This is a genomic window from Geodermatophilus sp. SYSU D01045, from assembly GCF_054050295.1.
In genome coordinates, this window is sequence record NZ_JBJGZB010000021.1 from 1 (window position 1) to 56,234 (window position 56,234).

59 protein-coding genes (1 of these 59 running past the window's edge) are annotated in these 56,234 nt (G+C 75.8%); 33 read left to right on the forward strand and 26 right to left on the reverse strand.

Annotation, left to right across the window (positions count from 1 at the left end):
- The first annotated feature begins 16 nt into the window (after positions 1 to 16).
- The gene (locus ACI798_RS17210) at positions 17 to 721 is read left to right on the forward strand and encodes a regulatory protein RecX (RefSeq protein WP_457048529.1); all 705 of its coding nucleotides are present in this window, start codon (positions 17 to 19) and stop codon (positions 719 to 721) included.
- 103 nt (positions 722 to 824) lie between these two features.
- Here the strand turns inward: ACI798_RS17210 and ACI798_RS17215 are convergent, their stop codons facing one another.
- From ACI798_RS17215 to ACI798_RS17235, 5 genes are all read right to left on the reverse strand, one after another.
- On the reverse strand, positions 825 to 1,346 hold the full coding sequence (locus ACI798_RS17215; protein ID WP_457048485.1) for a hypothetical protein: 522 nt from the start codon (positions 1,344 to 1,346) through the stop codon (positions 825 to 827).
- 113 nt (positions 1,347 to 1,459) lie between these two features.
- Entirely contained in the window at positions 1,460 to 2,353 is an 894-nt protein-coding gene (locus ACI798_RS17220; RefSeq protein ID WP_456943553.1) for an amino acid ABC transporter permease, read from the reverse strand.
- Positions 2,350 to 3,000, reverse strand: coding sequence for an amino acid ABC transporter permease (locus ACI798_RS17225; protein ID WP_456943554.1), 651 nt, complete (start codon positions 2,998 to 3,000; stop codon positions 2,350 to 2,352). The genes ACI798_RS17220 and ACI798_RS17225 overlap by 4 nt, the downstream gene beginning before the upstream one ends.
- Before the next feature lie 85 nt (positions 3,001 to 3,085).
- The gene (locus tag ACI798_RS17230; RefSeq protein WP_456943555.1) at positions 3,086 to 3,979 is read right to left on the reverse strand and encodes a glutamate ABC transporter substrate-binding protein; all 894 of its coding nucleotides are present in this window, start codon (positions 3,977 to 3,979) and stop codon (positions 3,086 to 3,088) included.
- Positions 3,980 to 3,999: 20 nt separating this feature from the next.
- Positions 4,000 to 4,755: an amino acid ABC transporter ATP-binding protein gene (locus ACI798_RS17235; RefSeq protein WP_456943556.1), complete on the reverse strand. Its 756-nt coding sequence runs from the start codon at positions 4,753 to 4,755 to the stop codon at positions 4,000 to 4,002.
- A 112-nt stretch (positions 4,756 to 4,867) separates the two neighbouring features.
- Between ACI798_RS17235 and miaB the strand changes: the two genes are divergently transcribed.
- Positions 4,868 to 6,319, forward strand: a complete 1,452-nt coding sequence (gene miaB, locus ACI798_RS17240) for a tRNA (N6-isopentenyl adenosine(37)-C2)-methylthiotransferase MiaB (RefSeq protein WP_457048486.1) — start codon at positions 4,868 to 4,870, stop codon at positions 6,317 to 6,319.
- 60 nt (positions 6,320 to 6,379) lie between these two features.
- On the opposite strand, the gene ACI798_RS17245 is transcribed toward miaB, so the two are convergent.
- Entirely contained in the window at positions 6,380 to 7,915 is a 1,536-nt protein-coding gene (locus ACI798_RS17245) for a DUF349 domain-containing protein (RefSeq protein ID WP_457048487.1), read from the reverse strand.
- Positions 7,916 to 7,955: 40 nt separating this feature from the next.
- Here ACI798_RS17245 and ACI798_RS17250 point away from each other — a divergent pair, with 40 nt between their 5' ends.
- From ACI798_RS17250 to dapF, 3 genes are read left to right on the forward strand one after another with little or no spacing between them, the layout of a single operon-like run.
- A complete protein-coding gene (locus ACI798_RS17250) occupies positions 7,956 to 8,645 on the forward strand; it encodes a hypothetical protein (RefSeq protein ID WP_457048488.1) in 690 nt (229 codons plus the stop codon).
- A complete protein-coding gene (gene miaA / locus ACI798_RS17255) occupies positions 8,642 to 9,562 on the forward strand; it encodes a tRNA (adenosine(37)-N6)-dimethylallyltransferase MiaA (RefSeq protein WP_457048489.1) in 921 nt (306 codons plus the stop codon). The genes ACI798_RS17250 and miaA overlap by 4 nt, the downstream gene beginning before the upstream one ends.
- Positions 9,559 to 10,446: a diaminopimelate epimerase gene (gene dapF, locus ACI798_RS17260; RefSeq protein ID WP_456942682.1), complete on the forward strand. Its 888-nt coding sequence runs from the start codon at positions 9,559 to 9,561 to the stop codon at positions 10,444 to 10,446. Before miaA ends, dapF begins: the two co-directional genes overlap by 4 nt.
- Here the strand turns inward: dapF and ACI798_RS17265 are convergent.
- The gene (locus tag ACI798_RS17265) at positions 10,443 to 10,646 is read right to left on the reverse strand and encodes a hypothetical protein (RefSeq protein WP_456942683.1); all 204 of its coding nucleotides are present in this window, start codon (positions 10,644 to 10,646) and stop codon (positions 10,443 to 10,445) included. The genes dapF and ACI798_RS17265 overlap by 4 nt on opposite strands.
- A gap of 150 nt (positions 10,647 to 10,796) precedes the next feature.
- On the opposite strand from ACI798_RS17265, the gene hflX reads away from it, so the two are divergent.
- From hflX to ACI798_RS17280, 3 genes are all read left to right on the forward strand, one after another.
- Positions 10,797 to 12,260 carry a GTPase HflX gene (gene hflX, locus ACI798_RS17270; RefSeq protein WP_457048490.1) on the forward strand — a complete coding sequence of 488 codons (1,464 nt, stop codon included), beginning with the start codon at positions 10,797 to 10,799 and terminating at the stop codon, positions 12,258 to 12,260.
- 115 nt (positions 12,261 to 12,375) lie between these two features.
- Positions 12,376 to 13,125, forward strand: coding sequence for a phosphatase PAP2 family protein (locus tag ACI798_RS17275; RefSeq protein ID WP_456942685.1), 750 nt, complete (start codon positions 12,376 to 12,378; stop codon positions 13,123 to 13,125).
- Complete coding sequence (locus ACI798_RS17280) at positions 13,097 to 14,167, forward strand: hypothetical protein (RefSeq protein WP_457048491.1); 1,071 nt, start codon at positions 13,097 to 13,099, stop codon at positions 14,165 to 14,167. Before ACI798_RS17275 ends, ACI798_RS17280 begins: the two co-directional genes overlap by 29 nt.
- 27 nt (positions 14,168 to 14,194) lie before the next feature.
- Here the strand turns inward: ACI798_RS17280 and lexA are convergent, their stop codons facing one another.
- On the reverse strand, positions 14,195 to 14,974 hold the full coding sequence (gene lexA, locus ACI798_RS17285; protein ID WP_457048492.1) for a transcriptional repressor LexA: 780 nt from the start codon (positions 14,972 to 14,974) through the stop codon (positions 14,195 to 14,197).
- Between the two features lie 235 nt (positions 14,975 to 15,209).
- On the opposite strand from lexA, the gene ACI798_RS17290 reads away from it, so the two are divergent.
- The 4 genes from ACI798_RS17290 (at position 15,210) to ACI798_RS17305 (ending at position 20,585) form a co-directional block, all read left to right on the forward strand.
- Complete coding sequence (locus ACI798_RS17290; RefSeq protein WP_457048493.1) at positions 15,210 to 15,839, forward strand: LysM peptidoglycan-binding domain-containing protein; 630 nt, start codon at positions 15,210 to 15,212, stop codon at positions 15,837 to 15,839.
- A 117-nt stretch (positions 15,840 to 15,956) separates the two neighbouring features.
- Positions 15,957 to 16,532, forward strand: coding sequence for a hypothetical protein (locus tag ACI798_RS17295; RefSeq protein WP_457048494.1), 576 nt, complete (start codon positions 15,957 to 15,959; stop codon positions 16,530 to 16,532).
- 491 nt (positions 16,533 to 17,023) lie between these two features.
- Complete coding sequence (gene nrdR, locus ACI798_RS17300) at positions 17,024 to 17,569, forward strand: transcriptional regulator NrdR (protein ID WP_387992657.1); 546 nt, start codon at positions 17,024 to 17,026, stop codon at positions 17,567 to 17,569.
- A 136-nt stretch (positions 17,570 to 17,705) separates the two neighbouring features.
- Entirely contained in the window at positions 17,706 to 20,585 is a 2,880-nt protein-coding gene (locus ACI798_RS17305) for a vitamin B12-dependent ribonucleotide reductase (protein WP_457048495.1), read from the forward strand.
- Between the two features lie 94 nt (positions 20,586 to 20,679).
- Here ACI798_RS17305 and ACI798_RS17310 read toward each other — a convergent pair whose 3' ends face one another.
- Positions 20,680 to 20,985, reverse strand: a complete 306-nt coding sequence (locus tag ACI798_RS17310; protein WP_456942691.1) for a hypothetical protein — start codon at positions 20,983 to 20,985, stop codon at positions 20,680 to 20,682.
- Between the two features lie 264 nt (positions 20,986 to 21,249).
- Here ACI798_RS17310 and ACI798_RS17315 point away from each other — a divergent pair, with 264 nt between their 5' ends.
- The 3 genes from ACI798_RS17315 to ACI798_RS17325 are packed head-to-tail and all read left to right on the forward strand — an operon-like array spanning position 21,250 to position 24,550.
- Positions 21,250 to 22,959 carry a multicopper oxidase domain-containing protein gene (locus ACI798_RS17315; RefSeq protein ID WP_457048496.1) on the forward strand — a complete coding sequence of 570 codons (1,710 nt, stop codon included), beginning with the start codon at positions 21,250 to 21,252 and terminating at the stop codon, positions 22,957 to 22,959.
- Entirely contained in the window at positions 22,956 to 24,092 is a 1,137-nt protein-coding gene (locus tag ACI798_RS17320) for a flavin-containing monooxygenase (protein WP_457048497.1), read from the forward strand. The genes ACI798_RS17315 and ACI798_RS17320 overlap by 4 nt, the downstream gene beginning before the upstream one ends.
- Entirely contained in the window at positions 24,089 to 24,550 is a 462-nt protein-coding gene (locus tag ACI798_RS17325) for a hypothetical protein (RefSeq protein WP_456942694.1), read from the forward strand. The genes ACI798_RS17320 and ACI798_RS17325 overlap by 4 nt, the downstream gene beginning before the upstream one ends.
- Before the next feature lie 7 nt (positions 24,551 to 24,557).
- Here the strand turns inward: ACI798_RS17325 and ACI798_RS17330 are convergent, their stop codons facing one another.
- Positions 24,558 to 25,544, reverse strand: coding sequence for an ornithine cyclodeaminase family protein (locus ACI798_RS17330; RefSeq protein WP_457048498.1), 987 nt, complete (start codon positions 25,542 to 25,544; stop codon positions 24,558 to 24,560).
- Positions 25,545 to 25,649: 105 nt separating this feature from the next.
- Between ACI798_RS17330 and ACI798_RS17335 the strand changes: the two genes are divergently transcribed.
- Positions 25,650 to 27,305, forward strand: coding sequence for an MFS transporter (locus tag ACI798_RS17335; protein WP_456942696.1), 1,656 nt, complete (start codon positions 25,650 to 25,652; stop codon positions 27,303 to 27,305).
- Here the strand turns inward: ACI798_RS17335 and ACI798_RS17340 are convergent.
- Entirely contained in the window at positions 27,265 to 27,477 is a 213-nt protein-coding gene (locus ACI798_RS17340) for a hypothetical protein (RefSeq protein WP_456942697.1), read from the reverse strand. The genes ACI798_RS17335 and ACI798_RS17340 overlap by 41 nt on opposite strands.
- A 258-nt stretch (positions 27,478 to 27,735) precedes the next feature.
- On the reverse strand, positions 27,736 to 28,212 hold the full coding sequence (locus tag ACI798_RS17345; RefSeq protein WP_457048499.1) for a hypothetical protein: 477 nt from the start codon (positions 28,210 to 28,212) through the stop codon (positions 27,736 to 27,738).
- Positions 28,213 to 28,450: 238 nt separating this feature from the next.
- Here ACI798_RS17345 and ACI798_RS17350 point away from each other — a divergent pair, with 238 nt between their 5' ends.
- The 7 genes from ACI798_RS17350 (at position 28,451) to ACI798_RS17380 (ending at position 35,121) form a co-directional block, all read left to right on the forward strand.
- Complete coding sequence (locus ACI798_RS17350; protein WP_457048500.1) at positions 28,451 to 29,146, forward strand: SemiSWEET transporter; 696 nt, start codon at positions 28,451 to 28,453, stop codon at positions 29,144 to 29,146.
- Between the two features lie 55 nt (positions 29,147 to 29,201).
- A complete protein-coding gene (locus ACI798_RS17355; RefSeq protein WP_457048501.1) occupies positions 29,202 to 30,047 on the forward strand; it encodes an SDR family oxidoreductase in 846 nt (281 codons plus the stop codon).
- A 309-nt stretch (positions 30,048 to 30,356) separates the two neighbouring features.
- Complete coding sequence (locus ACI798_RS17360; protein ID WP_457048502.1) at positions 30,357 to 30,911, forward strand: alpha/beta hydrolase fold domain-containing protein; 555 nt, start codon at positions 30,357 to 30,359, stop codon at positions 30,909 to 30,911.
- 105 nt (positions 30,912 to 31,016) lie between these two features.
- Positions 31,017 to 31,655, forward strand: a complete 639-nt coding sequence (locus ACI798_RS17365; protein WP_457048530.1) for an ATP-dependent Clp protease proteolytic subunit — start codon at positions 31,017 to 31,019, stop codon at positions 31,653 to 31,655.
- Complete coding sequence (locus tag ACI798_RS17370; protein WP_457048503.1) at positions 31,652 to 31,894, forward strand: hypothetical protein; 243 nt, start codon at positions 31,652 to 31,654, stop codon at positions 31,892 to 31,894. Before ACI798_RS17365 ends, ACI798_RS17370 begins: the two co-directional genes overlap by 4 nt.
- A 62-nt stretch (positions 31,895 to 31,956) precedes the next feature.
- Positions 31,957 to 33,924, forward strand: a complete 1,968-nt coding sequence (locus tag ACI798_RS17375; RefSeq protein ID WP_457048504.1) for a DUF222 domain-containing protein — start codon at positions 31,957 to 31,959, stop codon at positions 33,922 to 33,924.
- A 219-nt stretch (positions 33,925 to 34,143) separates the two neighbouring features.
- Positions 34,144 to 35,121: an NAD-dependent epimerase/dehydratase family protein gene (locus tag ACI798_RS17380; RefSeq protein WP_457048505.1), complete on the forward strand. Its 978-nt coding sequence runs from the start codon at positions 34,144 to 34,146 to the stop codon at positions 35,119 to 35,121.
- Here the strand turns inward: ACI798_RS17380 and ACI798_RS17385 are convergent.
- From ACI798_RS17385 to ACI798_RS17395, 3 genes are read right to left on the reverse strand one after another with little or no spacing between them, the layout of a single operon-like run.
- The gene (locus tag ACI798_RS17385; RefSeq protein WP_457048506.1) at positions 35,106 to 37,241 is read right to left on the reverse strand and encodes a phosphotransferase; all 2,136 of its coding nucleotides are present in this window, start codon (positions 37,239 to 37,241) and stop codon (positions 35,106 to 35,108) included. The two genes, ACI798_RS17380 and ACI798_RS17385, sit on opposite strands and share 16 nt — an antisense overlap.
- Positions 37,238 to 38,026 carry an SDR family oxidoreductase gene (locus ACI798_RS17390; RefSeq protein WP_456942706.1) on the reverse strand — a complete coding sequence of 263 codons (789 nt, stop codon included), beginning with the start codon at positions 38,024 to 38,026 and terminating at the stop codon, positions 37,238 to 37,240. The genes ACI798_RS17385 and ACI798_RS17390 overlap by 4 nt, the downstream gene beginning before the upstream one ends.
- Positions 38,027 to 38,071: 45 nt before the next feature.
- Positions 38,072 to 38,887 (reverse strand): alpha/beta fold hydrolase, encoded by an 816-nt coding sequence (locus tag ACI798_RS17395; RefSeq protein WP_457048507.1) that lies wholly within the window; start codon positions 38,885 to 38,887, stop codon positions 38,072 to 38,074.
- A 164-nt stretch (positions 38,888 to 39,051) separates the two neighbouring features.
- Between ACI798_RS17395 and mgrA the strand changes: the two genes are divergently transcribed.
- Both mgrA and ACI798_RS17405 read left to right on the forward strand, forming a co-directional pair.
- Positions 39,052 to 40,083, forward strand: a complete 1,032-nt coding sequence (mgrA, locus tag ACI798_RS17400) for an L-glyceraldehyde 3-phosphate reductase (protein ID WP_456942708.1) — start codon at positions 39,052 to 39,054, stop codon at positions 40,081 to 40,083.
- 31 nt (positions 40,084 to 40,114) lie between these two features.
- Positions 40,115 to 40,675, forward strand: coding sequence for a putative glycolipid-binding domain-containing protein (locus ACI798_RS17405; protein WP_457048508.1), 561 nt, complete (start codon positions 40,115 to 40,117; stop codon positions 40,673 to 40,675).
- 6 nt (positions 40,676 to 40,681) lie between these two features.
- Here ACI798_RS17405 and ACI798_RS17410 read toward each other — a convergent pair whose 3' ends face one another.
- Both ACI798_RS17410 and ACI798_RS17415 read right to left on the reverse strand, forming a co-directional pair.
- Positions 40,682 to 41,017, reverse strand: a complete 336-nt coding sequence (locus ACI798_RS17410; protein WP_457048509.1) for a VOC family protein — start codon at positions 41,015 to 41,017, stop codon at positions 40,682 to 40,684.
- Positions 41,018 to 41,114: 97 nt separating this feature from the next.
- Positions 41,115 to 41,627, reverse strand: coding sequence for a MarR family winged helix-turn-helix transcriptional regulator (locus tag ACI798_RS17415; RefSeq protein WP_457048510.1), 513 nt, complete (start codon positions 41,625 to 41,627; stop codon positions 41,115 to 41,117).
- Positions 41,628 to 41,715: 88 nt separating this feature from the next.
- Between ACI798_RS17415 and ACI798_RS17420 the strand changes: the two genes are divergently transcribed.
- Both ACI798_RS17420 and ACI798_RS17425 read left to right on the forward strand, forming a co-directional pair.
- On the forward strand, positions 41,716 to 42,408 hold the full coding sequence (locus ACI798_RS17420; RefSeq protein WP_457048511.1) for a GTP cyclohydrolase II: 693 nt from the start codon (positions 41,716 to 41,718) through the stop codon (positions 42,406 to 42,408).
- Positions 42,409 to 42,411: 3 nt separating this feature from the next.
- The gene (locus ACI798_RS17425) at positions 42,412 to 43,308 is read left to right on the forward strand and encodes a dioxygenase family protein (protein WP_457048512.1); all 897 of its coding nucleotides are present in this window, start codon (positions 42,412 to 42,414) and stop codon (positions 43,306 to 43,308) included.
- Positions 43,309 to 43,390: 82 nt separating this feature from the next.
- Here the strand turns inward: ACI798_RS17425 and ACI798_RS17430 are convergent, their stop codons facing one another.
- From ACI798_RS17430 to ACI798_RS17455, 6 genes are all read right to left on the reverse strand, one after another.
- Positions 43,391 to 44,578, reverse strand: coding sequence for an alpha/beta hydrolase family protein (locus ACI798_RS17430; protein WP_457048513.1), 1,188 nt, complete (start codon positions 44,576 to 44,578; stop codon positions 43,391 to 43,393).
- An 11-nt stretch (positions 44,579 to 44,589) separates the two neighbouring features.
- A complete protein-coding gene (locus tag ACI798_RS17435; protein ID WP_457048514.1) occupies positions 44,590 to 45,354 on the reverse strand; it encodes an SDR family NAD(P)-dependent oxidoreductase in 765 nt (254 codons plus the stop codon).
- Complete coding sequence (locus ACI798_RS17440) at positions 45,351 to 46,319, reverse strand: fumarylacetoacetate hydrolase family protein (protein ID WP_457048515.1); 969 nt, start codon at positions 46,317 to 46,319, stop codon at positions 45,351 to 45,353. The genes ACI798_RS17435 and ACI798_RS17440 overlap by 4 nt, the downstream gene beginning before the upstream one ends.
- Complete coding sequence (locus tag ACI798_RS17445) at positions 46,319 to 47,257, reverse strand: VOC family protein (RefSeq protein WP_457048516.1); 939 nt, start codon at positions 47,255 to 47,257, stop codon at positions 46,319 to 46,321. Before ACI798_RS17445 ends, ACI798_RS17440 begins: the two co-directional genes overlap by 1 nt.
- A 78-nt stretch (positions 47,258 to 47,335) precedes the next feature.
- Entirely contained in the window at positions 47,336 to 48,466 is a 1,131-nt protein-coding gene (locus ACI798_RS17450) for an FAD-dependent oxidoreductase (protein ID WP_456942718.1), read from the reverse strand.
- Between the two features lie 9 nt (positions 48,467 to 48,475).
- On the reverse strand, positions 48,476 to 49,498 hold the full coding sequence (locus ACI798_RS17455) for a cyclase family protein (protein ID WP_457048517.1): 1,023 nt from the start codon (positions 49,496 to 49,498) through the stop codon (positions 48,476 to 48,478).
- A 109-nt stretch (positions 49,499 to 49,607) separates the two neighbouring features.
- Between ACI798_RS17455 and ACI798_RS17460 the strand changes: the two genes are divergently transcribed.
- From ACI798_RS17460 to ACI798_RS17470, 3 genes are all read left to right on the forward strand, one after another.
- Positions 49,608 to 50,570 (forward strand): LysR family transcriptional regulator, encoded by a 963-nt coding sequence (locus tag ACI798_RS17460; RefSeq protein ID WP_457048518.1) that lies wholly within the window; start codon positions 49,608 to 49,610, stop codon positions 50,568 to 50,570.
- 85 nt (positions 50,571 to 50,655) lie between these two features.
- The gene (locus ACI798_RS17465; protein WP_457048519.1) at positions 50,656 to 51,870 is read left to right on the forward strand and encodes an MFS transporter; all 1,215 of its coding nucleotides are present in this window, start codon (positions 50,656 to 50,658) and stop codon (positions 51,868 to 51,870) included.
- Between the two features lie 81 nt (positions 51,871 to 51,951).
- Entirely contained in the window at positions 51,952 to 52,323 is a 372-nt protein-coding gene (locus ACI798_RS17470) for a VOC family protein (protein ID WP_456942722.1), read from the forward strand.
- A gap of 3 nt (positions 52,324 to 52,326) precedes the next feature.
- Here ACI798_RS17470 and ACI798_RS17475 read toward each other — a convergent pair whose 3' ends face one another.
- A complete protein-coding gene (locus ACI798_RS17475) occupies positions 52,327 to 52,482 on the reverse strand; it encodes a hypothetical protein (RefSeq protein ID WP_456942723.1) in 156 nt (51 codons plus the stop codon).
- A 60-nt stretch (positions 52,483 to 52,542) separates the two neighbouring features.
- On the opposite strand from ACI798_RS17475, the gene ACI798_RS17480 reads away from it, so the two are divergent.
- Positions 52,543 to 52,932: a hypothetical protein gene (locus ACI798_RS17480; RefSeq protein ID WP_456942724.1), complete on the forward strand. Its 390-nt coding sequence runs from the start codon at positions 52,543 to 52,545 to the stop codon at positions 52,930 to 52,932.
- Positions 52,933 to 52,938: 6 nt separating this feature from the next.
- Here ACI798_RS17480 and ACI798_RS17485 read toward each other — a convergent pair whose 3' ends face one another.
- Positions 52,939 to 54,510 carry a Na+/H+ antiporter gene (locus ACI798_RS17485; protein ID WP_457048520.1) on the reverse strand — a complete coding sequence of 524 codons (1,572 nt, stop codon included), beginning with the start codon at positions 54,508 to 54,510 and terminating at the stop codon, positions 52,939 to 52,941.
- Positions 54,510 to 54,767: a ubiquitin carboxyl-terminal hydrolase 14 gene (locus ACI798_RS17490; RefSeq protein WP_456942726.1), complete on the reverse strand. Its 258-nt coding sequence runs from the start codon at positions 54,765 to 54,767 to the stop codon at positions 54,510 to 54,512. Before ACI798_RS17490 ends, ACI798_RS17485 begins: the two co-directional genes overlap by 1 nt.
- 132 nt (positions 54,768 to 54,899) lie before the next feature.
- On the opposite strand from ACI798_RS17490, the gene ACI798_RS17495 reads away from it, so the two are divergent.
- Both ACI798_RS17495 and ACI798_RS17500 read left to right on the forward strand, forming a co-directional pair.
- Positions 54,900 to 55,835, forward strand: a complete 936-nt coding sequence (locus ACI798_RS17495; RefSeq protein WP_457048521.1) for a hypothetical protein — start codon at positions 54,900 to 54,902, stop codon at positions 55,833 to 55,835.
- A 54-nt stretch (positions 55,836 to 55,889) separates the two neighbouring features.
- Positions 55,890 to 56,234 carry the 5' portion of an SDR family oxidoreductase gene (locus tag ACI798_RS17500; protein ID WP_457048522.1) on the forward strand. The gene runs 462 nt beyond the window's last position, so the window shows 345 of its 807 coding nt (coding positions 1-345); its start codon is at positions 55,890 to 55,892; the stop codon falls past the right edge of the window.

The following is a 56,234-nucleotide window of genomic DNA, read 5'->3' on the forward strand; positions in this document are numbered from 1 at the left end:
TTCGGGCCGGGCCGGGGTGTGGGCGGGGCCCGAGAAGGCCCCCCCCCCCGCGGGCCGCGGGGGCGGGGGCCCCCGCCAGCCGGGCCCCCGGGGGCGCGGCGCCCGCGGGCGGCGGCGGTCCGGGCCGTCCCCTGACCCGGACGGCCCGGCCGCCGCCGACGAGCAGACCCCAGCCGCCCCCTACGACCGCGACGCCGACGACCCGGGTGACCCGGAGTCGGTCGCCCGGGCCATCTGCTTGCGGGCCCTGACCGGCGCGGCCCGGACGCGCCAGCAGCTGGCCGACCTGCTCGAGCGGCGCGGCGTCCCGGAGGAGGCCGCGACCGCGGTCCTCGACCGGTTCGGCGAGGTCGGGCTGATCGACGACGCGGCCTTCGCCCGCGCCTGGGTGACCTCCCGGCAGGCCGGCCGCGGGCTGGCGCGGCGGGCGCTGCGGGCCGAGCTGCGCGCCAAGGGCGTCGACGGCGAGGACGCCGAGCAGGCCCTCGCCCAGGTCGACGAGGAGGACGAGCGGGCCGCCGCCCGCCGGCTGGTGGAGCGCCGGCTCCCGGCGCTGCGCCGGGTGGACCGCGTCACCGCCACCCGCCGGCTGGTCGGGATGCTCGCGCGCAAGGGCTACAACGGCGGCCTGGCCGCGGGCGTGGTGCGCGAGGTCCTCGACGAGACCGGCTCCGGCACCGACGAGGACGGCGGCGACGGCTGGGCCGACGTCGACTCCTGAGCGGCCCCGTCCGCCCGGGCGGCCCCGTCGCTCCCACCCGCAGCGACGACGGCGGCCGGTCGCCCCAGGGGGCGACCGGCCGCCGTGGCCGTCGGTGGCGCGTTCAGCCCGCCAGCGGGCCGGCGACGGCGGGCACCGCCTCGGTCGGCCGCGCGGGCGGCTGAGCCGAACGCGCCGTCTGGAGCGGCATCGCCTGGGTCGGCAGGCCGGCGGCCGCGGGCCGGCCGGTCCACGCGGTGAGGTCCACGGCGACGCCGCCGGGTGCCTCGTCGTCGGACACCAGCCACTCGCCCTCGCCGTCCACGCGGGCGGCGAGCCACTGCCGGATGTGCTGCTCGAAGGTGCGGTCGGGCAGCACGGCCGGCCGGCTGACCGGGCCGAGGAAGGTCAGGTCGCGCTCGCTGCCGTCGGCGGCGCGCAGCACCACCCGGCAGCGGGCCCGCCGGTGCCGGGCCGGCGGCACGGCCTCGCGGACGACGGCGGTCTGGGCACCGGCGGCGACGGCGAACTGCGCGGCGGCCGCGCGCAGGCGGTTCACGAAGTCCTGGGCGACGTCGACCTGCCCCTCGGGCAGGCGCACCACCGAGGGCAGCGGCGGCACGGCGGGGCGGAGAGCGGTGTCCACGGATCCACTCTCGGCAGCCCCGCCGCACCGGCTGACCACCCGCGCGCCCGGGGGTGCGCCGCGGGGCGGACGGGACGCCGCGTGACCGTTCCGTGTCCCGCGGACACCCCGGGTCAGACCGGCCCGCCGCCCCCGTCCATCTCCGCGCTGGTGAGCGACTCGACCGGCTTGGCCGCGGCCGCCTTGGTGTTCCGCCGGGTGCGCTTCTCCACGTACCTGGCCAGCCAGGACAGCAGCACGTTGATCACGATGTAGATGACCGCGGCGGCCACGTACAGCTGGAACGTGTAGGTGTTGCCGAAGGAGAAGGCGAAGAACTCCACCAGGCTCCGGGCGGTCCGCAGCAGCTCGACGTAGCCGACGATGAAGCCCAGCGACGAGTCCTTGAGCAGCACGACCAGCTGGGCCACGAGCACCGGCAGCATCCGCCGCACCGCCTGCGGCAGCAGCACCAGCGTCATGACCTGCGTCTTGCGCATGCCCAGGGCGAAGGCCGCCTCCCGCTGCCCGCGGTCCACCGACAGGATGCCGGCGCGGAAGATCTCGGCCAGCACGGCCATGTTGTAGAGCGTCAGGCCGAGGACCAGCGCGCGGAACGCCGTCATCGGGACGCCGACGGTCGGCAGGAACAGCAGGCAGAACAGGATCAGGATCAGCAGCGGCACGGCGCGGAAGAACTCGATCACCACACCGACCGGTGCCCGCACCCAGGCGTGGTCGGACAGCCGCCCCACGGCGAGCAGCGCGCCGAACACGGTGGCCAGCACCATGCCGACGGCGGCCGCGGCGAGAGTGTTGAGCAGGCCCTCCCAGAGCGCCTGCGGCACCCCGGACGACGGGTCGAACAGGATCGCCCAGCGGTCGGGCTCGAGCTGGCCGTTGACGCCCAGGCGCCACAGCCCCCACCCGACGAGGGCCGCGATGAGCAGTGCGCCGACGACCGTGCCGATCCGCTGGCGGCGGCGGGCCTGCGGGCCGGGCAGGTCGAACAGGACGGTGCTGCTCATCGGACGATCGCCACCCGGTTCTCGACCACCCGGATCAGCCAGGCGGAGGGCAGTGTGATGACCAGGTAGCCGGCGACGACCGCGAGGAACACGGCGAGCAGCTGGTCGGCGTTGGTGTTGGCCAGCCGCTGCAGCGCGGCGGTCAGGTCGGTGACCGCGAAGCCGGCGGCGATGGAGGTGTTCTTCGCCAGCGCGATCCACACGTTGCCCAGCGGCGGCACCACGGTCCGGAAGGCCTGGGGCAGCACCACCTGGCGCAGCGACTGGCCGAAGGTCAGGCCCAGCGCCCGGGCGGCCTCCGCCTGTCCCGGCGGGACGGCGTTGATGCCCGAGCGCAGCGCCTCGCAGACGAACGCGGCGGTGTAGAGCGACAGCGCGGCCACGGCGGTGATGAACCGGCTCGGGAACTGCAGGTCGATCTGCACGATGCCGAACGCAAAGAAGAAGAACACCACCGTCAGCGGGGTGTTGCGGAAGACCTCGACGTAGAAGGTCGCCAGCCCGCGCAGCGGCGGCACGGGGCTCACCCGCATGCCCGCCAGCACGGTGCCCAGCACCAGGGAGCAGACGCCGCTGACGACGGCGAGGGAGAGCGTCGTCAGGAACGCGCTCCACAACAGGTCGGAGTTGTCGCTGAGGAACTGCACCGCGCCCTCGAGAGGTCGGGGACGGGGCGACGCCGCCGGGCGGGAGCCCGCCCGGCGGCGTCGCGGACGTCCGGGTCGAGTGGGGTCAGTACCGGTCGACCGTCGGCGGCTCGGGGGCCTCCTCGCCGGTGATGGAGCCGGCGGTGCGGTCCCACGCGTCGGCCCAGCGGCCGTCCTCGAAGGCCTCCTCGAGGACGTCGTTGACGAAGTTCCGGAACTCCGTGTCACCGAGCGCGAGCCCGATGCCGTAGGGCTCCTCGGTGAACGGGTTGCCCACCAGCTCGAAGGCGCCGTCGCTGCCGGCGACCAGGCCGGTGAGGATGACGTTGTCCGTCGTCACCGCCTGGACGTTGCCGTTGCGCAGGTCGTCCGCGCACTTGGAGTAGACGTCGTATGTCACCAGCTGGGCCTGCGGGTAGTTGTCCCGGATGTTCTGCGCGGGCGTCGAGCCCTCGACCGAGCACACCGTCTTCCCGGCCAGGTCGTCGGGGCCCTCGATGCCCTCGGGGTTGCCCTCGGCGACCATGATGTCCTGGCCGGCGATGTAGTACGGGCCGGCGAAGTCGACGACCTGCTTGCGCGCGTCGTTGATCGTGTAGGTGGCCACCACCATGTCGACCTGGCCGTTCTGGATGAACGGCTCGCGGTTGGCCGACACCGTCTCGGTCCAGGTGATGCCGTCCTCGGGGATGCCGAGCTCGGCGGCCACGATCTTGGCGATCTCGACGTCGAAGCCCTCCGGGCTCCCGGACTGCGGGTTCAGCAGGCCGAAGCCGGGCTGGTCGTACTTGGTGCCGATGGTGATGGCGCCGGCCTCGTTGAGCTCGGCCATGGTCGTGCCGGCCTCGAACTCGACGTCCTCCTGGACCTCGGCGGTGTTCTCGGCCGACTCCTCGGCCTGCGTGCCCGCCTCGCTGGAGCAGGCGGCCAGGGCCAGGCCGAGGGTGGCGAGGGCCGCGAGCCGTCGGGTGCTGCGCATGGGGTGTCCTCCCGGGTGGGTCAGTGGTTGAGGATCTTGGACAGGAAGTCGCGGGCCCGGTCCGAGCGCGGGCTGGTGAAGAACGTCTCCGGGTCGGAGGACTCGACGATCCGGCCGCCGTCCATGAACACGACCCGGTTGGCCGCCCGCCGGGCGAAGCCCATCTCGTGGGTGACGACGACCATCGTCATGCCCTCGCGGGCCAGCGAGGTCATGACGTCGAGGACCTCGTTGATCATCTCGGGGTCGAGGGCCGACGTCGGCTCGTCGAAGAGGATGACCTTGGGGTCCATGGCCAGGGCGCGGGCGATGGCCACGCGCTGCTGCTGACCGCCGGACAGCTGGGCGGGGTACTTGTCGGCCTGGTGCCCGACGCCGACCCGGTCGAGCAGCTCGCGCGCCCGCCGCTCGGCATCGGCCTTCGACATCCGGCGCACCCGCGTCGGGGCGAGGGTGACGTTCTCGAGGATCGTCTTGTGGGCGAACAGGTTGAAGCTCTGGAAGACCATCCCGACGTCGCTGCGCAGCCGGGCGAGCGCCTTGCCCTCCTCGGGCAGCTTCTCGCCGTCGATGCGGATCTCGCCCTGCTGGATGGCCTCCAGCCGGTTGATCGCGCGGCACAGCGTCGACTTGCCCGACCCGGACGGCCCGATGACCACGACGACCTCGCCGCGGTCGATCGACAGGTCGATGTCCTGCAACACGTGCAGCTCACCGAACCACTTGTTGACGCCGGTCAGCTGGACGAGAGGTCCTCCGGCTAGCTGGCTGGTCACGTCCGGAACCCTAGGGCCGCGGGCGGGCAGCGACCCCTCGGGGGCGTCACGGTGTAGTAACGAACGCGGTGACGCCGTGTGACCGTCGTCGCGCCGTACCCTCGCAGACGTCATGGGAACCGAGGTCGACAACCCGCCGCGCACCTACCGGGTGCGCACCTACGGGTGCCAGATGAACGTGCACGACTCCGAACGGCTGTCCGGGCTGCTGGAGGCCGCCGGCTACGCCGCCGCCCCGGAGGGCGAGGACGCCGACGTCGTCGTGCTCAACACCTGCGCGGTGCGGGAGAACGCCGACAACCGCCTCTACGGCAACCTCGGCCACCTGCGCCCGGTCAAGGACGCGCACCCGGGCATGCAGATCGCCGTCGGCGGGTGCCTGGCGCAGAAGGACCGCGGCGAGATCGTCGAGCGGGCGCCGTGGGTCGACGTCGTCTTCGGGACGCACAACGTGGGGTCGCTGCCGGCGCTGCTGGAGCGGGCCCGGCACAACGCCGAGGCGCAGGTGGAGATCGCCGAGGCGCTCGAGGTCTTCCCGTCGACGCTGCCGGCCAAGCGGGACTCCGCCTACTCCGGCTGGGTGTCGATCAGCGTCGGCTGCAACAACACCTGCACGTTCTGCATCGTCCCGGCGCTGCGCGGCAAGGAGAAGGACCGCCGGCCGGGGGAGATCCTGGCCGAGGTGCAGGCGCTGGTCGACCAGGGCGTGCTCGAGGTGACCCTGCTCGGGCAGAACGTGAACGCCTACGGCGTCGAGTTCCGCGACCGCGGGGCGTTCGCCGACCTGCTGCGTGCCACCGGTCGCATCGAGGGCCTGGAGCGGGTCCGGTTCACCAGCCCGCACCCGCGGGAGTTCACCGACGACGTCATCGGGGCGATGGCCGAGACGCCCGCGGTCTGCCACCAGCTGCACATGCCGCTGCAGTCCGGGTCGGACGACGTGCTGCGCCGGATGCGCCGCGGCTACCGGCAGGACCGCTACCTCGGCATCATCGACCGGGTCCGTGCCGCGATGCCCGACGCCGCGATCACCACCGACATCATCGTCGGGTTCCCCGGCGAGACCGAGGCCGACTTCGAGCAGACCCTCGAGGTGGTCCGCCGGGCCCGCTTCGCCAGCGCCTTCACCTTCCAGTACTCCAAGCGCCCCGGGACGCCGGCCGCCGGGATGGACGGCCAGCTGCCCAAGGAGGTCGTGCAGGAGCGCTACCTGCGGCTGACCGCGCTGCAGGACGAGATCAGCTGGGCGGAGAACCGGGCGCAGGTCGGCCGCAGGGTGGAGCTCCTGGCGGCGGCGGGGGAGGGCAGCAAGGACGCCCGTACCGGACGGATGAGCGGCCGCGCCCGTGACGGGCGGCTGGTGCACTTCGCCGGCGGCGACGGTGTCCGGCCCGGCGACGTCGTCGAGACCGTCGTCACCGCGGCGGCGCCGCACCACCTGGTCGCCGACGGCCCGCTGCTGTCGCACCGCCGCACCCGCGCCGGTGACGCGCACGAGGCCGGCACCCGCCCGACGACGCCCGGCGTGCTGCTCGGCATGCCGCGCATCGGCGCCCCGGCCTAGGAGCCGCACGGACGCGAGAGGCCCCGCCCGGGATCCGGGCGGCGCCTCTCGCGTGTGAGGTCAGCGGCGGGAGGACCGCTCGGCCTCGGCCAGCCACTCGCGGCGGGTCTCCAGGTCCGTCCGCGCCTGGGCGATCCGCTTCGCGTCCCCGGAGGCCTCGGCCTTGGCCAGCTGCTCCTCGGCCTTCGTGACGGCGGCCCGCATGGACGCGACCATCGGGTTCTCCGGCGCGGTGCGCACCCGGCCGGCGTCCGCGGCGCCGCGGACCCGCTGCTCGACGGCCTGCATGCGGTCCTCCAGCGAGCGCATCGCGCCGCGCGGCACGTGGCCGATGGCGTCGTAGCGCTCCTGGATCCGGCGCAGCGCGGCCTGGGCGCCGCGCAGGTCGGTCGACGGGTCGAGCTTCTCGGCCTCGGCCAGCAGTTCCTCCTTCGCCTGCTGGTTGGCCAGCTGCTCGGAGTTGCGCGCCTTGTCCGACTCGGCGCGGGCGGTGAAGAAGACGTCCTGCGCGGCGCGGAACTGCTTCCACAGGTCGTCGTCGCCGTCGCGGCCGGTGCGCGGCACCGCCTTCCAGCGGTCCATGAGCGACCGCATCGCGGCGCTGGTCGGGCCCCAGTCGGTCGACGTCGACAGCCGCTGCGCCTCGGCGATGAGCTCCTGCTTGGCCGCGCGGGCCTCGCCGCGCTGCGCGTCGAGGGCGGCGAAGTGCGCGCCGCGGCGGCGGCCGAAGGCGTCCCGGGCCGCGGCGAAGCGCGACCACAGCGCCTCGTCGGTCTTCCGGTCGATCCCGCGGATCGTCTTCCACTCCTCGACGATCGCCTTGAGCCGGTCGCCGGCGGCCTTCCACGACGTCGACTCCGCGGCGATCTGCTCCGCCTCGGCGGCCAGCGCCTCCTTGCGGGCGACCTGCGCGGCGCGGGCGGCGGCCTTCTCGGCGCGCGACTCGGCGGCGGCGGAGTCGGCGGTGCCGACCATCGCCCGGGCACGGGCGGCCAGGCCGTCGAGGTCGCCGACGGCGGTGGCGGTGGGGATGGTGTCGGCCAGCGCCTGCGCCTTGGCCTTGAGCTCGTTCGGGTTGCCGGTGTGCGCCTTGAGCCGCGCCTCGAGCAGCCTGACCTCGGTGGCCAGGTCGTCGTAGCGGCGGGCGAAGTGCGCCAGGCCCGCGGCCGGGTCGCCGGCCTGCCAGGAGCCGACCGCGCGCTCGCCGTCGGCGGTGCGCACGTAGACGGTGCCGTCCTCGTCGACCCGGCCCCACTGCGCGGGGTCCGACGCCGACTCGGCGGCCGGCGCGGTCACCACCCCGGCGGGCGGTGCGGTCTCGGGGGCAGGCGTCTCGGGGGCGGGGGTCTCCGGCGCGGCCTCGGGGGCGGTCCCTGCGGCGGGGGTCTCCGGCGCGGCCTCGGGGGCGGTCCCTGCGGCGGGGGTCTCCGGCGCGGCCTCGGGGGTGCTCTCGGCCGCCGTCGGGTCGGCCAGCGCCGCCGCGTCGGGGGTGGGCGCGGCGGGAGTCCCGGCCTCCGGGGCGACCGCGTCGGGACCCGCCGTCTCGGGCGAGGGGACCTGCTGCGACCCGTCTCCGGGGTTCGTCGTGCTCGACACGCACCGCAGTGTCCCACGCCGCATCGGCGAGACTGCTCCGGTGAGCAGCAGTCCCGCCGCGGCCGTCCCGGTCGCCTTCTGCCCGTGCCCGCCGCTGCTGCTCCCCGAGGTCGCCGGACGGGCCGCCGCGGACACCGCCGCGCTGCTGTCGGCCTGCACCGACGCGGTCGCCGCCCTGGCCGCCGCGCCGGGCCCGGTGGTCGTCGTCGGCCCCGACGCGGAGGGCCGCCACGGCGCGGGCGACGCCGGGGACCTGCGCGGGTTCGGCGTGGACGTCGAGGTGCCGCTGGACGGGGAGGTGCGGCCCGCGGGCCGGCCCCTGCCGCTGTCGCTGACCGTCGGTGCGTGGCTGCTGCGCCGCGCCGGGCACCCCGGCCCCCGGGTCGGCGTGGGCCCCGGCGACCTCGCCGCCGCCGTCGGTGAGCTGCCCGGTGCCGGCCTGCTGGTCATGGGCGACGGCTCGGCCCGCCGCAGCGAGAAGGCGCCCGGCCACTTCGACCCCGCCGCCGCGCCCTTCGACGCCGCCGTCGCCGCGGCGCTGGCCGCCGGGGACGCCGCCGCGCTCGCCGCGCTGGACCCGGCCGAGGGGGAGCGGCTGCTGGCGGCCGGCGTGCCGGCCTGGCGGGCGGTCGGTGCGCTGCTGGGCGGCCGGGACGTCACCGCGGAGCTGCGGTTCGACGGCGCGCCCTTCGGCGTCGGCTACCTCGTCGCGTCCTGGACGGTGCGGTGACGCCGCCGCCCGTCGTCGCCGTCGTGGGACCGACGGCGACCGGCAAGACCGCGCTCGCGGTGACGCTCGCGCAGCGGCTCGGCGGGGAGGTGGTCAACGCCGACTCGATGCAGCTCTACCGCGGCATGGACATCGGCACCGCCAAGCCCGACCTCGCCGAGCGGCGGGGCGTGCCGCACCACCTGCTCGACGTCTGGTCCGTGCGGCAGGCGGCGTCGGTGGCCGAGTACGCGCGGCTGGCCCGCGCCGAGATCGACCGGCTGCGCGCCTCCGGCGTCCTGCCGCTGCTGGTCGGCGGGTCCGGCCTGTACGTGCGCGCCGTCCTCGACGACCTCGACATGCCCGGGACCGACCCCGCCGTGCGAGCCCGGCTGCAGGCCGAGCTGGAGGAGTCCGGCCCCGCCGCGATGCACGCCCGGCTGGCCGCGGTCGACCCCGTCGCCGCGGCTGCGGTCCTGCCGTCGAACGGGCGGCGGATCGTGCGCGCGCTGGAGGTCGTGGAGATCACCGGCCGGCCGTTCCGCGCGACGCTGCCCGAGCCGCGGCCGCACTACCCGGCGGTGGTCGTCGGCCTGGACCGCGAGCCCGCCGAGCTCGACGAGCGGGTGGCCGTCCGGGTGGACCGGATGTGGGCCGCCGGCTTCGTCGCCGAGGTCGAGGCGCTGGTCGCCGAGGGCCTGCGCGAGGGACCCACCGCCTCGCGGGCGCTCGGGTACGCGCAGGTGCTCGCCCAGTTCGACGGCGAGCTGACGCCCGACGAGGCGCGCGAGCGGACGGTCGGCACCACCCGCCGCTTCGTCCGCCGGCAGCGGTCGTGGTTCCGCCGGGACGCGACGACGACGTGGTTCGACGCCGCCCGCCCCGACCTCGCCGACGCCGTCGGGGCGCTGCTCGCCGGCCGTACGATCGGGCGGTGAGCGACCGGTTCCTCCTCGGGCACGGCACCGAGAACGACTTCGTCGTCCTGCCCGACCCCGACGGGGACCGCTGGTCGGAGGACCGCCTCGACGCCGCCCTCGTGCAGCGGCTGTGCGAGCGCCGCGCCGGCCTCGGGGGCGACGGCGTCCTCCGGGTGGTGCGCAGCCGGCACGTGCCCGACGCCCCCGCCGTCCTCGGCGACGCCCTCGACGCCTGCGAGTGGTTCATGGACCACCGCAACGCCGACGGCTCGCACGCGGAGATGTGCGGCAACGGCATCCGGCTGTTCCTGCACGCCCTGGTCACCGAGGGCCTGCTCGACCGCGCCGCCTGCGCCGACGGCGTGCTGGTCGGCACCCGGGGCGGCCCGCGGCGGGTCGGTGCCGGCGCCGACGGCGCCTACTGGGTCGACATGGGCCCGGCCCGCCCGTTCGGCCGCGGCGAGGCCACCGTCGGCGGTCGGGCGTTCCCCGGGCAGGCGGTGTCGATGGGCAACCCGCACCTGGTCTGCCTCACCGACGCCGACCTCGACGCCCTGGACCTCACCCGGCAGCCCAGCTTCGACCCCGGCCTGTTCCCGGAGGGCGTCAACGTCGAGTTCGTGCGGGTGCTGGCGAACCCGGCCGAGGGCGCCGACGCGCACGTGCGGCTGCGGGTGCACGAGCGCGGGGTGGGGGAGACGCGCTCCTGCGGCACCGGCGCCTGCGCGACGGCGTACGCGGCGCTGGCGGCCGGCTCCGAGGAGCCCCAGCGCGGCACCGTCGTCGTCGACGTCCCCGGTGGCCGGCTCACGGTGGACGTCTCCCCGGAGACGACGGTGCTGCGCGGTCCCGCCGTCGTCGTCGCCTCCGGAGAGCTGACCCGGGAGTGGCTGGACTCCTAGGGGTTGTCCGGGGTGTCCGCGCGGGTCCCGGGCTCGTCGGTGGGCGCCTCCGGCTTGTCGGCCGGGCCGGTGTTGCCGGTGCCGCGCGGCTCGCCGCGGCCGGTGTCCTGGTCGGCGCCGCCGAAGGGGTTGCGCGGCGGGTCCAGGCCCACCGGGTCGCGGCCGGGGTCGTCGGTGCCGGTGTCGCTGCTGGTGCTCACGGTGCCTCCCTGCGTCGTGGTCGTCGTCCCGACCTACCCGGCTCCCGGCGGGATGCACTCGGGCCCTTCCGGTGTTGCACCGTTCGTATGACGACTGCACAGACGACAACCCACGTGACCGCTGACGACGCGCGTGTCACGCTGGACGTGATGACGACCGCCCCCGAGAGCACCCCGCTCGACGACGACACGCTCGCCGAGACCCGTCCCGCGCCGGCCGGCCCGTGGGACGAGGACGACGACACGACCGGCTCCTACGCGCTCGAGGCCCGTGGCGCGCTGCGCCGCGTCGCCGGGCTCTCCACCGAGCTCGCCGACGTCACCGAGGTCGAGTACCGGCAGCTGCGCCTCGAGCGCGTCGTGCTCGTCGGCGTGTGGACCGAGGGCACCCAGGCCGACGCCGACCGCTCGCTGGCCGAGCTCGCCGCGCTCGCCGAGACCGCGGGTTCGCAGGTGCTCGAGGCGGTGAGCCAGCGGCGGGACAAGCCCGACGCCGGCACGTACGTGGGCTCGGGCAAGGCGAACGAGATCCGCGACATCGTCGCCGCGACCGGCGCGGACACGGTGATCTGCGACGGCGAGCTGACCCCCGGCCAGCTGAACGCGCTGGAGAAGACCCTCAAGGTCAAGGTGGTCGACCGGACCGCGCTGATCCTCGACATCTTCGCCCAGCACGCCACCAGCCGGGAGGGCAAGGCCCAGGTCGAGCTGGCGCAGATGCAGTACATGCTGCCGCGCCTGCGCGGCTGGGGTGAGTCGCTGTCCCGGCAGGCCGGTGGCCGCGTCGCCGGCGGTGGCGGCATCGGTACCCGCGGTCCCGGTGAGACGAAGATCGAGACCGACCGACGGCGGATCCGGTCGCGGGTGAGCAAGCTGCGCCGCGAGATCGCCGGCATGGCCACCGCCCGGGCCACCCAGCGCTCGGCGCGCGACCGGCACGCCGTCCCGAGCGTGGCGATCGCCGGGTACACCAACGCCGGCAAGTCCAGCCTGCTCAACCGGCTGACCGGCGCCGGCGTGCTGGTCGAGAACGCGCTGTTCGCCACCCTGGACCCGACGGTGCGCCGCGCGCAGTCGCCCGACGGCCGCGAGTACACGCTCACCGACACCGTCGGGTTCGTGCGGCACCTGCCGCACCAGCTCGTCGACGCGTTCCGCTCGACGCTGGAGGAGGTGGCCGGCGCCGACCTGCTGCTGCACGTCGTCGACGGCTCCGACCCCGACCCGCTCGGCCAGATCGACGCGGTGCACGTGGTGCTGCGCGAGATCGACGCCGCCGCGGTGCCGGAGCTGATCGTCGTCAACAAGGTCGACGCCATGACCGAGGACGACGTGCTGACCCTGCGCCGGGCGCTGCCCGGGGCCGTGTGGGTCTCCGCGCGCACCGGCGAGGGCATCGAGCAGCTGCGCGAGATCGTGTCCGCCCGGCTGCCGCACCCGGACGTCGAGGTCGAGGTGCTCGTGCCCTACGACCGCGGCGACCTGGTCTCCCGCGTCCACCGCGACGGCGAGGTGCTCAGCGAGGAGCACGAGGCCGGCGGCACCCGGCTGACCGCCCGCGTCGACGGCGGCCTGGCCGCCGCTCTCGAGCGGTTCGCCGTCCCGGTCGGCTGACCGTCTCCCGCACCCCCGCCCGCCCGGGTGCCCGGCTCCGCGCCGGGTGCCCGGGCGGCTCGCCGTTCCGCCCCGCCGAGGTCACGGGCGGGTCACGGCCCGGTACCGTGATCGCGTGACCAGCGGCGTGGTGCGGCGCAGCCCCGGCGCGCCGACCGGGCGCCCGGAGCGGGCCACCGCCCGCCCGGAGCCGGTGGTGGGGAGCGGGCGCCCGCCGTGGTGGCTGCTGGTCGTGGCGTTCGCGGTCACCGTCGGGGTCACCGTCGACCTGCTCAGCCGCGGGGTGCTCGAGCGGCTGGACCTCGAGGTGTCCGAGGTGGTCAGCGCCTGGGACCTGCGCGACTCCCCGGCCTACTGGCCGGTCTGGGCGGTCACCCAGATCGGCGGCCGCGGCACCATCCTCATCGTGCTGGCCGCCCTGGTCGGCTGGCTGTGCGTGCGCGAGCGGACGGTGCTGCCGCTGCTGCGGGTGGTCACCGCACTGGCGCTGCTCACCGTCGTCGTCTACGCGTTCAAGTTCGGCACCGGCCGCACCGCCCCCGCCTATCCCGGTTCCTTCTTCCACCGCGACGGCGCCAGCTACCCCTCCGGGCACGTGGCCAACGCCGTGCTCATGTGGGGCGTGGCGCGCTGGCAGGCGGTCGAGTACGGACTCGGGCCGCGGGTGCAGCGCACCCTGTGGTGGCTGGCCGTCGTCGGGCCGGTGGCCACCGGGATCGCGATGGTCTCGCTGGACTTCCACTGGGTCACCGACGCCGTGGTGGGCGCGGCCGTCGGGCTGCTGCTGCTGGGCGTGGTTCACGCACTCGACGCGCTGGTGCTGTCACGCTGGGCGAGTGCCCGGTCCGGCCGCCCGTCCGCGTAGCACCGTCCGGCGGGCACCGGCCGTCCTGCTGACCGCGGGCCTGCTCGCCCTCCGGGCGGCCCCGGCCGCGGCCGAGGAGCCGGCCGCTCCCTCGGTCCGCTGCCAGGTGACCGACCCGCGGCTGGCCGAGCTCTCCGGCCTGGTGGACGTCGGCGACCGGATGCTCGCCGTGGTCGACGGCGGGGACGAGGTCGCCGTGTACGTGCTCGACGGCGCGTGCCAGGTCGTCGACGTGACCACCGCGCCGGTGGACCCCTACGACCCCGAGGACCTCGGCGTCGGCCCCGACGGCACGGTGTGGCTGGCCGACACCGGCGACAACACCACCGTCCGGACGACGGTCGCGCTCGTCGCGCTGCGGCCCGACGGCGGGACGGCGCTGCACCGGCTGACCTACCCCGACGGCCCGCACGACGCCGAGGCGCTGCTGCTCGCCCCCGACGGGACCCCGTACATCGTGACCAAGGAGGTGCTCGGCGCCAGCCACGTCTACCGGCCGGCGGCGCCGCTGGTCGACGGCGGCACGGTCGCGCTGGCCGACGTCGGCACCGTCGCGTTCACCCTCACCGGCACGCCCGGCGGTCCCGTGGGCCGGGCCGGGCAACTGCTGGTCACCGGCGGGGCGGTCGCCCGCGACGGCAGCCGGATCGCGCTGCGCACCTACACCGACGCCTACGTCTGGCCGCTCGCCGGGGCCGACGTCCCGGGGGCGCTGGCCGGCGAGCCGGTGCGGATCGCCCTGCCCGAGGCACCGCAGGGGGAGGCCGTGTCGTTCACCGCGGACGGCAGCGCGCTGCTGGTGGCCGGCGAGGGCCTCCCCGGGGACGTGACCGCGGTGCCGGTCCCGGCGGGGTCCGCGCCGCCCACGACGGCGGCGCCCCCCGCGGCCGACCCGTCGCCGTCGGCCCTGCTCGGCGGGGACGCCGGGGGCCTGTCGCCGGTGGCCGCCGGCGTGGCCGCCGCCGTCGTCGCGACCGCGCTGGTGTGGATCGGCGGGCGGCTGCGCCGCCGCCGGTCCGGTGGTCCGCCCGCCGGCGCCTGAGCTCCGGCACCGGCGGGGACCTGCGGCTCAGACCCGCCGCAGGACGGTGACGACGCGGCCGAGGACGGTGGCCTCGTCGCCGGGGATCGGCTCGTAGGCCGGGTTGTGCGGCAGCAGCCAGACGTGCCCGTCGCGGCGCTTGTACGTCTTGACCGTGGCCTCGCCGTCGAGCATCGCGGCGACGATCTCGCCGTTCTCGGCGGTGGGCTGCTGGCGGACGACGACCCAGTCGCCGTCGCAGATGGCCGCGTCGACCATCGAGTCACCGGCGACGCGCAGCATGAACAGCGTGCCCTCGCCGACGAGCTCGCGGGGGAGCGGGAAGACGTCCTCGACGGCCTGCTCGGCGAGCACCGGGCCACCGGCCGCGATCCGCCCGACCAGCGGGACGTAGGTGGGGGCCGCCGAGCCGTCGGCGGCCGCGGCGGGCGCCGCCGGGGCGGACTCGCCCGCGGTCTCACCGGGCAGCCGGACGTCGAGTGCGCGGGGCCGGTTGGGGTCGCGCCGCAGCCAGCCCTTCTTCTGCAGCACCGACAGCTGGTGGGCGACCGACGACGCCGAGGACAGGCCGACCGCCTCGCCGATCTCGCGGACCGAGGGGGGGTAGCCACGCCGCTCGATCGAGTCGCGGATGACCTCGAGGACCCGGCGCTGCCGCTGGGTCAGGCCGTCGCCGCCCTCGCCCCGGTCGGGGAAGGTGCGCACGGCGCCCGTGCCGTCCGCGCCGGCACCGCGCTCGGCGGCCGGACGGCGGGTCGCCGCGCCGCCGCCCCGGGTGCCCTGGCCGGTCCCGCTCGTGCCCGCCACGTCTCCTCCTCGCCGGCCGCGTCCCCGCGGCCCGTCCGTCGCCCTCCCGGCCGGGGCCGGTCGGCGGGCGGTGCGCCCGCACGGACCGTAGCGCGCCGGCGCCGCAGGTTCAAACGTGTGTTCGAAGGACACGCCGCGCCGCTCTCGCACTCGTCGGACCCGTGCGGTAGACATCCGGACAGACGTTCGATCGAACACGCGTTCGATGCGGTGGACCCGATCTGGAGGAGCGGTCATGGGCAGCGTGCGGCAGGCAGTGCTCGAGTTCGACGCGGCGGTCCGGGTCCCGTGGCGGCCGCCGCTCCGCGGGGAGGGCGGGACGGCCGCCGGCGGGGGCCGGTCGGTCCCGGCTCGCGCCGACCGGCCGGCGCCGCGGGCGGGCCTGCCGGGCTCGGGTCCCCGCGTCGCGGGGCACCTGCGGCCGGTGCCCGACCGTCCCGCGGCGGCTCCCGCGCGCACCGCCGGGCCGGCCGCCGAGGGGCCGCGCACCCGTCGCGACCCGGCCCGCCCCAGCGGGCGGCCGGTGCGCTCGGAGCCCGCCCGGGCCGCCGTCCGCACGCGGTGCGCGCCGGCCCCGGCGCCGGTGCGGCTGACCCGTCGCGGGCGCCGCCTGGTCACCGTGCTGGTCCTCGCCGCCGGCGTCGGCGGGGCCGCCCTCGGCCGGGGGGTCCTCGCCCCTGATGACGGCCTGCGCCTGGCCGGCGAGAGCAGCGTCGTGGTCGAGAGCGGTGACACGGTGTGGTCGATCGCCGCGGAGGTCGCCGGCCCCGGCCAGGACGTGCGCGCGGTGGTCGACGCGATCGAGGAGCTCAACGACCTGGAGGCGGCGGTCGTCGTCCCCGGCCAGGTGCTGCGCCTGCCGTAGGCGCTCCGCCGGCGGCCGGGCGGCCGGAACTGACGAGGCGGACCTCCCCGGTTCGTCAACCATCGGCGGTCGCGTCGCTCACGCACTGAGTGCAGACCAACACTTACGGTGAGGACCGTGTCAGCAGCCGTGAACAGCCAGGCAGCGGTGTCCTTCGGGTCCCCACAGGACGTCGAGGTGTTCGTGAACAGCAGCTGGGTGCCCGGCGCGATGCTCGGCTGGCGACACGACGACGCCGGCGTGTGCGAGGCCTGGGTGCGGTTGCGGACCGACGTCCCCGAGGTGGTCGAGGGTGCCGGCACCTGGGTGGGGCTGGCCGACGTGCGACTGCCCGAACGGCACCTCGCGCCGGCGCCCGAGGCCCCGCCGGCAGCCGTGGCGGCATCGGACCGGGCGGCAGGCCCTGCGCTCGAGCGCTCCCGCCGAGCACGTCGACACGGCCTCGACATGACCGCCGAGATGCCCGCCGTCGGCGGTGGCGCGGGCCGGCACCGCGCACGGGCCGTCCACGGCGCCGGGCGGCACCGCGCCGTCACGGCGGAGATGCCCGCCGTCGCCCTCGGGTCCGTGGCCGCACCTCCCGCTGCCGACACCCTCGCCGAGGACGCCCGCCTCTACACCCGGCCGATCCGCCTCGGGGACCTGGTGCCGCACCCCCGCGGCGGCCGCCCCGCCGTCCGCCCGACCGTCTGACCCGCCGCGGGGGCGAGTGCTCCCGGGGCCCGTGGTTCCCGTGCCGGCGTCCCGCCGGCGATCCGGGCGGGCGTCCGCGCGCCATCGCAGGCGCTCGTGGACGCCCTCCTGACGGGCGGTCGATACACCCACCCGCCCCCTCCCGCGCGCCGACACGCGCGGCGTCCCGGCGTGTCGTGTGACGGGAGGGGACCCTGCTCGCCCCTGGTCACCACGGGGTCACGGCCGGATCTCGACGGAAGAGACACGCGGGTTCTCGTCTTGCAGATGTAGTGGAGCGGGGCCTACTGTCCCCCTACATCTAGTAGTTGCACCGATGGAAGTCCTCCACAGGCCGTCCTCAGGACCTCCACGGGGTGTCCACCGGATGTCCCCAGAGGGGTCCACAGACAGACGCAGACGGGCGGGTCCGGCAGGGCCGGACGAGCCCGTCGGCACCAGCCGCCCGACCGGGTCCCCGGTCCGGTCTCCCGCGGAGGAGGTGAACCGCAGTGCGCTGCCCGTTCTGCCACAACCCCGACAGCCGCGTGATCGACTCGCGCGAGGCCGACGAGGGGGCAACCACCCGTCGCCGCCGCTCGTGCCCGGCCTGCGGCCGCCGTTTCACCACCGTCGAGGAGGCGGTGCTCGCCGTCGTCAAGCGCAGCGGGGTGAGCGAGCCGTTCAACCGGACCAAGGTCGTCGCCGGCGTGCGGCGCGCCTGCCAGGGCCGGCCGGTCGACGAGGACCAGCTCCAGCAGCTGGCCCAGCAGGTGGAGGACGCGATCCGCGCCAGCGGCGTGGCCGAGGTCCCCAGCCACGAGGTCGGGCTGGCCATCCTGCAGCCGCTGCGCGAGCTCGACGAGGTCGCCTACCTGCGCTTCGCCAGCGTCTACCGCGCCTTCACCTCGGTCGAGGACTTCGAGAAGGAGATCACCGAGCTGCGGGCCCGCCACCACCGCGGCGGCACCCCGCCGCTGCCCGGGCTGCAGATCGAGCCGCCGGCGCCGCGCCGGCGCGGCTCCGCCCGCACCCCCTCCACCGCCCGCGACGGCTGACCGCCGCCCGCGCGACCAGACGTGCGCCGGCAGCGTCGCCGGCCCTCCCAGCACCACCGAAACCGTCAGCAGCACCGGATAGGAACAGGGCGGCTCTCTTCCCCAGCCGCCCGCACCACTCACCGAGGGAGAGCTCGTGACCGAGATCGAGGACCGCCCGGCAGGCCGTACGCGCCGGGTCGCCAAGGCGCCGACCAGGGGGAAGGGCCTGAAGGTCAAGCGGGTCTACACGACCGCCGGCGTCCACCCGTACGACGAGGTGACGTGGGAGCGTCGCGACGTCGTCATGACCAACTGGCGTGACGGCTCGATCAACTTCGAGCAGCGCGGCGTCGAGTTCCCCGCCGAGTGGAGCATCAACGCCACCAACATCGTCACCACGAAGTACTTCCGCGGCGCCGTCGGCACCCCGCAGCGGGAGAGCAGCCTGCGTCAGCTCATCGACCGGGTGGTGCTCACCTACGGCGCGGCCGGCCGCGAGCACGGCTACTTCGCCACCGAGGGCGACGCCGAGGTCTTCGAGCACGAGCTGACCTGGATGCTGCTGCACCAGGTGTTCAGCTTCAACAGCCCCGTGTGGTTCAACGTCGGCACGAGCGCGCCCCAGCAGGTCAGCGCCTGCTTCATCCTCGCCGTCGACGACACGATGGACTCGATCCTCAACTGGTACCGGGAGGAGGGGCTGATCTTCAAGGGCGGCTCCGGCGCCGGCCTGAACCTCTCCCGCATCCGCTCGTCCAAGGAGCTGCTGTCCTCCGGCGGCACCGCCTCCGGCCCGGTCAGCTTCATGCGCGGCGCCGACGCCTCCGCCGGGACCATCAAGTCCGGCGGCGCCACCCGGCGCGCGGCCAAGATGGTCGTCCTCGACATCGACCACCCCGACATCGAGGAGTTCATCGAGACCAAGGCGCGCGAGGAGGACAAGATCCGCGCGCTGCGCGACGCCGGGTACGACATGGACCTCGGCGGCAAGGACATCACCAGCGTCCAGTACCAGAACGCCAACAACTCGGTCCGCGTCTCCGACGAGTTCATGCGCGCGGTGGAGGACGGCACCGACTTCGGCCTGCGCGCCCGCCTCGACGGCTCGGTGATCGAGAAGGTCGACGCCCGGGACCTGTTCCGCAAGGTCACCCAGGCCGCCTGGGAGTGCGCCGACCCCGGCATCCAGTACGACGACACGATCAACGACTGGCACACCAACCCCGAGACGGGCCGGATCAACGCGTCCAACCCCTGCTCGGAGTACATGAGCCTGGACAACAGCTCGTGCAACCTGGCGTCCCTGAACCTCATGAAGTTCCTCAAGGACGACGGGACGTTCGACGCCAAGACCTTCGTCAAGGCCGTCGAGCTGGTCATCACCGCGATGGACATCTCGATCTGCTTCGCGGACTTCCCGACCGAGCCGATCGGTGAGACCACCCGCGCCTACCGGCAGCTGGGCATCGGCTACGCCAACCTCGGCGCGCTGCTGATGGCCACCGGCCACGCCTACGACTCGCGGGGCGGCCAGACCCTGGCCGCGGCCATCACCTCGCTGATGACCGGCACCGCCTACCGCCGCTCGGCCGAGCTCGCCGGCATCGTCGGCGCCTACGAGGGCTTCGCCCGCAACGCCGACGCGCACGCCCGCGTCATGCGCAAGCACGCCGCCGCCAACGACGCCATCCGCCCGGTCGGCGCCGACGACGCCGACGTGCTGCGGGCCGCCACCGCCCAGTGGCAGGAGTGCCTGGAGATCGGCGCGGACAACGGCTGGCGCAACGCGCAGGCCTCGGTCCTCGCCCCCACCGGGACCATCGGCTTCATGATGGACTGCGACACGACCGGCATCGAGCCGGACTTCTCGCTGGTCAAGTACAAGAAGCTGGTCGGCGGCGGGTCCATGCAGATCGTCAACCAGACGGTCCCGCGGGCGCTGAAGAGCCTGGGCTACCAGGACGAGCAGGTCGAGGCGATCGTCGAGTACATCGCCGAGCACGGCCACGTCGTCGACGCCCCGAGCCTGCGCCCGGAGCACTACGAGGTGTTCGACTGCGCCATGGGCGAGCGGGCCATCTCCCCGATGGGCCACGTCCGCATGATGGCCGCGGTGCAGCCGTTCATCTCCGGCGCGATCAGCAAGACGGTCAACATGCCGGAGACGGCGACCGTCGAGGACGTCGAGAACATCTACTTCCAGGGCTGGAAGCTCGGCCTCAAGGCGCTGGCGATCTACCGCGACAACTGCAAGGTCGGCCAGCCGCTGTCCGACGCCAAGGCCAAGAAGGCCACTGCCGACGGTGGGGCCACGGTCGAGGTGGAGGCCGCTCCGGTCGCCACGACGTCGCACCCGGTCCGCCGCCGGCTGCCGAAGAAGCGGCAGAGCATGACGACGTCGTTCAGCGTCGCCGGCGCCGAGGGCTACATGACCGCCGGGATGTACGAGGACGGCAGCCTCGGCGAGGTGTTCCTCAAGCTCGGCAAGCAGGGCTCGACCCTGGCCGGTGTCATGGACGCCTTCTCGATCGGCATCTCGATCGCGCTGCAGCACGGTGTGCCGCTGGAGACCTACATCCAGAAGTTCACCAACATGCGCTTCGAGCCGGCCGGCATGACCGACGACCCGGACATCCGGATCGCCCAGTCGGTGATGGACTACATCTTCCGTCGCCTGGCGCTGGACCACCTGCCGGTCGAGACCCGCGCGACCCTCGGCATCTTCACCGCCGAGGAGCGGGCGGCGCAGGTGTCGGGCACCTACGGCGGCTCGGCCTCGACGGCGGAGGTCGTCGAGGAGGAGGAGGTCGACGTCGAGGCGCTGCGCGGCTCGGTGCCGACCGAGGCCCCGGCCAAGCCGGAGCCGGCCGCCGGGAAGCCGGCCAAGGAGGCCCACTCCTCGGCCGAGCTGCTCGAGCTGGTCACCGGCAACGTCACCGACGCGCCGCTGTGCATGACCTGCGGCACGAAGATGCGCCCGGCCGGCAGCTGCTACGTCTGCGAGGGCTGCGGCTCCACCAGCGGCTGCAGCTGACCCGACCGGTCGGGGTTCGTCCCTGACCACCGAGGTCGCCACCGGCCCGGTCCCCGCAGGGGCCGGGCCGGTGGCGTCCCACGGGCGCGACGGGTCAGGGCAGCCGTGCCAGCAGCGCCCGGGCGAACGCCCCGGCCGCCGGGTCGGCCGGCTCGTGCGTCGCCGTGGCGCGCAGCCAGCTCGCGAGCGGCGCGGCCAGCGCGGGGGAGAGGGCCGCGATCCACGCACCAGTGCCGGACCGCGCCTCGGCCACGTGCTCGGTGCCCCCGTCGGGGAGGTGCGCGACCACCTCGGGGCGGGTCGCCAGCAGTCCGCCGGTGCGCCAGTCGCCGGGGGTCGTCCGGGCGGCGAGCGCGTCCAGTCGGTCGGCCGCCGTCCGCAGCAGCTGCTCGGGGTCCACGGCCGGATGGTGCCCGACGGCAGCCGGGCGGAGGAGGGCGTCGACGTCCGGGCGCTCCCGGGCCGGACCGCTGCCGAGCGTCTGGACAGGCCACCTCCGGCGGCGGTGGACTACCGGTCCGCACAGGAGGCGCCATGACCGCGGAGCACGTCGCCGAGCCCGCCCGCGCCGGTGCGCGCGGCGCCGCGGACTCGTCCGGACCACCTCCCGCTTCCGGCGGCACCCGGAGCTGAGACTCCTCGCTCACCGACAGGAGGACGTCCCGTGGACACCTTCTTCTCCACCGACCTCACCGGCCTGCCGGAGGCCACGCAGCCCGAGGTGCTCGAACTGGGCGACGGCGACGAGCTGTCGCTGCACCCCGCCCCGGTCGCCAAGCGACTGGGCGACACCACGGTGCGGATGCTCGGCTACAACGGCTCGATCCCCGGTCCCACGCTCAAGGTCCGGCAGGGCTCGGAGATCGTCGTGCACGTCACCAACGGCACCGACCTCGACACCACCGTGCACTGGCACGGGCTGCGCCTGGAGAACCGCTACGACGGCGTGCCGCACGAGACGCAGGCGCCGATCCCGCCCGGCGGGGAGTTCACCTACCGCATCCAGTTCCCCGACCCGGGCCTGTACTGGTACCACCCGCACGTCCGCGAGGACGTCACCCAGGAACTGGGCCTCTACGGCAGCATCCTGGTCGAGCCGGCCGAGCCGGACTACTGGCCGCCGGCGCACCGCGACCTGGTGCTGACCCTCGACGACCTGCTGCTCGAGGACGGCGTGATCGCCCCGTTCAGCCGCACCGAGACCGATCACGCGGCGATGGGCCGCTACGGCAACGTGATGCTCACCGGCGGCGAGACCGCCCCGGCGTTCACCGCGCGGACCGGCGAGGTCGTCCGCTTGTGGCTGACCGACACCGCCAACAGCCGCGTCTTCCGGGTGACCGTGCCCGGCGCCCGGATGAAGCTCGTCGGCGGCGACGGCGGCCGGGTGGAGCACGAGGAGTTCGTCCCCGACGTGGTGCTGGCCCCGTCGGAACGGGCCGTCGTCGACGTGCTGTTCGACCGGCCGGGCGAGTTCGCGCTGGAGCACCGCACTCCGGACCGGACCCACCGGCTGGCGGCGATCACCGTCACCGACGAGGTCGCCGAGCCACCGCCGGCCGACCGGTTCGAGGTGCTGCGCAGCGCACCGGAGCTGGTGGCCGAGCGCCGGCAGTTCGACGCCTGGTTGGCCGCGCCGCCGGACGAGGTCCTCGCCATCGTCGCCGAGATGGACGACCCGGCTGCGGCCCCGGCGGCCGGCCCGGTGACCTACGCCTGCCCGATGCACCCCGAGGTGGTCGGCGACGACCCCGGACGCTGCCCGAAGTGCGGCATGAAGCTGATGGCGACCGCCCCGGCCGGGGGCGCCTCAGGCCACGACACGGGCCGCGCCGGCCACACGATGGGCCAGGACACGGGCCAGGACACGGGCCACGACACGGGCCACGACACGGGCCACGACACGGGCCACGACGCCGGGCACGGGCACGCCCACCACCACGGTCCCGCCACCACCGACGGGATCGAGTGGGAGGACGAGATGGCCGAGACGAACCGGGCCACCACCACGGAGACGATGCGCTGGAAGCTGCTGGACCGCGCTCCCGGCCGCGAGGGGCTCCCCGTCCACTGGCACTTCACCGTCGGACAGCGGGTCAAGATCCGGCTGGTCAACGAGATGGACTCCGACCACCCGATGCGCCACCCGTTCCACGTGCACGGCGCCGGCCGCTTCCTCGTCCTCGCCCGGGACGGGGCGCCCGGGCCGAACCTCGTCTGGAAGGACACCGTGCTCATCCCGACCGGGCAGACCGTCGACGTCCTGCTCGACGTCACCAACCCCGGCCTGTGGATGGCGCACTGCCACATCGCCGAGCACATGCACTCCGGGATGGTGTTCAGCTTCACCGTCGACCGGGCGGTGACGTCGTGACCGCCCCGGCCGAGCCGTACGACGTGGTCGTGGTCGGCGGTGGGCAGGCCGGCCTGGCCGCCGCCTGGTACCTGCGCGAGCGGGGGCTGCGCTTCCTGGTCCTGGAGGCGGCGGCGGAACTCGGGCACAGCTGGCGCACGCGCTGGGAGTCGCTGCGGCTGTTCACCCCGGCCGAGCACGACGCGCTGCCCGGGCTGCCGTTCCCGGCGCCGGCCGGCACCTACCCGGGCAAGGAAGCGGTGGCCGACTACCTGCGCGACTACGCCGCCGCCTTCGACCTGCCCGTGCAGCTGGACGCGCGCGTCACCGGGCTGCAGCGCACCGACGGCGGGTTCCGGCTCGACGCCGCCGGGAGGACGTACAGCGCCCGGCAGGTCGTCGTGGCCACCGGACCGTTCCAGACCCCGTTCGTCCCGCCGCTGGCCGCCGGGCTGGACGGGTCGGTGACCCAGGTGCACAGCTCCGGCTACCGCAGCCCCGACGCCCTGCCCGAGGGGCCCGTGCTGGTCGTCGGCGGCGGCAACTCCGGCTTCCAGATCGCCGAGGAGCTGGCCCGGACCCGGCCGGTCGAGCTGTCGGTCGGCGCGACGTACACGGCGCTGCCGCAGCGGCTGCTCGGCCGCGACCTGTTCTGGTGGCTGACCCGGCTGCGCCTGCTGCAGGTGACCGCCGGCTCCCGGCTCGGCCGCCGGATGCAGTCCCGCGGCGAGTTCCTCATCGGCACCAGCCGGCGCGGCCTGCAGCGGGCCGGCGTCCGCTTCCGGCCGCGGCTGGCCGACGCCGCCGGCCGCACCGTGCGGTTCGCCGACGGCACCACCGGGGAGGTGGGTGTCGTCGTCTGGGCCACCGGCTACCGGCCCGACCACTCGTGGATCGACGTCCCGGGCGTGCTGCGCGACGGCCGCGTGGTCCACACCCGCGGGATCACCGACGTCCCCGGGCTGTACGTCCTCGGCCTGTCCTGGCAGCACACCCGCGGCTCGGCGCTGCTGGGCTTCGTCGCCGAGGACGCCGCGTACGTGGCCGACGCCGCCGCGAGGCTCGGCGCCCACGTACCCGCGCCGCGCGGTGCACCCGAGGCGCAGGCGGCTCCGCGCCGCGTCCGGGACCGACCGCCGGGGAGGTCGACGTGACCGCCTCCGGACGGGCTCCGGAGCTCCACGGCGCGGCAGCCCGCGGCGCGCACGGCCTGCGCACACCGATCGTCTGGGGCGTGGTCTGGGGCTGCCTGCAGGCCGCCTCCCCGCTGGCCTTCCCGTGGCTCGACGAGTCCACCGTCTACGCGCTGGGGATCGCCCTGATCGCCGCGGTCTACATCGGGTTCAGCGTGGCCGACGGGCGGGGCAGGGTGATCGCCGTCGAGACCGTCGTCGCCGGCGTCTTCGTCGTCGTGGCCGCGGCGGGGGTGACCGGCTCGGCCTGGCTGCTCGTGGCCGGCCTGGCCGGGCACGGGCTGAAGGACCTCTGGCAGCAGCGCACCGGGTTCGTGGCCAACACGCGCTGGTGGCCGCCGTTCTGCGCCGCCGTCGACGTCGTGGCCGCCGCGCTCATCGCCGTCGGGATCGTGGCCGACGTCCAGCTCGGGTGGTGAGCGTCCGTCAGGCCGTCAGCTCGCGGCCGGCCCCGGCCGCGCGCGCGGCGGCCAGCACCAGCGTCGCCGCCGTCGCGTCCTGCACCGCGACGCCCACGGACTTGTAGAGCGTGAGCTGGTCCGGCGACGTGCGTCCCGGCCGCGAGCCGGCGACGACCTCGCCGAGTTCGACGACGTCGTCCTCGGCGATGAGACCGTGCTGGAGCGGCTCGGTCAGGTCGGCGCTGCCCGCGGCCGTGGCGGACGCCAGCGCCAGGCGCCGGGACTCGACGCAGACCAGCGACTCGGCGACGGTGGCGTCGTCCACCTCCCGGCCGGAGGCGGACCAGCCCACCGAGGTCACGTGGGTGCCGGGATCCAGCCACTCCCGCCGGACCACCGGCGTGGCGGGCTGGGTCGTGGCGCAGACGACGGCGGCGCCGCGCACCGCCTCCTCGTACGTGCGCACCGCGCGCACCTCGACGCCGAGTTCCTCGCGCAGCTCCGCGGCCAGGACCTCGCTCCTCGGCAGGGAGCGACCGGCGACCCGGACCTCCCGGACCGGGCGCACGCGCACCACCGCCCGCGCGTGGGAGCGCGCCTGCACCCCGGTGCCGAGGAGCGCGAGCACCGACGCGTCCCCGCGCGCGAGCAGCCGCACCGAGAGGGCCGAGCACGCCCCGGTGCGGACCGCGGTGATCACCGTCCCGTCGAGCAGGGCGACCGGTTCACCCGTCGCCGGGTCGAAGACGACGACCACCGCCTGGTGCGTGGGCAGCGCGGTGCCGGCGTTGCGCGGGAAGAGCGTGACCAGCTTGGTCACCAGCGCCCCCTGCGAGGGGACGTACGCCGCCATCCCGAACAGCCGGCCGTCCACCTGGGGGACCAGCGTCCCGCTGCGCTCGGGGACCGAGGCGCGCCCGGCGCTGAGGTCGGCCATCGCAGGGGCGAGCGCGTCGATCAGCACGTCCACGTCGAGGAGCCGGGTCACCTCGTCGGCACCGAGCACCAGCACCCCGGAGATGGTCCGCGCCGTCCTCGACGGGGGTCAACGCCCCCGCGCGCCGGTCGTCCGGCCGGGACGATGCCCGGGGGCGTGCCGCGGGGGGAGTCTGCGGCCGTGGTCGTCGCCCCGGAGCGGACGGTGGGGACCGCGCCCCCGCGGGCCGGGCTGGTCCTCACGGCGCTGGTCCTCGTCGCCGCGGTCGCGAACCTGAACCTGTCGGTGGCGAACGTGGCGCTGCCGGACATCGGGCGGAGCTTCGACTCCGGTCAGACGGCGCTGGACCTGATCGCGGTCGGCTACTCCCTGGGCCTGGCCTGCTCGGTGCTGTGGCTGGGCGCGCTGGGGGACCGGTACGGCCGCAAGCTCATGCTGCTCGGCGGCACGGTGCTCGCCGTCCCGATGTCGCTGCTGGCGGCGTACGCGCCGAGCGACACCGTGCTGTTCCTCGCCCGCGTGGGCGGCGGCCTCGCGGCCGGGATGGCCTACCCGACGACGCTGGCGCTGATCACCGCGCTGTGGGCCGGACCCGGCCGGACGAAGGCGATCGCCCTGTGGTCCGGCCTCGGCGGGGCGATCGCCGCGCTCGGCCCGGTCTGCTCCGGGTTGGTGCTCGAGCAGTTCTGGTGGGGCTCGGTGTTCCTGCTGACCCTGCCGCTGGCCGCGCTGGCCCTCGTCCTGGCCTGGGTGTCCGTGCCCTCGCACGTCAACGAGTCGACCGGCGGGGTCGACAACTGGGGCGGGCTGCTCTCCCTGGTGCTCGTGGGCTCGCTGATCCTCTCGATCAACTTCGCGCCGGTGCCGGACCGGACGACCCTGACCCTGGTCCTCGCCGCCGTCGCGCTGCTCGCCCTGGTCGCCTTCGCCGTCCGCCAGCGCCGCGCCCGCGAGCCGCTCTACGACCTGGGGGTGGCCGCGCGGCCGACCTTCTGGGTGGCCGCCTGCGCGGGCGTGATCGTGTTCGGCTCGCTGATGGGCGCGATGTTCGTCGGCCAGCAGTACCTGCAGAACGTCCTGGGCTACTCGACCGTCGAGGCGGGCCTCGCGATCCTGCCCGCCGCGGCGCTGATGGTGCTGGTCGCGCCGCGCTCCGCGGCGATCGTCGAGGCCCGCGGCGCGCGGTTCACGCTGCTCGCCGGCTACGCGTTCGTGCTGCTCGGCTTCCTGGCGATGCTGCTGCTGTGGACCGAGAGCGCCGGGTACTGGCGGGTCGGGCTCGGCTACGCCCTCGTCGGCATCGGCGTGGGACTGGCCGGGACGCCGGCGTCGCACTCGCTGACCGGGTCGGTGCCAGTGCGCCGGGTGGGCATGGCGTCGGGCACCGCGGACCTGCAGCGCGACCTCGGCGGCGCGGTCATGCAGTCGGTCTTCGGGGCCCTGCTGACCGCCGGCTACGCGTCGGCCGCCGGCGCGGCGATCGCGTCGTCGGGGGAGGACGTCACCAGCAGCGTGCAGGCCGAGCTGACCAAGTCGTTCTCCAGCGCCGTCGACACCGCGCAGCGGTACCCCGCGCAGGCCGACCAGATCGCGGCCGCGGCCCGGACCGCGTTCCTGCAGGGCGACCAGTGGGCCTACGTGGCCGGGATCGTCGCCGTGCTGCTCGGAGCGCTGCTGGTCGCCACCCGGTTCCCGCGGCGGGACGAGGAGCGGCGGCTGCTCGCCGCCTACCGTGCCGACGCCGCGTCACCGGGGGAAGCGCCGGCGGCGCGCCAGGTGCCCGGCGGTCCGGGCCTCAGGCCGCGGTCGGCACCGTCCGTTCGAGTGCGGCGGTGAGGGTGAGCCGGAGGTCGAGCAGGTCGTCGAGCGCCTGCTGGGCCGCCTGGCACGACGTGAAGCCCTCGCCACTCGGGGAGGTGCGGAACCCGTCTCGGGCGGTGCCGAGCTCCTGGTAGGCGACCGCGATGCGGCGGTCGACGTCGGGGACCTGGGGACGAGGGAGCGACACGTCGCCTCCTCCTGCGGATCGGCTGAGCCGGGAGTGGGTTCCCCGGGCGTCCGTGCGGCGCTCTACCCACCCGGGGCCGGGTGCACGCACACTCCGCCGCGCGGATGCCGGTGCACCCCGGACGGGGGATGCCGGCGGGGAGTGCCGGTGCCGTGCCCACGGTGCGGGCCGTGGCCCGTCACACCGCCCGTCCTGCCCCGACTGCGCCGGGGCCTCGCGCGCGGTCCCGCTCGTCCCCGCTGCACCGATCGCGGCGGGTCAGCCGATCCCGCACTCGTCGCGCAGGTAGGTCTCGACGTTGTCGCTCGCGGTGTCCAGGCCGCGCCCGGCCTCCTCGAGCGCGGCGACCGAGTCCCCGTCGGTGAGGTCGAGGTCGGCCGTCGCGTCGGCCACCCGGTCCAGGCCCGCCTGCAACGCCTCCCAGTCGGCGGCGATCGCGTCCGGAGCGTCGACGTCGCGCATCTCGGCCCCGAGCTGACGGAGGACGTCGGGGAGCGAGGCGTCGCCCTCGGTCTCCGCGAGGGCGTCCTCCACCCGCTGGTCGAGGTCGGCGGCCCGGGTGCAGAAGTCCTCCCCGGCTGCCGTGTCCTCCGCGGGGGAGCTGGTCGCCGGGGTGTCGGCCGCGGAGTCCCCGCCGTCGCCCGAGCCGCCGTCGTCGCCGGAGCACGAGGCGAGCAGGACGACGCCGAGGACCGCGGCCACCCCGGCCCGGACGGGACGCAGCTGCTGGCGCATGGGACCGACGGTCCCGCGACCGGCGGCCCCGGGGCAGGGCCGAAGGGCCGCTCGGGGGCGAGGGAGGTCACAGGAGGATCACGGCCGGTCGGGTTCCGTTCCCGACGGCGGGCGCCGATGACACCTGCGGTCACCCGTGGATCCGCTCAGTGACGAGGGACCCGGCCCGGTGGAGCGCCGTCTCCCGGCCGGTGGCCGCGCCCCTCGGTCGTCCTCCCGAACGGATCCCCGCACCACCATGCCTGCCGTCCTCGGCACCGTCGCGTCCACCCTCAGCATCGCCGTCGTCTGGCCCCAGGTCTGGCTCTCCTGCCGGCACGGCCGCACCCGGGGCCTCTCACCCACGGGGACCTGGCTGGCCGTCGCGCTGAACCTGGCCTGGCTGACCTTCGGCCTGCTGGCGCACGACCCGGCCCAGGTGGTCACCAACGCCGTCGTCGGCGCGGGCAACGCCGCGGTCCTCGCCGCCCTGCTGCTCACCCAGCCGGCGCTGCGCACCCCGCGGGTGCTGGCCCGCACCGCCTCCGGCGCCGCCGGGCTGGCCGCCCTCGCCGGCGGCAGCGTGCTCGCGGTGGACCTCGGCGCCGCGCCGGCCGCGGCCGCCGCCGTCCTCGCCTCCGTGGCCGCGGTCGTCGGCGCCGCCGCCGCGGTGCCGCAGCCGCTGGGCCTGCTGCGCGACCGCACCCAGGACGTCTCCGGGCTCTCGCCGGTGCGGTGGTGGCTCGGCGCCGCGTCCTGCGCCGCCTGGACCGGCTACGGCCTCGCGGTGGGACAGCCGGCCATCGCGCTGTCGGCCGCGGTCGGGCTCGGGTGCGCCCTCGTCACCTGCGCGGTGCTCGAGTCCCGGCGGACGCCCGCGCCGGTCGTCCCGTTCCCCGTCCGCCGCCCGGTCCGCCCGGCCGAGCCGCGCCCGGTGCTGGCCGCCGCGGCCTGAGGACGGCGCCCGGGCGAGGATCGGGTGACGTCCGCACCGACCCCGAGGAGTCGCGGTGAGCCCGATCCCCGTCGCCGTCACCGGCGCCACCGGACAGCTCGGGGGCCGGGTCGCCCGCCGGTTGTCCGCCGCCGGCGTCCCGCAGCGCCTGCTGGTCCGCGACCCGTCCCGCGCGCCGCGGCTGCCGGGCGCGACCGCCGTCGTCGCCCCCTACGCCGACGGCGGCGCGGTCCGCCGCGCGCTGGACGGCGTGGAGACGGTGTTCATGGTGTCGGCGTCGGAGTCCGCCGACCGGGTCGACCAGCACCGCGCCTTCGTCGACGCCGCCGCGGCCGCCGGCGTGCGGCACCTGGTCTACCTGTCGTTCCAGGGCGCCGCCCCGGACGCGACCTTCACCCTCGCCCGCGACCACTGGGCCACCGAGGAGCACGTCCGCGCCCGCGGGCTGCGGTCCACGTTCCTGCGCGACGCGCTCTACGCCGACTTCCTGCCCCGGCTGGTGGGGGAGGACGGCGTGATCCGCGGCCCGGCCGGCGACGGGCGGGTCGCCGCGGTCGCCCAGGACGACGTCGCCGACGCCGCGGTCGCCGTCCTCCGCGACCCCGCCGCGCACGCCGGGCGCACCTTCGACCTCACCGGGCCGGAGGCGCTGACGCTGACCGAGGTCGCGGAGACGATCACCGCCGTCACCGGCCGCCCGGTCCGCTACCACGCGGAGACCGTCGAGGAGGCCTTCGCCTCGCGCGCCTCCTACGACGCCCCCGGCTGGCAGGTCGAGGCCTGGGTGTCGACGTACACCGCGATCGCGGCTGGTGAGATGGCCGCCGTGAGCAGCGCCGTCCCCGACCTGACCGGCTCCCCGGCCACCCCGTTCGAGCAGCTGCTGCGGGCCACCGCGTGAGCCTGGCGATGCGTGCGGTGGCCGGTTACCTGCGGCTGACCGCCAAGCCGCGGATGGCGACCGCCGAGCGCGCCCGGCAGCGGATGGCCGACCCCGGCGCGCCCGCCCCGCTGCCCGACGCGCTGCGCCGGCGGCACGAGGTGGCCACCCGGCTCGTCGAGGACCGCGAGGTGCACACGGTGGCCCCGCGCGGCGGCCGGTCCGGTCGGGTCGCCCTCTACCTGCACGGCGGCGCCTACGTCGCCGGGATGGCGCCGCAGCACTGGGCGCTGGTCGGGCGGCTGGCCGACGCCGGCGTCCGGGGTGGTGGTGCCCGACTACGGCCTCGCGCCGCGGTCCACCTACCGCGACGCGTACCGCCTGCTCGACGCCGTGTACCGCGACCTCGGCGACGACGTCGTCCTCGCCGGTGACTCCGCGGGCGGCGGGCTGGCCCTCGGCTTCGCCCAGACGCTGCTCGGCAGCGGCCTGCCGCAGCCGCGGCGGCTGGCGCTGATCGCGCCGTGGCTGGACCTCGCGCTCACCGGCCCCGGCGTGGCCGCGGCCGAGGCCCGGGACCCCTGGTTGTCCAGCGCCGGTCTGGCCGAGGCCGGCCGCGCGTGGGCCGGCGGCGACGACCCGGCCGACTCGCGGCTCAGCCCGGTGCACGGCCCGCTCGCGGGGCTCCCACCGGTGCGGGTCTGGATCGGCACCCGCGACCTGCTCCACCCCGACGTGGTGCGCCTGCGGGACCGGGCCGCCGCCGAGGGGGCGCAGGTGGACGTGACGGTCCGCCCGGGCGCCGTCCACGTCTACCCGTTGACGCCGACCCCCGAGGGCCGGGCCGGGGCACGGGAGGTCGTCGCGGCGGTGGCCCGGGACTGAGCCTCCCGCGCCGTTCTGCCGACGGCCGAACAATTACGCGAATGGCGAAAGGGGTCCTTTCGGGGGCGCATTCCTGCCGCGTCCCCGATTGACTGCGGCCGTCCGATCCCGGCGGCCCAGGAGGTCCCGACCGTGCAGACCCCGACCGGCTCCCCGTCCCTGCACGACGCCGTCGCCGACCGCCTGCTGCGCGAGCGCATCGTCGTGCTCGGCAGCGAGGTGGACGACGACGTCGCCAACCGCCTGTGCGCGCAGATGCTGCTGCTCGCGGCCGACGACCCGCGCCGCGACGTGCACCTCTACGTCAACTCACCCGGCGGCTCGGTGACCGCCGGGATGGCCGTCTTCGACACGATGCAGGCGATCGGCTGCGACGTCGCCACCTACGCGTTCGGGACGGCGGCCTCGATGGGGCAGTTCCTGCTGACCGCCGGCACGCCGGGCAAGCGGTTCACCCTGCCGCACACCCGGATCCTCGTGCACCAGCCCTCGGGCGGGCTCGGCGGCACGCAGTCCGACATCGCCGTCCAGGCCGAGGCCCTGCGCCGGCTGAAGCGGGACCTCGACGAACTGCAGGCGCTGCACACCGGGCAGAGCGTCGAGCAGATCGAGCGGGACTCCGACCGGGACCGCTGGTTCACCGCCCAGGAGGCCGTGGCCTACGGGCTGGTCGACCACGTCGTCGCCTCGGCCGCGGCGCTGCCCGGCCCGGCGCTGGTCCCCACGGGGTGGGGCGAGTCGTGACCGACTGGCTCACCGCGACCCTCGACGACGCCCGCGCGGCCGAGCTCCGGCGGTCGGTGCGGCACCACCGCCGGGTCGTCGCCGCGACCCGACGACGCCGCGCCCGCCGGATGGCCGCTCGCGCGGCCGCGCTCGCCGAGCGCTCCGCCGTCCTCGCCGCCCGTGCGGCGCTGCTGTCGCCCGGACCCCGCGCGGAGGCACGGTCGGAGGCCGGGGCGGACCGGCGTACAGCCGTCTGACCTGCACTTCTCTCGCCCACAGGGCTTGCCGCTCAGCTTTGTTCGAACGTATGATCGATCACGTGGACGACGTGCTGACCGCTCCGGTGCCGGTGGCGCCGCCGGTCGGGCTGTCGTCCGGGCCGCTGGGGGCGGTGCAGGCCGCGGACCGGGAGATCGCCCGGCAGACGGCGCTGCGGGCGCGAGCGGTGGCGGCGTTCGCCGCGTCCCGGGCGGCGTCGGCCGACCGACAGCAGGGCGAACGTGGCGCCATGTCCGCCGAACGCTGGGCCGCTCGCCCGGACGCGCTGCGGCCGGTGAGCGAGTGGGCCACGCAGGAGCTCGCGGTGGCGCTGGCGCTGTCGAGCGAGGCGGCGCAGGCGCTGCTGGAGCGCTCGCTGACGCTGGTGCACCGGCTGCCACGGACGCTGGCGGCGCTGGAGGCCGGTGCGCTGCACCCCGGGCACCTGTGGCCGCTGCTGGACAAGGTGGCGCCGATCGCCGACGACGCGCTGCGGGCCGGGCTGGAGGCCGACCTGCTGGCGTGGGCGGCGGGGCGGGTGACCACGCCGGCGCAGCTGGGCGACAAGGCCCGCCGCGAGGTGCTCAACCGCGACGCCCGCACCGCCGCGGATCGGCTGGCCAGGGCGGTGCGGGAGCGGGGGGTGTCCGCCCGGCCCGACCGGGTGGACGGGATGAGCGTGGTGTCCGCGCTGCTGACCACGCCGGAGGCGGCGGCGCTGGTGAAGGCGCTGGGCGCGTACGCCGACGCGCTCCCGGATGACGGGCGCACCCGCGGGCAGCAGATGGCCGACTGCCTGCTGGACCTGGTGCTGCGGCCCGGGGAGAGCGGTCTGCCGCCGGTGCAGGTGACGCTCGATGTGGTCGCTCCGCTCGGGGCGCTGCTGGGCGGGGACCAGCCGTGCGAGATCGACGGGCAGGTGGTGCCGGCGGAGGTGGTCCGCGCCCTGCTGGCCGCGCTCACCGGCGCCCCGCTGGTCTCCGCGGTCCCTGGCGATCCCGCCGACACGGCGGCCATCGACACCGCCCCCACCGGCACGGCAGCGGCCGATGACCCCGTTGCCGACAGCCCGACGACCGACACCTCGACGGCCGGGTCCACGCCGGTCGGCACCGAACCGGGCGAGTTCGCCACCGAGGCCGACGACTGGCCGCTGCTCGGCCTCACCGCAGCCGACATCGCCCACTACGAGGCCGAGGCCGCCGAGCTGTCCGCCTGGTGGGACCGGATGGAGGCCCGGGTGCTGGCCGGGGAGTTCGACGACCGGCCGGTGTCGTGCCCCGTCGACGAGGAACCGCCCCCAGGCCTCGCGCTCCCGCCGGAAGAACCCGCTCCGCCCGACTTGACACCGGACACAGCCGTGTCCGAGGGCTGGTGGGCGCGCGCCGACCGCGCCGTGGACGACGCCGGCACCGCGCTGCTCACCGCGCAGCGGGCGCTCGGGCACGCCGCCCGGATGGTGGCCACCGCTGAGCGTGCCGACACCGCCGACGAGACCGCCCGGGCGCACAGCCCGGCCGGCCGGGTCACGACCGCACCCGACGCCCTGACCGCGCTTGGCGCTGTGGACCAGCAAGCTCGGGAGGTGCTGGCCGGGCTGCTGCGGCGCACCGGCGGCGGCGGGCTGGCCGACCGGCGCCGGCTGGTGCTCACCGACGCGCTCACCGGCGCGCTGCTCACCCTCACCCACCTGCCCGCCCTGCACCGCGCGGACGCGGCCGGCACCGGGCTGACCGTGCCCGGCCCGAGCGGCGGCTACCACCCCGACGCGGCGCTGGACCGGCACGGCCGGGCGCGGGACCGGCGCTGCCGCTTCCCCGGCTGCCGCCGCCGCACCGGCCACCTCGACCACGCCATCGCCTGGCCGGCCGGACCGACCGCCGCGCCCAACCTGGCCGGCTACTGCGCCGGCCACCACCGCGGCAAGCACCAGGCACCGGGCTGGCGCCACCACCTGGCCGCCGACGGCACGCTCACCGTCACCACACCCACCGGCCTCACCGCCGTCACCACCGCACCGCCCCACTGAGCGAGGCCGGCTGGCGGGGAACGTCATGGCACCCGGGTGTGTTGGAGAGGGTGCCGGTCCGGTCCACGCCCCCGGGCCTCACCTCCCGCCGCTGCGAGCGGCCACTCGCCGAGAGGCGGCTGTCGGGCCGGCGCTGCACGATCCGGCCGCCCGGTCCACCAGGACCGGGCGGCCGTCCGCGTCCCGGGGACCGGTCGGCGACGTGCCAGGGTGGCGGGCGTGCGTGTCCTCGTCACCGGCAGCTCCGGCCACCTGGGGGAGGCGCTGGTCCGCGTCCTGCGCGACGCCGGTGACGACGTCGCCGGACTGGACCTGCTGCCCTCCCCGTGGACCGACGTCGTCGCCTCCGTCACCGACCGCGCTGCCGTCCGGGACGCCCTCGCCGGCGCCGACGCGGTGCTGCACACCGCCACGCTGCACAAGCCGCACGTCGGCACGCACGGCCGGCAGGCGTTCGTCGACACCAACGTCACCGGCACCCTCGCCGTCCTCGAGGAGGCGGCGGCTGCCGGCGTCGGCCGCGCGGTGGTCACCAGCACGACCAGCGCCTTCGGCCGCGCGCTGACCCCCGCGCCCGGCGAGCCCGCCGCGTGGGTCACCGAGGCGGTGCCGCCGCGGGTGCGCAACGTCTACGGCGCCACCAAGGTCGCCGCCGAGGACCTCTGCGAGCTCGTCGCCCGCGACACCGGCCTGCCCGTCGTCGTCCTGCGGACCGCGCGCTTCTTCCCCGAGGGCGACGACAGCGACGACGTCCGCACCGCCTACCCCGACGACAACGTCAAGGTCAACGAGCTGCTGTACCGGCGGGTGGACCTCGCCGACGTCGTCTCCGCGCACCGCGCCGGCCTTGACCGGGCGCCGGCGCTCGGGTTCGGCCGCTACGTCGTCAGCGCCACCACGCCGTTCGGCCGGGACGACCTGGCGCAGCTGCGCACCGACGCCCCGGCCGTCGTCGAACGGCTGTTCCCCGACGCCCCCGCGCTGTACGAGCGGCTGGGCTGGCGGCTGTTCCCGTCGATCGACCGGGTGTACGTCAACGCCGCCGCCCGCGCCGACCTCGGCTGGACGCCGGAGTACGACTTCCGCTGGGCGCTGGACCTGCTGGCCGCCGGGCGCCCGCCGCGCAGCGAGCTGGCGCGGACGGTCGGCGCGAAGGGCTACCACGCCGTCCCGACCGGCCCCTACACCGTCCGCTGACCGGGGGGCTCCAGCACCACGACGTCGTCCTCGTGCAGGCCCGACGCCACCAGCGTGCCGTCGCGCTCGGCGACCGCGGTGACGAAGCCGTAGCCGGCGTCGGTGGCCCGCAGGTCGTGCACCCGGCGCCCGTCGGCCGGGTCGAACGCCATCACCCAGGCGATCGGCGTGGCCTCCGGCCGCACCCGCTCGGGCACGTTCCACAGCAGCAGCCGCAGCACGCCCGGCAGCGGCAGCAGCCGGTCCAGCAGCGCGTTGCGCGGCGCGGCGATCGCCACCCACACCAGCCCGTCGCTGCCGAGCGAGGCGTTGTCGGGGAACCCGGGCAGGTTCTCCACCAGCGGCTCGGTGGTCCCCGCCCGCGGGCCGGTGAGCCAGTGCCGCAGCACCCGGTAGCGGGCCGTCTCGGCCACCAGCAGGTGCGAGCCGTCGGGTGCCCCAACCAGCCCGTTGGCGAAGCCGAGCCCGGACAGCACCGTGGTCACCGTGCCGTCGGGGTCCCGCCGCACCAGCCGCCCGGTGGCCGAGTGCTCGAACATGTCCCCGAGGTGGTGCTCGACGTCCCACCGGCCGGTCGACGTCGTGAACCACACCGTGCCGTCCGGCGCCGCGACGACGTTGCTCGCGAACGTCACCGGCTCCCCGTCGACCTCGGAGACCAGCACCTCGACGCCGCCGTCGGGGAACATCCGCAGCAGCCCGCGGTCGTGGTCGCAGACGAGCACGCTGCCGTCGGCGCACGGCTCCACCCCGAGCGGGCGGCCGCCGGTGCGGCCGACCAGCGTCCGCTCGCCGCTGATCGGGTCGATCCGCACGACGCTGCCGTCGCGCAGCCCGGTGACCACCAGGCCGGCGTCGTCGAACAGCACGTCCTCGGGGCCGGAGTCGCCGGTCGGCAGCCGGCGGGCGACGCGGAACGGCGCGGTCGGCCCGGGGTCGGCGAACGCCGGCGGGGTCCAGCGGCGCGGCCGGATGCGGCGGCGGGTGAGCAGCGGGCTGCCGACCTGCGCCGCGGCGCGGTCGGGGGTGAGCCGGCCGGCCCGGCGGACCACCGCCAGGCAGCGCCGCTCGAGCAGCCGGACGGCGAGGCCGAAGGAGCGGAACGCCGGGTTGGTCGTCTGCCCCGCCCGGTAGCGCGCCCACACCTGCTGGGCGATGACCGCGACGCGGAACAGGCCGAACACCTCGTACCAGGCCCACTCGGCGTTGGTGACCCGCTGCCCGGTCCGCGCGCTGTAGTACGCGACGACCTGCTCGCGGGTCATCATCCCGGGCAGCGTCGTGGGCTGGCGGCTGAACCGGCGCACCAGCGGGCCGTCGTCGGCCTGGATCCAGTAGCCGAGCGCGCCCGCCAGGTCCACGAGCGGGTCGCCGACGGTGGCCAGCTCCCAGTCGAGGAGGCCGGCCGGGCGGGTGGGGTCGGTGGGGTCGAGGACGACGTTGTCGAACCGGAAGTCGTTGTGCACCAGCGTGTGCGGCCGGTCGGAGGGCTGGTGCTCGGCCAGCCACGCGGTCACCCGGGTGAAGGCGGGCACGTCCCGCGTGCGGGCCCGCGCGTAGCGCTTCGTCCAGTTCTCCACCTGGCGGCGCACGTAGCCGGGGCCGCGGTCGAGGTCGGCCAGCCCGGCGGCCTCGACGTCCACCGCGTGCAGGTCGACCAGCAGGTCGACGACGTTGCGGCACAGCCGCGCGACCTGCTCCCGGTCGAGGTCCACGCCCGGCGGCAGCGAGCGGCGGGGGATCGGCCCCTCGACCCGGCGGACGACGGAGAACGGCGTCCCGACGACGGCGGTGTCCTCGCACAGCGCGACGGTGCGCGGCACGTGGGGGAGGACCCGGCCCAGCGCGTCCTGGACGCGGTACTCGCGGGCGACGTCGTGCGCGGTGCCGGTGTGCTCCCCGCGCGGCGGGCGGCGCAGCACCAGGTCGCCGTCGGGGTAGCGCAGCAGGTAGGTCAGGTTGGAGACGCCGCCCGCGAACTGCCGCACCTCGGGGACGGCGGACAGGTCGACGCCGGCCCGCGCGGGGTCGGCGTGCGCGGCCAGCCAGGCGGCGACGGCGGCGACGTCGAAGGCGTCCTCGGCGCGGACGGGGCGGGCACCGTCGGCGACGGAGCTCACGACAGCCGCCGCACCACGGAGAGCGGCAGCACCCGCATCGCGACGCCGATCGGCACCCACGGCCAGGCCGGCACGTACGCCCTGGCCTTCCGCGCCTCGATCGCCTCGACCATCGCCCGCACGCCGGTCTCGGTGTCGACCATGAACCGGGTGGCCTGCTGCACGTGCTCGTTCATCTCCGACCGGATGTAGCCGGGGTAGACCACGGACACGTCGACGCCGGGGATGCGCTCGGAGCGCAGCCCCTCGGCGAGCGCCGCGACGCCGGCCTTGGTGGCCGCGTAGGTGGTCATGCTCCTGCGCATCCCCCGCAGCGCGGACATCGACGAGACGAGCACCAGGTGGCCGCGGCGCTGCCGGCGGAACACCTCCAGCGCCGCCTCGCACTGGGCCAGCGCGCCGACGAAGTTGGTCATCGCCGTCTCGCGGTTGGCGTCGGCGCGGCCGGTCCCGAGCGGGGCGCCCTTGCCCAGGCCCGCGTTGACGACCACCCGGTCGAACCCGCCGAACGCCTCGTCGAAGCGGCGGAACACCGCGGGCACGGCGTCGGCGTCGGTGACGTCGAGCGCCGCCGTCTCCACCCGCCGGCCGGTCGCCGTCCGGATCTCGTCCGCGAGGGCGTCCAGCCGGTCGGTCCGGCGGGCGCACAGCGCGAGGTCCCAGCCGCGGGCGGCGAACTGGCGCGCCATCTCCGCGCCGAGCCCGGAGCTCGCCCCGGTGATCAGGACGACCCCGCCCGAGCGGGCCGTGGGGGAGGACGGGGAACCGGGGGAGGACGAGGGCACCCGGGCACGCTAGATCCGGCCGGTCCCGGCCCGGTGCCCGGGGGCTCAGGTCCAGACGGCGGAGTGCACCTGGGCGAGCACGAACCCGGCGACGACGTCGTGCACGGCGTCGCGGTCGTGCTCGTTGAGGACGTCGTGCAGGTCGCCGGGGAAGGTGCGCAGCGTCGCCCGCGGCAGCCGCGCGACCAGGGCGCGCGAGTGCGCGACGGGGACCATGGGGTCGGCCTCGCCGTGCAGGAACAGCGTCGGGATCGACGGCCGCCCCTCGGCGACCCCCGCCTCCACCGCGGGCCAGGCGGCCTCCACCGCCTCGATGGTCTGCCGGGGGACGGGACCCCGGTGGACCAGCGGGTCGTGCAGCAGCGCGTCCAGGTACTCGGGACGGGTGCTGAACATCGTGGCGGGGTCGGGGTCCTCGACGTCGTCGACCTCCTGGGCCATCAGGGCCTCGACCCAGGGCAGGCACTGGGCCGGTGGCGCGGACACGACCAGGGCCTGCGCCAGCTCGGGGGACCGCTGGGCCAGCAGCAGCGCGGCCACGCCGCCACCGGAGTGGCCCTGGAGCACCAGTGGCCGGCCGGGGTGCCGGGCCTGCGCGATCCCCGCGAGGGTGCGCGCGTCGTCGACGTACACGTCCCACGACGGCATGAGGTCGCGCTCGCCCTCGCTGCGCCCGTGGCCGAGGGCGTCCAGGGCGTGCACCGCGACGCCGTCCGCGGCCAGCCGCCGGCCGAGGGCGTCGTAGAGGCCCAGGTGCTCGCCGAAGCCGCCGTGGCAGAAGACGACGACGGCGCGGACCTCCCCCTCGGGGAGCCAGGCGTCGTGGAAGATGCGGCCTCGGGAGCCGTCGAAGAAGGGCATCGCTGCCCCTCCCTCCGGTCGGACGGACGGGGCCCCCGCTCCGGTGATCCTCCCCGCCGTCGCCCCGGCGCAGCGGCATCCCGTCCGCGCCCCGGGGAGGGGACGGCGCTGCGTCACCCGGGGCGCCCGGTTCGGTCACCCCCGGGCCGGGCAGGATCGTCGTCATGACGTATGCCGCAGCCGAGGGCCGCTACGACTCGATGACCTACCGCCGGACCGGCCGCAGCGGCCTGGACCTCCCGGCGATCAGCCTGGGGCTGTGGCACAACTTCGGCGACGACGTGCCGCTGGACCGGCAGCGCGCCATCCTCCGCCGCGCCTTCGACCTGGGCATCACGCACTTCGACCTGGCCAACAACTACGGCCCGCCCTACGGCAGCGCCGAGACCAACTTCGGCCGCCACCTGCGCGACGACTTCCGCCCCTACCGCGACGAGCTGGTGCTCTCCACCAAGGCCGGCTGGGACATGTGGCCCGGCCCCTACGGGCAGGGCGGCGGCTCCCGGAAGTACGTGCTCGCCAGCCTCGACCAGTCCCTGCAGCGCATGGGCGTGGACTACGTCGACGTCTTCTACTCGCACCGGCCGGACCCGACGACGCCGCTCGAGGAGACGATGGGGGCGCTGGACACCGCCGTCCGGTCGGGGAGGGCGCTCTACGCCGGCATCTCCTCGTACTCGCCGGAGGACACCGCGAAGGCCGCCGCGATCCTCGCCGACCTCGGCACGCCGCTGCTGATCCACCAGCCGAGCTACTCGATGCTCAACCGCTGGATCGAGACCGAGGGCCTGCTCGACACCCTCGCCGACGTCGGCGCCGGCTGCATCGCGTTCTCCCCGCTGGCGCAGGGGATGCTCACCGACAAGTACCTCGGCGGCATCCCCGAGGGCTCGCGGGCCAGCCAGGGCAAGTCGCTGTCGCCGGACCTGCTCACCGACGAGGCGATCACGCACGTCCGCGCGCTGGGCGACCTGGCCGCCGAGCGCGGTCAGTCGCTGGCGCAGATGGCGCTGGCCTGGGCGCTGCGCGACCCGCGGGTGACCAGCGTGCTCATCGGCGCCAGCAGCGTCGCCCAGCTGGAGCAGAACGTCGGCGCGCTCGAGCGGCTGGACTTCAGCGACGAGGAGCTCGCCCGCATCGACCGGCACGCCGTCGACGCCGGCATCGACCTGTGGGAGGGCGCCCGCACCGCCTGAGACCGTCGGCGGCCGCGCCTAGCCTCCGCGCATGGACACCCGGGTGGTGGCGTGGCGGCGGACCGACGAGGACACCGGGCACAGCCTGGCCCGCGTCGAGCGGCGGGACGGCGGCTGGCGGTTCGCCGGCACCGAGGTGCTGGCGGGACCGGAGACGCTGCTCGCCTGCTCGTTCCGGGTCGACGTCGACGACGCGTGGGCGACCCGCGCGGTCGAGGCGTCGGCGGTGTCGGCGGAGGGGGAGCGGCACCTGGTGCTCACCGCCGACGGCGACCGCCGGTGGTCGCGGGACGGCGCGCGGGAACCGGGGCTCGACGGCTGCGTCGACGTCGACGTCGCCGCGACCCCGCTGACCAACACCCTCCCCATCCGCCGGCTGGCGGACCTCGCCGTGGGGGAGGAGGTCACCACGCCGGTGGCCTGGGTCGACGTGCCGGCGCTCGGGGTGACCCGGGTCGACCAGACCTACCGCCGGCTGGGCCCGCGGCGGTGGCGGTACTCCGACGACGCGCACGGCGCCTTCGAGCTCACCGTCGACGACGACGGCCTGGTCGTCGACTACACCGGCATGGCCACGCGCGTCGCCGGCTGACCGCGCTCAGGCGCCGGTCAGGACGACGCGGTTGCCGTCGGGGTCGGTCAGCCGCACGACGCGGCTGCCGCCCCCCGGCTCGGGGCCGTCGTGCGCGACGCCCGCGGCGGTGAGGTCCCGCGCGGTGGCGTCGAGGTCGGCGGCGCCGATCACCATCGTCGAGCGGCCGCTGCGGTCGGGCTCGCGCCACACCTGCACGCCGGCCGAGTCGGTGAGGCGCCACTCGAGCAGGCCGTCCATGGGGCGGCCGTCCGGGTCGCGGCCGAACAGCGTGGCGTACCAGCGCTCGGCGCGGTCGAGGTCGGCGACGGTGGCCTGGGCGAGCACGCTGGTGGCGCGCACGGGGACCTCCCGGGGTCGGGCCGCGGGCCGGGCCGCGGCGGGTCGGTGCGTTCCCCAGGGGAGACCGTCCGGCGGCCGCGGACTCATCGGTCCTGGATCAGTCGCCCCGGTCCCGGCCGCGCGCCTCTGCCGCCGCCAGGCCCGTGGCCAGGCGGCCGTCCGGGTCGAGCCGCTCCAGCAGCGCCCCGGCGACGTCGGCGAGCTGGCCGACCTGCTCCGGCGTCAGCGCGTCGATGACGTGCTCGCGCACCGTGGCCAGGTGCCCCGGCGCGGTCTCGCGCACCTTGGCCCAGCCGGCGTCGGTGAGCCGGGCGTTGGTGGCCCGCCCGTCGTAGGGGCACGGCGCCCGCTCGACCAGGCCACGCTCCTCCAGCCGCCGCACGACGTGCGACAGCCGGGGGAGCGTGGCGTTGGTGCGGGTGGCCAGCTCGGTCATGCGCAGCGTGCGCTCCGGCGCCTCGGAGAGCATGGCGAGCACGTGGTAGTCGAAGTGGGTCAGCCCGGCGTCGCGGCGGAGCTGGCCGTCGAGGACGCCGGGCAGCAGCTCCACGACGGCGACCAGGCGCAGCCACGCCCGCATCTCGTCGTCGTCCAGCCACCGGGGTTCCACGACGACATCGTCCCACTCCGGTGCTTGTCGCTTCAACCAATGGGGACTAGGGTCGTCGGTTGTAGGTACAAGTGACGTGGAGGCCGCAGTGACCCTCTCCCTCGACCCGGACCTGGTGTCCCCGGTCCCCTCGGCGACGGTGCGCACCCGGGTGACCGTGCCCCTGCGCTTCGCCGACGGGTACGCCACGACGGCCGAGGTGGTGACCTTCGACGGGCTGGCCGACGGCCGCGAGCACCTGCTGCTGGGACTGGGGAACTGGCGCGGCGCACTGGCCCGCTCGGCGGCCGGCGAGCCGGCGCCGCTGGTCCGCCCGCACAGCGAGTGCCTCACCGGCGACGTGTTCGGCTCCGAGCGCTGCGACTGCGGCCCGCAGCTGCGCGAGGCGGCCGAGCGGATCGCGGACGAGGGCGGCTTCCTGCTCTACCTGCGCCAGGAGGGCCGCGGCATCGGCCTGTACGCCAAGCTCGACGCCTACGCGCTGCAGGACGCCGGCCTGGACACCTACGAGGCCAACCGGGCGCTGGGCCGCGGCGAGGACGAGCGCGACTACACCGCCGCCGCGCAGATGCTGCAGGCGCTCGGTGCCGACCGGGTCCGGCTGCTGTCGAACAACCCCGACAAGGCCGCCCAGCTGGAGCTGCTCGGCGTCGCGGTGACCGAGCGGGTGCCCACCGGCGTCCACCTGTCGGCGGCCAACGCCCGATACCTCGCCGTCAAGCGCGACCACACCCAGCACACCCTCGACCTGCCCACCCGCGACCTCCCGCTGGCGGGCTGACCGATGACCTCCACCTCCACACCGACCACCGCCGCGGCCGACGCCCTCGTCGACCCCCGGCACCCGTTCGCCGCGCACCTGCGGCACGTCGCCGGCCTCGGGGAGCACCGGCCGTGGACGCCGGACGACGGCCCGCTGCCGGCGCTGTACCTGAGCCACGGCGCGCCGCCGCTGTTCGAGGACGCCGCGTGGATGCGCGAGCTGGCCGCCTGGGCCCGCGCGCTGCCCCGGCCGCGGGCGGTGCTCGTCGTGAGCGCGCACTGGGAGTCGGACTCCCTCGGCATCACCAGCACGGTGCCCACCGAGCTCGTCTACGACTTCGGCGGGTTCGACCCGATGTACTCGCGGATGCGCTACGACACCCCGGGGTCCGGCGACCTGGCCCGGCAGCTGCTCGCCGTCCTGCCGGAGACGGCGCACGTGTACGAGCACCGTGGTCGCGGCCTGGACCACGGTGCCTGGGTGCCGCTGAAGGTCATGTACCCGGAGGCCGACGTCCCGGTGCTGCAGCTGAGCCTGCCCACGCACGACACGGCGACGCTGCTGGCGCTGGGGGAGCGGCTGCGGCCGCTGCGCGAGCAGGGCGTGCTCGTCATCGGGTCGGGGTTCATGACCCACGGCCTGCCGTACCTGACCCGGGAGATGCTCGGCGGCGCGGTCCCCGGCTGGTCGGCGGACTTCGACGCCTGGGCCGCCGACGCGCTCGACCGGGGCGACGTCGAGGAGCTCGCGCGGTTCCGGCTGCGGGCGCCCGGCCTGCGCTACGCCCACCCGACGGTCGAGCACTTCACGCCGCTGTTCGTCACCCTCGGCGCCGCGACCGACCCGACCGCCGGCGTCACCACCGCGATCGACGGCTTCTTCATCGGCCTCGCGAAGCGCTCGTTCCAGGTGGCCTGACCGCGCGTCGTCCCGAGTGGTCGGCTGACGGGGTCATGGGCGGCCGAGGCCCCGACCACTGACCACTCGGGCGCCCGGCGGGTCAGGACCGCTGCTGGTGCGCCAGCTCGGCGAACGTGTCGGCGACCCAGTCGGCGATGAACGTGCTCACGAACGGCAGGTGGTCCAGGCCGATGTGCTCGGTGGCGCCCTCCTCGGGGGTGAACACCCGCAGCTCCCGCTTGGGCGAGTTGACCGCCCGCTCGTAGCTGCGGTGCGCCATCTCCAGCGGGATCTGCCGGTCGTTGGCGCCGTGCGCGACGAGGAACGGCACGGTGATCCGCTCGACCACGCCCTCGAGGTTCACCTGGTCGGCGAAGTCGAGGAAGGCGTCGAGGTCGTTCTCGTCGCCGGGCTGGCCCCACACCCACAGCACGTGCTCCCAGTAGTGCGGCACCGGCCGCTCGCCCTCGCGCTGCCGGCGACGGCGCTGCACCGCGCCCCAGTCGTGGTTGGCGCCCCACGCCACGCACAGGGCGAACCGCTTCTCGAACGCCGCCGCCCGCGGGGCGTAGTAGCCGCCCAGCGACCAGCCGACGACGCCGATCCGGGAGGCGTCGACGTCGTCCCGCTGCTCCAGCCAGTCGACGGCGGCGCCGGCCCAGGCCTCGGTGTCCACCCGCGCCGTCAGCCCCTGCAGCCGCAGCGCCTCGCCGGTGCCGGGCTGGTCGAGCATCAGGCAGGAGATGCCGCGGGCGGCCAGCTCCTCCCAGTGGTTGGAGGCGTACATGTGCTCCTTGGTGGAGTCCAGCCCGTTGACCAGGACGACCACCGGCACCGGGCCGTCGTCGGCCGCCGGCGCCTGCGAGAAGTAGGCCGGCAGCGTCGTGCCCTCGTAGGGGACGGCGACCCGGGTGACGCGCGGGCTGTGGGTGTCGAACGCCTTCTGCGCGATCTCCAGCATCCGCCGGTAGGTGGGCACCCGGTTGGGGTCGGAGTGGGCGAGCATCCGCTCGGCCTGCGCCAGGTAGTTCGACGCGCGGGACCACAGCTGCCCGGCGGTGCGCACGTGCCCGGCCTTCTCCGCCTCCTCGGCCTGGCCGACGAGCTGGTCGGTCAGCGCGGTCCAGGCGCGCAGGAAGTCCGGGGTCCCGGCGTCCTCGCCGGCGTTCGCGGCGTCCTTGATCGGCCGGCAGGCGCGGTCGACCTCGTCGATGAGCCCGCCGGAGTTCAGCGTGGCGACGACGCCGAGGTTCCAGGTGTAGGGGCCGGTGGGGAAGTACTCGAACACGGTGGTTCCTCTCAGGATGCGGCCGGCGCCGCGGCAGACACGGCGTCGCTGATCGACTTCACGCCGCCGTGGGCGGTCATCCCGCCGTCGACGGGGATCTCGGCGCCGGTGATGAACGAGGCGCCGTCGCCGAGCAGGAAGGCGACCAGCGGCGCCACCTCGTCGACGGTGCCGGTGCGGCCGAGCGGGGTCTCGGCGACGTTGGCGGCGCGGAACGCCGGCGCCGCCGAGGCGGTCATCGGCGTCTCGACGTAGCCGGGGTGGATCGTGTTGACCCGGATGCCGCGCGGGCCGAGCTCCAGGCACGCGGCCTTCGCCAGCCCGCGCAGCGCCCACTTGGACGCGGTGTAGGCGACCGGGTAGTGCCCGGTCAGCGCGGCCACCGAGCCGACGACGACCACCGAGCCGCCGCCGGTCATCAGCGGGGTGAGTGCCTGGATGCCGAGCAGCGTGCCGGTGACGTTGACCTCGCCGACGCGGGCGAGGTCGGCGGGGTCGAGCTCGGCCAGCCGCGCCCGCCAGGTGATCCCGGCGTTGGCGACCAGCCCGTGCACGCGGCCGTGCTCGCGCTGCAGGTCGTCAGCGAGCGCCGCCCAGCCGGCGGCGTCGGTGACGTCGAGCCGCCGGTAGGCGGCCCCGCCGAGGTCCTCGGCGGGGCCGTCCTGCACGTCGGTGGCCACGACGACGGCGCCCTCGGCGGCCAGCAGCCGCGCCTCGGCCGCGCCCTGCCCCTGGGCCGCGCCGGTCACCACGACGACCCGCCCCGCGAGGCTCACGCCGGGCGCTCGCGGGTGCGCGGGCGCGGCCGCGCGGCCCGGACCGGCGGCAGCTCGATGCCCTCGACGACGCGGTTGCGGATGGTGCCGATGCCCTCGACGGTCATCTCCACGACGTCGCCGGGCCGCAGCGGCGGGGGAGCGGCGTCGCCGCGGCGGCCCCACAGCTCGGCCAGGCAGCCGCCGTTGCCGCAGGTGCCCGAGCCGAGCACGTCGCCGGCCCGGACCTCGGTGCCGCGGGAGGCGTAGGCGACGAGCTCCTCGAACGGCCAGCCCATGTTCGAGAGCAGGTCCTGGCCGATCTCGACGTCGTTGACCGACACCCGCATGTCCAGTGCCAGGAAGCCCTCGTCGTCGCGGTGGGGCTCGAGCTCGTCGGCGGTGACCAGCCACGGGCCGAGCGTCGTCGCGGAGTCCTTGCCCTTGGCCGGGCCCAGGTTGACCTTCATCTCGCGGGCCTGCAGGTCGCGGGCCGACCAGTCGTTGAGCACCGTGTAGCCGAACACGTGCTCGCGCGCGGCCTCCGGCGTCAGCGAGGCGCCGTCCCTCCCGACCACCACGGCGACCTCGAGTTCGAAGTCGAACCGCTGCGAGCCCGGCGGGACCGCGACGTCGTCGTGCGCGCCGACGAGCGCGTACGGGTTGGTGAAGTAGAACGTCGGCGCCTGGTACCACTCCTCGACCACGCTGGCGACGCCGTCGATGGCCTTGCGGACGCCCTCCACGTGCTCCTCGAACGCGACGAAGTCGCGCACGGTCGGCGCCTGCAGCGGCGGCAGCAGCCGCACCTCCGACACCGGGACCGGCGGCGCCGACAACGCCGCCAGCCCGGCGTCGAGTGCGGTGGGCAGCCCGGCGCGCACGAGGTCGAGGACCGTGACGCCCGGCGGCAGGGCGTGCAGCCCGTGCTCGCCCACGACGCCGGCGGAGACGACCCCGCCGTCCTCCCAGGTGGCGAACCGCATCAGACCGGGGGAGCGACGAACAGACCCTTGTCGGGGTCGTTGAACGACTTCTTCGCGACGAACTCGTTCATCGCGTTCGCCGTGCCCCACTGGTCGCTGACCTCGGGGTTGCTGAAGTCGTAGACGTGCGGGTGCCAGGTGTCCTCGTCGAGGACCTCGAGCTCGGTCGTGTACTCGACGGTGTTGCCGTGCGGGTCGAGGAAGTAGGAGAAGGTGTTGTTGCCGGCCAGGTGGCGGCCGGGGCCCCAGATCTTCTCCACGCCCTGGCGCAGCAGCCGGCCGGTGCCGCGCATGTACTCGTCGAGGCCGCGCAGCTCGAACGACGCGTGGTGCAGCGAGGCGTGCGGGCCGCGGGCGATGGCCATCGAGTGGTGCCAGGCGTTGGTCCGCATGAACCACATCATGTTGCCCATCCGCGGGTGCATCAGGGTGTCCGACAGCGAGAACGCCAGGTGCTTCTCGTAGAAGGCCAGCGTGCCCTCGGGGTCGGCGGAGTTGATCACCACGTGGGACAGCCGCACCGGGATCGACTCGCCCTCCTCGATCGCGCGGTGCTGCCGCACGGCGACGTCGGAGCTGACCTCGATGGTGCGGCCCTCGTTGTCGAAGAACCGGAAGCCGTAGCCGCCGCCGGGGGTCTGCAGGTCGGTCGGCTCGTGCACCAGCCGCACGCCGTCGCGGGCCAGGTCGCCGGCGAGGGTGTCGACGTCGGCCCGGTCCTCCGCGCCGAAGCTGATCAGGTCGATCCGCTTGTCGGTCGCCTCGCGCAGCCGGACGACGTACTGCTCGGGGCTGCCCTCGGCGGCCAGGAAGGCCAGGCCCGAGTCGGAGTGCTCGGCCTTCAGCCCCCAGGTGCCGGAGAAGAAGTCGAGCTGCTTGGCGAAGTCGGGCACGGCCAGGTCGACGTGCCGCAGGTGGGTGATCAGGCGCTGGGTCATGGGGATCCCTTCGGGTCGGCCCTCCTGCAGGGGCCCGCCGCGAGCGTGCGAGCGGTGGGGGGGCAGGAGGGTCCTTTCTCAGGCGGGCTGGGCGACGAGCTGGGCGATCGAGCGCATGAGGCCCGGGATGTCGCCCTGGACGTGGTCGAGCTGCCACTGGGCGAGCTGGTTGGAGGCGTCGACGACGGTCGTCGCGCGGTCGAAGCGGCGGGCGGTGAAGGCGTCCCACAGGTCCTGGTCGAGCGCGGGCCGGGTGAGCAGCAGGTCCGTGAGCGCGTAGGCGTCCTCGAGCGCCTGCGCGCCGCCCTGGGCGATGGTGGGCGGGCAGGTGTGCGCGGCGTCGCCGACCAGCACCACCCGGCCGCGGTTCCACGGCGCGGGCAGCACGTGGGTCTCGAACCAGGTGTAGTTCACCCGGGACGGGTCGGTGAGCGTCGCGCGGACGTCGTCCCACGGCCCGTGGTAGGCCGCGGCGAGCTCGCGCATGGTGGCCAGCTGCTCCTCGGGCGAGAGCATGGAGCGGTCCTGCGCCGGCTCCACGACGTAGGCGTAGAGCGAGTCCTCGCCGGTGGGGCAGTAGCCGGCGATGAACGACGGCCCGCCGTAGTACAGGTCGGTGCGGGTCACGCTCGCCGGCCGCGGGCCGAACGCGCGCCAGATGCCCATGCCGACCGGCCTGGTCTCCAGCTCGATGCCCAGGGCCCGGCGGGTCCAGGAGCGCAGGCCGTCCGCGCCGACGACGAGGTCGTACCGGCCGGTCGAGCCGTCGGCGAAGGCGACGTCGACGCCGGTCGCGTCCTGGCGCAGCTCGGTGTGCGTCGTCCCGAACCGGACCTTGACGCCGACCTCGGCGGCGCGGTCGGTGAGGATGCGCGCCAGCTCGGGGCGTGACATCCCCATGACGGCGGGCAGGTCCGGGCCGCCGGTGCGGGCGTCGGGGATCTCCGCGACGACGGTGCCGGCCGGGTCGGGCGCCCGGATGCCGGTGACGTCGAAGGCGTACCCGGCGGCGGACACCTGGTCCCAGACGCCGAGGGTGCGCAGCTCGCGCAGGGCGTTGCCCTGCAGGGTGATGCCGGAGCCGAGCGCGGTCACCTCGGGCTTGATCTCGACCAGGTCGACGGCGACGCCGGCCTCGGCCAGGCGGATGGCGGTGGCGGCGCCGGCGAGGCCGGCCCCGACCACCAGGACGGTGCTGACGGCGGGCATCGGGGTCTCCTACTTGACGGCGATCGGGTTGACCGGGGCGCCCACGGCGCCGGTCACGGGCAGGGGGGCGGCGGCGAGGAAGAACTCCCAGACGCCGTCGGCGGCGCAGTCGGCCGCGAGCGCGTCGAGGTCCCACAACTCGCCGAGGAACAGGCCGATGTGGGGGATGCACACCTGGTGCAGCGGCTGGAAGGCGACGTCGAACTCGTTGGGCCGCACCTCGAAGCCCCACGTGTCGGTGGCGACGCCGGCGATCTCGGTGGCGTGCAGCCAGTCGGCGGTGGTGAACGACAGCCCGGGCGCAGGCCCGCCGGCGTAGTCGCCCCACCCCTGCCCGGCGGCGACCGAGCGGCGGGCGCGGGTGAGCTGCCCGGTGCGCACCAGCAGCAGGTCGCCGCGGCCGACCCGGGCGCTGTCGCCCTGGGCGGCGATGGTGGCCTCGAGGTGGGCGGGGGTGATGGCGAACCCGTCCGGGAGCTCCCCGTCGGTGCCGACGGCCCGGCCGACGTCGAGCAGCACGCCGCGGCCGGCGATCCGGTCGGCGACGGTCTCGATGCCGGTGACGGCGTCGCCGAGGCTGGTGACGACGTCGCCCGCGCGGCGGCCGTTCCAGGCGTTGCCGTGGTCGAAGATGTGGCCCAGGCCGTCCCACTGGGTGGAGGCCTGCAGCGGCATCGCGATGACGTCATCAGCGCCGCCGATGCCGTGCGGGAAGCCCTGCACGCCGCGCTCGGCGTCGGTGCCGGTGTCCAGCATGGTGTGCACCGGGTTGGTGCGCCGGCGCCAGCCCTTCTGCGGCCCGTCGGCGTCGAACCGCTGGGACAGCGAGAAGCTCACGCCCCGGCTGACCAGCGCGGCACCCTCGCGGCGCTTGTCCTCGGTGAGGAAGTTGAGCGTGCCGAGCACGTCTTCGGCACCCCAGCGGCCCCAGTTCGAGCAGCGCTCGGCAGCGGCTTCGATCGCCGTCTCCGGGTCGGTGCGGTCGAGCGCTGCCGGGGTCGCAGCGGGGTCCAGCCAGGTGCGGTCGGGCACGGTCGCGTCTCCTTCGTCGTGACGCGGACCACGGTCCGTCACCCCCGGCGGGGGAGGGAAGACGAGATGTCTGATGGGGGTCATAGCCGGCGCCGATACCGTCGGCGTCGTGAACCTCGCGAGCCTGGACCTCAACCTGCTCGTGTCCCTCGACGCCCTCCTCGGCCAGCGCAGCGTCACCCGGGCCGCGGCGCAGATGGGGCTGTCCCAGCCGGCGCTGTCGGCGTCGCTGGCCCGGCTGCGCCGGCACTTCGGCGACGAGCTGCTCACCCGGGTCGGCAACGAGTACCGGCTCACCCCGCTGGCGGTGCAGCTGCGCGAGCTGGTGCGGGTGGCGCTCACCGGCGTCGAGCGGGTGTTCACCGCGCAGCCCGGCTTCGACCCGGCGTCCTCGACCCGCGAGTTCTCCGTCCTGGTGAGCGACTACGTGGTCGTCGTCCTCGGCGACACCGTTGCCGCGCTGCTCACCGCGGAGGCCCCGCGCACCCGGCTGCGGTTGACCCCGCACTCGCCGGCGATCGTGGAGAACGCGTCCGCGGCGCTGCTGACCGCCGACCTCATGCTGCTGCCGCACGGGTTCGCCGCCGACCTGCCGCACCGCGACCTCTACCGCGACGAGTGGGTGTGCGTCGTCGCCGCCGACAACCCGGTCGCCGAGCGGGGCCTCACCGTCGAGGACCTCGAGACGCTGCCGTGGGTGGCGACCTACCACGGGCAGACGGCGTCCACCCCGGCCGCGCGGCAGATGCGCCAGCTCGGCATCGAGCCGCGCGTGCAGGTGGTCAACGAGAGCTTCCTGACCGTCCCGGCGCTGGTGGCCGGCAGCGACCGGATCGCGCTGCTGCAGCGCCGGCTGGTCGACCTGCTGCCGCTCGGCTCGGGCATCCGGGCGCTGCCGCCGCCGTTCGAGGCCGGGCCGCTGGTCGAGGCGATGTGGTGGCACCCGGCCTACGACGACGACCCCGAGCACCGGTACCTGCGCGACGTCGTCTCCCGCGCCGCGGAGCTGGCCGTCTCCCCGGGCGCGCGCGAGGACATCGACCTGGCTGATACCGCACCCCGGGAGAAGTGATTTCCGCTCCGGGCGGGCGGTGCCGACACTCGCCGTCCAGTGACGCCGGTCACCGGACCGGCGCCCGTCCTCCCCGGAGACGCCCGTGTCAGTCCGCGACGCCGCACCCCTCACCGACGAGGTGGCCGTCGACCCCGCCACCGGCCGCCCCGCCGGCCGCGCGCAGGCCCTGGTCCTGCTGCTGTCGAGCTGCCTGGGGGTGCTCGGCTCGGTGCTGCTGGCCCCGGTCCTGCCGCGCATCCAGGACGCCTTCGCCGGCACCCCGGGCGTCGAGACGCTCGCCCCGGTGGTGCTCACGGCGCCCGCGCTGGTCATCGGCCTGACCGCGGTGGTCGCCGGCCGGATCGTCGACCGGGTCGGCCGCAAGCGGCTGCTGGTCGGCGCGCTGGTCGCCTACGCCGTCGTCGGGACCGCGCCGCTGTGGCTAGACTCGCTGCCGCTGATCGTCGCCAGCCGGGTGCTGGTCGGCCTCACCGAGGCGGCGATCATGACCTGCTGCACCACGCTGCTCGCCGACTACTTCGCCGGGCCGCGGCGGGAGCGCTACTTCGGCCTGCAGGTCGTGTTCACCACCGTGGCCGCCACGCTGTTCTTCGCCCTCGGCGGCGCGCTGGGGTCGCACTCGTGGCGGACGCCGTTCTGGCTCTACGCCGTCAGCCTGCCGCTGGCCGTCGCCGCGGCGCGGTTCGTCTGGCAGCCCACCCCGGCCGCCCGCTCGGAGGAGCTGCCCGCGCTGCCCTGGGCCCGGCTGGCCGCGCCGGTCGGGGTCACCCTGCTCGGCGGGCTGGTGTTCTACGTGCTCGTCGTGGAGCTGTCGTTCAAGCTCGACGCGATCGGCGTGACCGCCACCGGCACCATCGGCGCGGTCAGCGCGATCAGCTCGCTGGGCACCGCGGTCGGCGCCTTCTCCTTCGGCCGGCTGGCCGCGCTCGGCCCGGCGGTGACCGTGCCGGCCGCGTTCGCGCTGTCGGGCGTCGGGCTGCTCGGCCTCGGGTTCGCCGACGCCGTCCCGGCCGTCGTCGTCGCGGCGGTGGTGACCGGCTTGGGCAACGGGCTGCTGCTGCCCGCGATGCTGTCGTGGGCGCTGGGCTCGCTGAGCTTCGAGCAGCGCGGCCGCGCCACCGGCGTGTGGACCTCGGCGCTGTTCGTCGGGCAGTTCGCCTGCCCGCTCGTCGTCCTCGCGCTCAGCGGCGCCCTCGGCGGGCTCGACGCCGCGCTGGCCCTGCTCGGTGCGGTCAGCGTCGTCGCCGCCGCCGGCGTGCGGCTGCGCCGGCCGACCGCGGTGGCCGCCGCGCACTGACCGGCCCGCCCGCCCCCGCACCCCTGGACCTCGGGGGTGCGGGGGCGGTGCACTGGGGCCCCGCTCCCGGAGGAGGTCCCCGTGGACGTCACCGTCGTCTCCGTCCCCGTCAGCGACCAGGACGCCGCGCTGCGCTTCTGGACCGGTCAGGTCGGCCTGACGGTCCTGCGCGACGCCGAGTTCGCCCCGGGCGCGCGCTGGGTGCAGGTGGGCACACCGGGCTCGGGCACCTCGCTGACGCTGGTCACCTGGTTCGACCGCATGCCGCCGGGCTCGCTGCAGGGGCTGGTGTTCGAGGTCGACGACGTCGACGCCGAGTACGCGCGGATGGCCGGCGCGGGCGTCCCGTTCGAGGGGCCGCTGACGACCGAGGCGTGGGGCCGGCAGGCGGTGTTCGCCGACCCGGACGGCAACCGGTTCGTGCTGAGCAGCCGCGCCCGGGTGCCGGCCTGAGGATCAGCGGCGGGGGCGCTCCCGCATGCCGAGGGCGGCGGTGACGAGCAGGAGCATCAGGCCGACGAGGACCAGCCAGAACAGGCCCTCGACGACCCACCCGACGATCGTCACGGCCAGCCAGACGACCAGCAGCAGGCCGAGCAGACGCAGCAGCACGGGGACCTCCGGGGGACGGCTGCGGCCAGCCTAGGCCCCGGCCGGGGCAGGATGGCCGGGATGGACGACGACCCGTGGGACCTGCTGCTCGCCGGCCTGCCGCCCGCCACCGCCGACCTCGTCCGCGCCGCGGACGCCCTCGTCCGGGAGGCTGACCCCGGCGCCGTGCGGGTGGTGTGGCCGCACCAGCGCACCGTCGGCTACGGCGTGGGGCCGCGGAAGGACTCCGAGCACTACGCCTACCTCGACGTCTACGACCGGCACCTGAACCTCGGCTTCAACCGCGGCGCGGCGCTGGCCGACGCGGGTCTCGACGGCGGGCTGCTCGAGGGCACGGGGAAGTCGTTCCGCAAGCTCGCCGTCCGCTCGGCCGGCGTCCTCGCCGACCCGCGGCTGCCCGGCCTCCTGCGCGCAGCCCGGGAGGAGCGGCTGACCGCGCTCGACCGGTGAGCGCGGTCACTCGCGGAGCAGGGTGACCTCCTCGAGGTCCATCTCGTGCTGCACCCGCCGGAACACCTCGTCGTCGATGCGCCGTGCGTCGCGGTACCGGACGAACACCTCGCGCTCGGCCTCGAGCATGGCCCGCCGCATCCGGCGGTAGACCGCGCTCGGCGTCTCGCCGCCGCCGGCGACGGGGCCGCCCAGCCGCTCCCACGCCGCGTTGGTGCGTGCCTCCATCCGCTGGCGCAGCTCGGCCACGGTGGCGGTGTGCAGCGGGTCGCCGTCGTCGAGGCTGTCGAGCCGGGCCACGGCGGCGCGGCCGGCGTCGTTCTGCGCCTGTGCCTCGGCGAGGGCGTCGCTGGCCTCCTCGGAGCCCTGCACGCCCAGCCGCCGGATCACCGCCGGCAGCGTCAGCCCGTGCAGCAGCAGGGTGCCCACGGTGACCACGAAGGTCAGGTAGACGATCTCGTCGCGCCCGGGGAAGGGCGCGCCCGACAGCGTGGTCAGCGGGATGCCGGCCGCCGCGGCGAGCGAGACCACGCCGCGCATCCCGGCCCAGGAGATGACGGCGGGGTAGGTCCACGGCGGCGGGGTCCAGTCCGGGCGGCGGCGGGCCAGCGGCCGCAGGTAGGTGGTGGGGAAGACGAACGCGACCCGGGCGACCAGCGCGACCAGCACCAGGAACAGCCCGACCGCCGTCAGCGTGCCCACCGACGGCCCGACGCCGGCGACCACCGCCCGCAGCTGCAGGCCGATCAGGGCGAACACCGTCGCCTCGAGGACGGTGTCGGCCGCCTGCCACACCGCGCGGTCCTGCAGCCGGGCGACCGGGTGCGCCGCGGGGGAGCGGTGCCCCAGGTACAGGCCCGCGAGGACCACCGCGAGGACGCCCGAGGCGTGCACCTCCTCGGCGACGGTGAAGCCGACGAACGGGACGAGCAGGCCGAGCGCGCTCTCCAGCACGCCGTCGCGCAGCAGCCGGCGGATGCGGTGCACCAGCCAGCCCAGCGCCCAGCCGATCGCGGCGCCTCCGACGGCGGCGAGGACGAACACGCCCACGCCCTCGGCGATGCCGTAGCCGGCGCCCGCGGCGGCCGCGACGGCGACCCGGTAGACGGTGAGCGCGGTGGCGTCGTTGACCAGGCTCTCGCCGCCCAGGATGGTCATGACCTTGCGCGGCAGGCCGAGCCTCCGGCCGACCGAGGTGGCCGCGACCGCGTCCGGCGGGGCGACGACGGCGCCGAGCACCAGCGCCGAGACCAGCGGCAGGCCCGGCACCAGCCACCAGGCGGCCAGCCCGACGGCGACCGTGGTGAGCAGCACCGCCCCGATCGCGAGCATGCCGATCGGGCGGAGGTTGGCCCGCAGCCGCAGGTAGGAGCTGTCCAGCGCCGCGGAGTACAGCAGCGGCGGCAGGACCAGCGTGAGGATCAGGTGCGGGTCCAGCGCGTAGTCGGGCACGCCCGGCAGGAAGGACACCGCGAGCCCGACCAGCACCAGGAGCAGCGGCGGGGAGATCCCCAGCCGCCGCGCCAGCGCGCTGACGGCGAAGGAGCCGGCGAGCAGGCCGACGAGGGGCAGTTCCATCACACCAGCGCCTGGTCGACGTAGCACCAGCGCCAGTCCTCGCCCGGCTCGACCGAGCGGACGATCGGGTGGCCGCTGGCGCCCGCGTGCGCGGTGGCGTGCCGGTTCGGCGAGGAGTCGCAGCAGGCCACGTGCCCGCAGGAGAGGCACATCCGCAGGTGCACCCACCGGCTGCCGATGGCCAGGCAGTCGCTGCAGCCCTCCGCCGAGTCCGGCGAGACGTCGCGGATCTGGTCCAGGTGCCCGCACGTCGTCATCACGGTCCCCCTCTCGTCGCGGCTGTCGCCGGGAGTCGACCACCCGTGCGACGCGGGCGGCAACGTCCCCCGGCCGGTCCGCTCTTCCCGTGGCAGGGTCGGCGGCGACCGCGCGAGCCGGGAGGAGGCGCCGTGGACCTCGACGAGGTCGCCGAGGAGCTCTACGCCGTGCCGCCCGGGCAGTTCGTCACCGCCCGCACCGAGGCCGCCCGCCGCGCCCGGGCCGCCGGGGACCGGGCGCTCGCGCGGGAGATCGGCGCCCTCGGCCGGCCCTCGACCGCCGCGTGGGCGTGCAACGTCCTGGTGCGGGAACAGCCCGACGAGATCGCCGGCCTGGTGGAGCTCGGCGACCTGCTGCGCGAGGCCCAGCAGACCCTGGCCGGCGACGAGCTGCGCCAGCTGGGCACCCAGCGCTCCCGGCTGCTGGCCGCGCTCACCCGCCGGGCCCGGGCGGTGGCCGCACGCCGCGGCACCCCGCTCAGCGACGCCGTCGCCGACCAGGTGGAGGAGACGCTGCGGGCCGCGCTGGCCGACCCGGACGCGGGGGAGGCGCTGCTGGGCGGCCGGCTGACCGCGCCGCTGTCCTCCCGCGGCCTCGGGCCCGGCTTCGGCACCCGCCCGGACCTGCGGGTGGTGCCGCCGCCGCGGCCCGGGCGCACGCCGACGGCCCCGCGGCCCCGGCGGGACGCCTCGGAGGACGCCGCCCGGCGTGCGGCGGAGGAGCGGCGGCGGGCCGCGCAGGAGCGGCGGGACCGCGAGCTGGCCGCGGCCCGCGAGGAGGCGGAGGCGGCGGAGCGGGACGCCGCGGAGGCGGAGGAGGCCGCCCGGGCCGCGCACGAGCGGGCCGGCCGGGCCGCCCGCCGGCAGGAGGAGCTCACCGCCCGCGTCGAGGAGCTCGAGGCCGAGCTCGAGCGGGTGCGCGCGGACGCGGAGGCGGCCGGTGCCGAGGCCGCGCGGACCGGCCGGCGGGCCGCGGCCGCGGACCGGGCGGCGCAGCGGGCGGCGGCCGACCGCGACCGGGCCGCGGACCGCGTGGCCGCGCTGGAGCGGGCGCCGCTGGAGGCCTGACCGGTGCACCGCCGCCGCGTCGCGGGCCCCCGACCCCGCCCCCAGCATGGGGGCATGACGGAGTCAGCGGGCCGCGTCGCGGTCGTCACCGGGTCGGAGTCGGGCATCGGGCGGGCGGTCGCGGTCGCGCTCGCCGAGCAGGGCTGCGACGTCGGCATCACCTGGTACCGCGACGAGGCGCACGCGCAGGCCACCGCCGACGAGGTGCGGGCCCGCGGGCGCCGGGCCGAGGTGCGCCACGTCGACCTCACCCGGCTGCCGGGCGCCGCCGGCGTCGTCGACGAGCTGGCCGACGCCCTCGGCGGCGTCGACGTCCTGGTCAACGACGCCGGCACCGGCCACTCCACGCCGATCCTGGACACCGACTGGGAGACCTGGCGCGAGGTGCTGGCCACCGAC

Excerpts from the sequence above, each read along its gene's own strand:
- ACI798_RS17220 (WP_456943553.1), bottom strand. The coding sequence starts at position 2,353 with ATGAGCAGCACCGTCCTGTTCGACCTGCCCGGCCCGCAGGCCCGCCGC.
- ACI798_RS17230 (WP_456943555.1), bottom strand. The coding sequence starts at position 3,979 with ATGCGCAGCACCCGACGGCTCGCGGCCCTCGCCACCCTCGGCCTGGCC.
- miaB (WP_457048486.1), top strand. The coding sequence starts at position 4,868 with ATGGGAACCGAGGTCGACAACCCGCCGCGCACCTACCGGGTGCGCACC.
- hflX (WP_457048490.1), top strand. The coding sequence starts at position 10,797 with ATGACGACCGCCCCCGAGAGCACCCCGCTCGACGACGACACGCTCGCC.
- ACI798_RS17290 (WP_457048493.1), top strand. The coding sequence starts at position 15,210 with ATGGGCAGCGTGCGGCAGGCAGTGCTCGAGTTCGACGCGGCGGTCCGG.
- ACI798_RS17345 (WP_457048499.1), bottom strand. The coding sequence starts at position 28,212 with ATGCGCCAGCAGCTGCGTCCCGTCCGGGCCGGGGTGGCCGCGGTCCTC.
- ACI798_RS17350 (WP_457048500.1), top strand. The coding sequence starts at position 28,451 with ATGCCTGCCGTCCTCGGCACCGTCGCGTCCACCCTCAGCATCGCCGTC.
- ACI798_RS17395 (WP_457048507.1), bottom strand. The coding sequence starts at position 38,887 with ATGCCCTTCTTCGACGGCTCCCGAGGCCGCATCTTCCACGACGCCTGG.
- mgrA (WP_456942708.1), top strand. The coding sequence starts at position 39,052 with ATGACGTATGCCGCAGCCGAGGGCCGCTACGACTCGATGACCTACCGC.
- ACI798_RS17405 (WP_457048508.1), top strand. The coding sequence starts at position 40,115 with ATGGACACCCGGGTGGTGGCGTGGCGGCGGACCGACGAGGACACCGGG.
- ACI798_RS17425 (WP_457048512.1), top strand. The coding sequence starts at position 42,412 with ATGACCTCCACCTCCACACCGACCACCGCCGCGGCCGACGCCCTCGTC.
- ACI798_RS17440 (WP_457048515.1), bottom strand. The coding sequence starts at position 46,319 with ATGCGGTTCGCCACCTGGGAGGACGGCGGGGTCGTCTCCGCCGGCGTC.
- ACI798_RS17445 (WP_457048516.1), bottom strand. The coding sequence starts at position 47,257 with ATGACCCAGCGCCTGATCACCCACCTGCGGCACGTCGACCTGGCCGTG.
- ACI798_RS17450 (WP_456942718.1), bottom strand. The coding sequence starts at position 48,466 with ATGCCCGCCGTCAGCACCGTCCTGGTGGTCGGGGCCGGCCTCGCCGGC.
- ACI798_RS17480 (WP_456942724.1), top strand. The coding sequence starts at position 52,543 with ATGGACGACGACCCGTGGGACCTGCTGCTCGCCGGCCTGCCGCCCGCC.
- ACI798_RS17485 (WP_457048520.1), bottom strand. The coding sequence starts at position 54,510 with ATGGAACTGCCCCTCGTCGGCCTGCTCGCCGGCTCCTTCGCCGTCAGC.
- ACI798_RS17490 (WP_456942726.1), bottom strand. The coding sequence starts at position 54,767 with ATGACGACGTGCGGGCACCTGGACCAGATCCGCGACGTCTCGCCGGAC.